We start from the raw sequence: 57,671 nt of genomic DNA on the forward strand, positions 1-57,671 counted from the left end.
TGATGACCGGCTCGATACCGTGCGCGATACAGGCGTCGATCACTTTGTCATAGTGCGCCAGACCGGCTTCGTTCGGCTGTTGCTCGATGCCGTTCGGATAGATACGCGTCCAGGCGATAGAGAAGCGGTAACATTTGAAACCCATTTCCGCAAACAGGGCAATATCTTCCTCAAAACGATGGTAGTGATCGATGCCCTTGTGGTTCGGATAGGTGTGTTTCGCGGTATCCAACGTGAAATCAAATTCCGGCGAAGAAACAATGCTTAACCGGTCTTTACCGCCGGGAATGGCATCGACAATCGACAGCCCTTTACCGTCCTGATCGTACGCGCCTTCGACCTGATTGGCCGCCGTTGCGCCGCCCCACATAAAGCCTTGCGGAAACTTCTCTTTCATAAAAAACTCCCTTGAACAGTCAAAATACCCATGCGTGAATCATGCTGCGAATGAGGATGCCGATGATCGCGCCCGGCAGCGCATAGCGGAACAACCGGACGAAGCGGCTGGCGATCCCCAGAAAAATACCGATACCGGGCAAATCGAGCGTCTGGATCAGAAAACCGCTGGAGGCATTGACCTGCTGCGGGGAAAACAGCCCGCGATGGATCAGGTCAGACACCACGCCGTAATAGGCGGTGCCGCCTGCCAGCATTTTGGTCAGCGCGGGCAGAACGTACACGTCCGAAATACTGAAATACCCCAACACCGGCCCGAGCAGACGGGTCAGAAACTCAATCGCTCCGGCTTCTTTTAAAATACCGACCACGGTCAGCGAGAGGATCAGCATCGGCACGGAACCCAGCGCCAGACGGATTGCATCCGAACCCGCGCCATTAATGATGGCGATCAGTCCTTTGCCAGCTTTATCTTCCAGCGGATTGCCCTCGCGTTCCAGCGCGGTGGCCGAAAGACGGCGGCCAAACAGATAGTAAGTCGCACTGGCCGCGCCGAGCCCGCCGGCAATAGAAATGATAATCGCCGCACCCCAGTGCAGGCCGTAAGGAATAAGCGGATAAAACACGTTGCCCTGCCCCATGGCGAAAAGCATTGCCAGCGTGGCGGCGAGATGGCGGTCAGACGTCCCTCTCTTTTCCATCATCGCCAGGGATGCCAGCGGTGCGGCGAAACTCACAAAATTCAGCTGGATCAGGGCAAACACGGCCATGCCCGTGACGCCAAAAGGGCGTAAAACCGGTGTCACCAGCCGGACAATCCCGTCGAGAACGCCACGAACTTCCAGGTACTTCATGATGATCAGCATGACCACCATGATTGGGATCAGCGTGTAAAGCGCCACGTTAACTGAGGCTTTCCCCGCCGAGAGAATGATCCCGATAATGTCCATTACCCGCTCCGCAAAAATAAATTGCCAGTAACATAGCGCCAACCCGACGTGTTGTCATGCGGTTGAGCAATGATAAAAAAGCGGCTAACGTAACTGAACGCCTGTCAGCTTCGATGAAAACAGTCAATACGGTGAACCGGCTAACCCCCTCATTTGCCGGACGATCTCAGGAGATTTCCATGTCAGATAAAGTGTCCGCCCAATGTCATTGCGGTTCGGTTGTCTTCAGCGCCGTACTGCCCGATGGTTATAACAACGTGCTCCGCTGCAATTGTTCGTTCTGCCGTATGCGTGGCGCGGTCGTCGTTCCGGCTCAGGAAGTGGACGTCATTAAGGGCAAAGATAAACTCACCGAATACCGGTTTAACACCGGCGAAGCCGCGCATTATTTCTGTTCTGTATGCGGGATTTACACCTTCCACCAGCGCCGTTCCAATCCTGAATTTTATGGCGTTAATGTCGCCTGCATCGAAGGCGTATCGCCGTTTGACTTCCCGGTAGTCAGCGTCAGCGACGGGATTAATCATCCGAAAGATGGCGGTAAAGGCGGCGTGGCGGGATATATTCGTTACGAATCGAAATAAATACGGGGCTAACGAATTAGCGACGGGGAATTAATTAAATGGCGTTCTTGTAACGCCATTTTTATTTTATCAAATAAAGTCGCGTCCCGTTTAAATGACAGCGGCCCGTTATCTTTACGGATTTATCTTTTCTTAATTTATCCTGACATTGTCGTTTCTCTTTTTCTGTCCTACTGTTTTCTCCGAGAATAATTTATCTCTATGGACAAATAAAATTGCAACATAGTTTTGCAAATTTATTCGCATTTAAATTTTGCGTGGAGAATTATTGTGACTAACACAACTGTTGCTATTTCAGAAAGTGATTCGGCTGCTTTGCATTTATTAGAGCAGGCAATGGGATATACTTTTCAGGCGTCATTACGCGCCGTGGCGGAGTTATGCGTTGCCGATTGTCTGGTTAAAGGCCCGAAAACGCCCGATGTGCTGGGTAACGAACTGGGCGTCAACCCGCGACAACTCTACCGCGTGATGCGGATGGTGGCGTCTAAGAATATCTTTAAGGAGCATGAAAACGGTGAGTTTTCCCTGACGCCTTCCGCTGAATTTTTACGTTCGGACGTCCCCGGTTCCCTGCGTGCAGCGGTATTAATGCTGACACATGAAACACTCTGGCTTCCGCTTGGCAATGTCATTGAAAATATTCGCGGCGAATCCGCCTTTAAAAATCGTTACGGCATGAATTTCTATGAATATTGGGCGCGGGAAAGTGTGCATGACGGTATAAATGATTTTGACCGCGGAATGTCTTCCATGTCTTCGGTTGAAAATAACTTTATCGTCCGGAGTTATCATTTCCCTGATAAATCAACCGTCGTGGATATTGCCGGTGGCATGGGCGGATTATTATTAAAAGTGTTGCAACATAATCCGACACTGCACGGTATTTTATTCGATCAGCCTCAGGTGTTACCTAAAAACCGTCTCAGTGAGCTGGGCGATGATTCCCGCTGGGAATTGCATCCCGGCAGTTTCTTTGAATCCTGCCCGACGGCGGATTTTTATATGTTGAAATACATCACGATGGACTGGCCGGAAGAACAGGCGCGTAAAATACTGCGCACCTGCCGCAATGCCATGCATGCCGGTTCGAAGCTGCTCATCATGGAACCGGTCATTCCGCGCGGAAACGCCTGGCACGGCGGCAAGGAAGTCGATCTGCTTTTGCTGGCAAGTTTTGATGGCGGGCAAACGCGTTCCGAAGATGAAATCAAAGCACTGCTGGCGAGTGCTGATCTCAGGCTGAACCGCATTATTGATACAGGCTGCTACGTCTCGATTGTTGAAGCGGAAATTCGCTGATTTCTGGCAGGAAACGTTGAGGAAATGCAGTGATAAAGGGGCACGCGGGAAATTGCCGGTGCGTGCCCTTTCTGTTTCTGGCGCTCTCTATGACAAAGACCAGTCAGGCGGCTTTTACAGCGCGGGCTTTTTTCGGTGCGGGTGCTGCTTTTTCTTCGGCTTCAGCTTCAACTACTTCTGCGTTGTCAGGCTCTGCGGTTTCTTCAGCAGTTTCCTGAACGACGACCGCTGCGGCTTCCGGCATTTTACTGGTGCGCAGGATATGCTGAACGGCATCTTTTTGCTCGGCGAGGTGCAGCGCAATGTTTTCCGCCAGTACTTCGTCGATCTCAAGCCCGCTTTGCGACAGCCACTCGGTGAAGGTATCTGCCATATCGAGCATCTTGTCGTAAGCGTCTGCATCTTTTTTATTGGCAAATGTCATTTTCTCTTCACCTTTTCTGACGACAACAAATTTTGTTTCAACAGCCATGACTCGCTCCTTATACTGTAATTATATACAGCATATTAATGATGAGTGCAGGATACATCATTCGGCCAGCTTTTTACAGCCCGACTGTATGAAATCTCGACCGGCCTGCGCTACATTCGTACGGTGACCATTAAAACAACCGAAACTCGCGGAGAACACAGTGACAGAAACCGACGTATACCAGTGGACAAAGGGCGCATTTCATATCACCACGGATAAAGCCGCGCAGGATATTCCGGCGATCCATCGTTACCTGACCCGCTCAACGTGGGCTGCCGGAATTGACGAGCAAACCGTGCGCGATTCCGTGGAAAACAGCCTCAACTTTGGTCTGTTTGAAGGCGAAAAACAAATCGGTTTCGCCCGTTTTATCACTGATTACGCCACCTTTGCTTACCTGTGCGACGTCTATGTGCTGGAAGAATATCAGGGTAACAACCTCGGTGGCTGGCTGGTGGAATGCTGCCAGTCGCATCCGGTTTCCGCGCGCGTGCGCCGCATGGTGTTGTTCACCACCACCGCGCCCTGGTTGTATAAAAAGTTTGGCTATGAACCGGTAAACCGGCCAGATTATGCGTGGGCGATAACCCGGCCTGATATTTATCTGAAGAAAGACAGCTAGGTTCAGTCTTTGCGGTAGCGATTATCTGAAAACTGGCAAACTGTCCTGTCTGTTGTAACCGTGAATTTACGGATTCACGGCATCCCAAAACAGTGACAGCCCCGCCAGCATTAACATACCGTCAACGAAGCGGTGGAAAGTTTTATCCGACATTTTGACCACGAACTTTTTGCCGATCATCATCCCCGCAACCAGCGTCAGGCCAACCAGCAATCCGCTCAGTAAAACCGATCCCGGCATCGCGCCGATGGCACGAAAAGTGGACGCTTTCGCCAGATAAATGGCAAACGACGCCGCCGCTTCCGTTGACAATAACGCGCCCTTCGCCAGCCCGTAACCGGCAAAAACCGGGATTGTCAGCGGACCGGTCGAAAACACCACGCCGGTCAGAAACCCCACCAGCGCGCCGCTCAGCGCCAGTTGTCCGTCACTGAGCGACAGCGTTTTCTTTCTGGCCCAATGTCGCAACGGGATCAGCAGCAGGAAAAAAAGACCGATTAGAAGATTAGAAAGCGTCGCTGGCAGCGCCCACAGCGTGTTCGCGCCGAGTATGGCCGCTGGAATACCCGGCACGGCGTACAAAAAGAATGCTTTCAGGTCGATGTCTTTGCGCCAGAGGATGACGCGCGAAATATTCCCCACAATGGCCGCGACGGCCATAACAGGGATCGCTGTTTTCGGGCCAAAAGTATAAGCCAGCGCGGGAAGCAGCATGATAGAAGAACCGGTGCCGACAATGCCGCTGATCATGCCCGCCAGAACGCCAATCACAATTATGACTCCATACATCATCACGTCGTATTTTCCTTTTCGGGATATTCACCGCCGCGATAATAGCGTTAAGGAAAAACCTGAACCCGTGATAAAAAGTCACACCTCAGTGAGTAAAATGTTGCGATTAAAACGTTGTGAATAAAGGAGTCGCCATGCACGCCCTTCCTCCTCTGACGGCTTTACGGGCTTTCTTCGTTGCCTGCCATGCGGGCAGCTATACTGCGGCGGCGCAGGAGTTGTGTATTACGCACGGCGCAGTCAGCCGCCATATTCAGGTGGTGGAAAAATGGTTCGGGGTGAATTTATTCAGCAAAGAAGGCCAGCGGCGGGTGCCGACGCCGTATGCGCTGGAGCTGGCACGTGAGCTGGGCAGCGCCTTTGATACGTTATCGGATATCGCCCTGCGCTACGGCAACGGCGGGCGAAACAACGTTTTCAACGTCAGTGTGCCGACCACGTTAAGCCTGAAGTGGCTGCTGCCGCGTCTGGACGATTTCTACGCCCGTTTCCCGCAGGCTAATCTGCAAATCTCCACTGCCAATACTGAGCAGCTGCATATCGTCGGGCATTATGATTTGCTGATCCGCCGCGAAATCAGCGCGACAGAATATTCTGCGATTCCGTTTTTGCAGGACACGCATTGTCTGATGGCCTCGCCGGCGCTGCTTAAACGCTTTGCGCTGCGAACGCCGGAGGATGTGCTGAATTGTCCGAGGATTGAAACCCTGACGCGGCCGGGGCACTGGAATCAGTGGCTGGCGGTTGCCGGGTTGCAAAACGCGCCGGTCAGCGGTTTCCGGCGTTACGATCACTTTCATGTTTCGCTGCACGCGATGCTTGAAGGGATTGGCGTCGGGCTGGGGCCGGTCAGTACGTTATCTGCGGAAATCAGCCGCGGAAATCTTGTACCGCTGTTCCCGCGTATCACGGTCGCGCCCTGCCAGTATCACGCCCTGACGCCGGTCGGCGTGCAGAAAACACTGCTCCATCAGGAGTTTGAGCGCTGGCTGGTGATTCAGGGCGCGTCAGACCTTTACTCGTAATTCTCGCCATACAGCCCGATCAGGCGGCGGACGACGCCGTTGGTCCAGCCGAAACCGTCCTGAAGCGGATATTCACCGCCGCCCCCTTCGCGCGCGGCGCTGCCGGAGATGTGGTATTTCTCAATCAGCTTGTGATGTTTCTGATAAAACTGATTCACCGTGCGCAGCCAACTGCGGGCGATTTCGTCACCCAGCGCGTCATTGCCGTACAGTTTGAAGCCCTGGATCGCCATCCATTGCAGCGGTGCCCAGCCGTTTGGTTTATCCCATTGTTCGCCGGTTTCAAACTCCGTCGCCAGCAAACCGCCGGACGTCAGCAGGCGTTCGCGCACCACGGCGGCGACCCTTTCGGCCTGTCCGTGCGTCGCAAGCCCGACAAACAGCGGCACCACGCTGGCGGCAGAAAACAGCGCCAGTCGCTGACGGTGCCAGTCGTAATCGCGGAAACACCCGTCTTCGTCATCCCACAGATAGCGGGTAATCGCGTCGCGGCGGATCTCCGCTTTCTTCCGGAACAGCGCCTGCGTCTCGGCGTTGCCTTTCAGGCCGGAGATATTCGAGATTGCACTTTCCAGTTTGTAGAGGAACGCGTTCAGATCGACCGGAATAAACTGTGTGGTGCGGATACTCGCCAGTCTGTCCGGATCGCGCAGCCAGCGTGAGGAATAATCCCAGCCGGAGGCCGCACCGGCGCGCAGATCGCGGTAAACTTCATTAGCCGGGCGGCTGGAATGCTTCGCCGTCTCCACGTCTTCGCGCCACGATTCATCACGTGGCGTATCCCTGTCGTCCCAGTAGCGGTTCAGCAGCGTGCCGTCCGGCAGGCAAACCACGTGACGGTACGCCTGATTGGGCATCAGCGATTCCGCGCCATCCATCCAGAATTCATACTCTTTCAGCAGATGATCCAGATAACGTCGCGCACCGCGCACGCCGTCCTCCTCGAACAGTTCGACCATCAGGGCAAATACCGGCGGCTGCGAACGGCTGAGATAATACGTCCGGTTGCCGTTGGGAATATGCCCGTACATCTCAATCATCCAGGCGAAATTATCCGCCATGGTGCGCAGCAAATCGTTGCGGCCGCTTTCCGCCAGCCCCAGCATGGTGAAGTAGGAATCCCAGTAATAGGTTTCACTGAAACGTCCGCCCGGCACGATATACGCCTGCGGCAGCGGCAAAAGCGACGACCACGGCACATGATCTTCCGGCTGGCGCGTCAGCACCGGCCAGAGTTTATCGATGTGCTCTTTCAGGGAGTCGCCCGGATCGCTGACGTATTCATCGCCGTGATGGGCCGGTAAGGAAAAGTGCGCATCAACAAAGCGTTGCAGGTTAAAACCGGGATGATTTTTTATCCGGCGGTAGCGCAGCAGAATGTCCAGCGGATCCATTTTCGGCGGGCAGTCCGGGAAGGTTTTGCTGTCTTCAAACAGGTGCGAAGACTGTACGGCGGTGAACAGTTCCATGTAGCGATCCGCCGGAGTTAAGGCATCGGACGGCGGCAGGCCTTCGATCATTTCCGGTTCCGGCTCGGCGTCCATCATCCGGTCGAGGATCAGTTCAATGGGTTCCAGTTCAGGGAATTCGTTCGTCTGTAATTTAGCGTTTTGCATATGCGACAAGCCTCTGCATTGCGTTAAAAATGACACAGCCCTTATTCAGGGCTGTGTTGAGAGAAGTTTTCTCAGGCGACGGCGTTATGCGCAACGTCGTGGGGTGAAATGGCCAGCAAATCCTGCAAATAGCTTTCGCCCCAGTGCGTAATATCGTTTTTACGCAGGACATCCATCATGTCGTTGTAGCGTTCACGGCGTTCTTCCAGCGACATCGTCAGCGCCTTATCAAGCGCGGCAGCCACGTCGTCACGGTCATACGGGTTGACAATCAGCGCCGCCGTCAGTTCATTCGCCGCACCGGCAAACTGCGACAACACCAGCACACCGGGGTCTTCAGGATCCTGCGCCGCGACGTACTCTTTCGCCACCAGATTCATGCCGTCGCGCAATGGCGTGACCAGCCCGACGTCGGTCAGGCGGAACAGTTTCATCAACAAACTGCGCTGGAAATGCTGATTGAGATAGAACAGCGGCGTCTGGTTCAGGCTGCCGTATTTCCCGTTGATGCGTCCGACTTCAGTTTCAAGCTGGTGACGCAAATCCTGATACGCCTGCACATCGCCACGCGACGTTGGCGCAATCTGTGAATACCGCACTTTGCCGCGATGCTGCGGGAATTTCTCCAGCAGTGCCTCGAACGCCAGAAAACGCTCCGGCAGCCCCTTGGTGTAATCCAGACGTTCGCAGGAAATAATGTTTTTCGCCTCGCGCAGCTCGCGTTCCATGGCGGCCATTTTAGGCGGCAACGGCCCTTCCGCCATTTTACGGATGCTCTCCGGCGCAATGCTGATCGGATAAACCCCGGTCTGGAACGTGTTGCCGAACGCCTGATGCAGACAGGTATTGGATGGCTGCAAGGTGGTCAGCTCGCCGAGATTATCCAGAAACGCCTGACGGTCGCCTTCGGTCTGAAAGCCCAGCAAATCGAAATGCGACATCATCTCCAGTAGTTCGTTATGCGTCGGCACGGCATTAAAAATTTCGGGTGTAGGGAATGGAATATGCAGGAAAAAGCCGATGCGGTTTTTTACGCCAAGTTTGCGCAGCGCGGCGGCAAAAGGAAGCAAATGGTAGTCATGGATCCACAGAATATCGTCGGGTTTTATCAGTGGTTGCAATCTTCTCGCCAGCAGATCATTGACGCGGCAGTAGCCTTCCCAGGCTTCACGTTGGAAATCCACCAGGTCGATGCGGTAATGAAGCGCTGGCCAGAGTACGGCATTCGAAAACTGGCAGTAATACAGATCGTAATCGTTTTGATTGAGCGGAACCGAGGCGTAGGTGATGCCGTCCTCTTCCACCAGACTGAGATCATCTTCCTCTTCGCCGGAGATTTCACTGATTTCTCCGTTCCAGCCAAACCACAGCCCGGACGTGTTTTTCAGCGCATCCATAATACCGACGGCAAGCCCACCCGCGGATTTCGACCCGTCAGGAATAGCAATACGGTTAGATACGACAACCAGGCGGCTCATAGTGTTGTCTCCTTATTATTGGTAGTTAAGTGACGTTGTAACGCTTCCAGCCACTGATACACATCGCTGACGCGTCCCAGACGGTAGCGCGCATGGCTGGAGCCCTCTCCGACCTTCACAGAAATCCCCTTCATGGCATTGACGACCTGAAAGCCCTTTTCATCGGTCAGGTCATCGCCGACAAACACCGGAATACGCCCCGCGAACGGCGCCTGATGCATAAACGTCGTGATTGCGGAGCCTTTATCGTTGCCGCGCGGCTTAATTTCCGCCACGCATTTTCCGCGCTGAAGCATCAGGTCGGGATACGCGGCGACTGCAGATTCGGCCAGTTGCAGAACCTGCTGCTGAAAAGCCGGTGCCTGACGGTAATGCAGGGCAAACGCCATACCTTTGGCTTCGAGCAGCGTGCCCGGCATTGCGGCCATGCCCTGCTCGAGCTGCTTTTGCAGCGCATGCGCCACATCCTCAGGCAACGTCACGCGGTGCAGATTCCCTGCGGCGTCGCGCAGTTCTGCACCATGCACGCCCGCCGCCGGTAACCGGAGCGGCGCGGAAAGCTGGTCAAGCTGTTCAACCGGACGCCCTGAGATCAGCGCCAGTGCGCCCGAGGTGGCCGCGGCCAGCGTTTTCAGATTATCGCGAACGGAAGCGGGAATGATGACGGCGTCCGGCTCGGCGCAAATTTCGGCGAGCGTGCCGTCAACATCAAAAAAGAAAGCATATTTCCCGCCACTGAGAGCGGGGATCGGGGGCGTCTCTGTGGTGGTATCCTTCAGTTCTGTGGTCAATTTTATTCTCCTGTATACGTAGCCGGTTGCGCTGAATCGTTATCACTGTTAACGAAAACGGCGCGGCGCAACCTCTCTACAATTGAATAAATATAACCTCTTATAAAGTGTTTGCCGGGACTATCAGAATAATCCAGAAACCGGTTTCCCGAATATTCGTAAAAAATTGCACTTAACTCCCGGCATTTTTGTCGTTACAGATACTGTTCAATTTCAATCACTTTAATTCCTTTGCTTTTCGCCAGCCCGATACAATCGGCGGTATCCTCTCCGCCAGAAAATGCCAGAATAATATCCGGGCGGCTGTCCTCTAACATGAAAATATTCCGGCGGATTTCTGCATATTTACCGTGCGCCGCCCAGTTGGCGGGATAGCGCACGATATGAACGCCCGCATCCCGCGCCCAGCGCTCGATTGCGCCGCCGGAGGACTGATGTCCCCCGTGGATCAGTACGCGGATATTTTGCGATTGCGAATATAAATCCAGTACCCGCGTCAGCGTACTGATACCGGTATAAAACCGGCCTGAACAAATAAGCACTCTCATGAAGTTTTCCTGTTGTTTTTATTATGGGATTTACACGTCTGCGTTATTTTCAATTATGGCCCGTAATTCATCTCCCCGCCGGTCAATAACCGGATAAGCCACGGCGGCAATATGATGATGTACACGGCGGTAATCGCGTAAAACACGCTGGAAAATATCACCGGATTCCGCCCACGCATTTTTATCATCGCGCAGCTTTTTAAAATGCTCACGGCTGGCGGTGGCTTCAATCTGGCGAATCACCTCTTTTCGCGCCACCAGCTGATGCGCCGCGTCGTGGTCTTCGCCCAGAAATGCGGTCACGGCCAGACGCTGGCTGGTGAGGATTTCCGTATGCAGCAGCGCAATATTGTTGCGCTCGAACTCGCTGAACGTCTCGCCGCGCCGCGTCCTGCGGGCAGCCAGCTCCGCCAGGCTGCTGGAGAGAATGTCACCCGCATGTTCGACGTTAATCACAAACATCAAAATTTCCTGCGCGCGGTCAGCATCGGCGTCGCTCAGCCCGTCGTGCGCCAGATCGGCCAGATACGCCCGGATCGCCGCACTCAGCATATCCAGCGACTGATCCAGCTGACGGATTTCCATGCGGCTGCCCTTCTCCGGATTCTGAAACAGTACCTGCAAGCGGTCGAGCATAATGTTGAGCATGTCGGCTGCGCGCAGGGATTCACGCACGGAATTGGATAAACCGATGTACGCAATATCCAGCCCGGTTTCGTCAAGATACACCGGCATACCCGGATCACCGGCACGCGCCTCTTCCGGGAAAAGCCGCTCAAGCAGGCGGGCGACTGGCCCCGTCAGGCCGATAAATACCAGCGCCAGCACGGCGCTGAACGCGGTATGAAACCACACCACCAGCTGCGGCGTGGTCAGCGCTAAATTATCAGCAAGACGCGCCAGTAACGGCATAAAGGCCAGTGCCACCACGCAACCGGCGCAGCGGATCAGCAGATTGCCCACGGGCAGGCGGCGGGCGACGGCTTTTCCGGCATTCAGCACCGGCGGCAGCGCGCCACCGATGTTCGCGCCGAGCACCAGCACCATGGCGGTGACAGGCGTCATGACGCCCGTCGCTGCCAGCGAGGCGATCAGTAAAATCACCGCCACGCTCGAATGGCAAACTAACGTGAGGATCACCGCCACGGACAGCGCGATCAGCGTATCGCCCTGTAACCCGGACATCACGGCGCGGAACACCGGCGTGGATTCGATGTGTCCGAGCGTTGCGCCCAGCAGGCTCAGCGCCAGCAGCATCAGCCCGAGGCCAATCATCGCGCAACCGGCGCTTTCAAAGCCGGTATGGTCGCGCATTTTAAAGACGATAAATCCGCTCAGCATCAGCAACGGAACCGCAATCGCGGTGTTGAAACTCATCAGCTGAACCACCAGCGTCGAACCGACGTTGGCACCGAGCATCACGGCCAGCGCAGGCGCGAGGCTCAGCGTTCGGGCGGCGGTAAACGAGGTGGCCATCAGGCTGACGGCGGTGCTGCTTTGCAAAAGGCAGGTAATGCCCACGCCGGACAGCAATGCCATCCCGCGATGTTTAAGATGACGCCCCATCCAGTGGCGTAACGGTGTCCCGAATCCGCGTTGCAGCGCGGAGGAAATCATGTGGGAACCCCACAGCAGCAGGGCAATTGCGCCTGCCAGGTTGATCAGTAAGGTGGTGCCAGATTGGGTTGTTGCAAACATAATCGCTCCCCTTTTTCAGGGTTGTCATTGTGAAGCGTGGTGCTATTTTCAGTCTTAAAACGGTGCCGCAAAGCGCTGCGGCACCGGTCAGGTTTTAATGAGAAATCAGAACATCAGAACCACTGTTTAAAACGACGGATGTAGAACGTTTTCATGCCCTGTGCGACGCAGCAGTACGCCAGCAGCGTACCGGCCAGCCACGGGAAGTACTGCCACGGCAGCGCCTGTAACCCGACGATCGGCCCCAGCGGAGAGAACGGCACATAGATACCGACCGCCATCACCAGCCCGGTCATCAGCATCACCGGCCACGCCGCCGTGCTCTGGATGAACGGGATTTTCTGGGTACGCAGCATATGCACCACCAGCGTCTGGGACAGCAGCCCTTCCACAAACCAGCCGGACTGGAACAGCGTCTGCATATGTTCACTGTTGGCGCTGAACACGTACCACATCAGGGCAAACGTCGTCATGTCGAAAATGGACGACGTCGGACCAATCCACACCATGAAACGGCCAATGTTTTTGGCATCCCATTTACGCGGTTTTTTCAGGAACTCCTTGTCAATTTTGTCCCACGGCAGCGCCAGCTGGGAGATGTCATACATCAGGTTTTGCAGCAGTAACTGAATCGCCAGCATCGGCAGGAACGGGATAAACGCACTGGCGACCAGAACGGAAAACACGTTGCCAAAGTTGGAGCTGGCGGTCATGTTCAGGTACTTCATGATATTCCCGAACGTTTCGCGCCCTTTCAGCACGCCCTCTTCCAGCACCATCAGGCTTTTTTCCAGCAGAATGATATCGGCAGATTCTTTGGCGATATCCGTACCGCTGTCGACGGAAATCCCGACGTCCGCGTCACGCAATGCCGGTGCATCGTTGATACCGTCACCGAGGAATCCGACCGTGTGGCCGTTGGCCTGCAACGCTTTCAGCACCCGCGATTTTTGCAGCGGCGTCAGTTTTGCAAACACCGTGCGCTCTTCCACCAGCTCACGCAGCGTGGCGTCATCGAGGCGTTCAATCTGCGGCCCGAGCAGCGGTTCGCCCGGAGCTAATCCCACCTGATGACAGATGCGGCTGGTCACGACAGCGTTATCGCCGGTCAGCACTTTCACGCCCACGCCGATATCACGCAGCGCCGCAATGGCAGGGCCGGCAGATTCTTTCGGCGGATCGAGGAAGGTCAGGAACCCTTGCAGGATCAGGTCGTGCTCATCGGTTGTGCCGTACTGTTTTTTCGCCTCACTTTTGCGGATGTCGCGGGTCGCCACCACCAGCACGCGGAACCCTTCCTGGTTGTAGTCATTCGCCAGCGCCAGCAGTGCCTCACGGCGTGCCGGAGTCAGCTCCACCACCGCGCCGTTTTCCTGCATGTGGGTGGAAATACTCAGCATCTCCTCTACCGCACCTTTACAGATCAGCAGATGATTTTCCTTCGCATCTTTCACCACAATCGACAGACGGCGGCGGACGAAATCGAACGGCATTTCATCCACTTTGCTGTAACCCTGAGGCCGGGTGAATTGCGAAACGCCATTCTCGGAGAAGTGCAGAACCGCCTGATCCATCAGGTTTTTGATGCCGCTCTGGTGATAACTGTTCAGCCACGCCAGCGCCAGCACGGACTCGTCTTTTGCTCCTTTTGTGTCGATGTGGTGCTCAAGAATGATTTTGTCCTGTGTCAGCGTGCCGGTTTTATCGGTACACAGAATGTCCATCGCGCCGAGGTTCTGAATGGCGTTCAGACGTTTGACGACCACTTTGCGTTTTGCCATCGCCATCGCGCCCTTCGCCAGATTGGCGCTGACGATCATTGGCAGCATTTCCGGCGTCAGCCCGACGGCGACCGCGACGGCAAACAGCAGCGCGTCCCACCATTCGCCTTTCATGATGCCGTTGATCAGGAAGACCACCGGCACCATCACCAGCATGAAGCGGATCAGTAACCCGCTGACGCTGTTCACGCCGCGATCAAACGCCGTCTGCACGCGGGTGCCGACAATGGCTTTCGCCAGCGAGCCAAAATACGTTCTTGCCCCGGTCGCCACGACGACGGCCTGCGCCGTGCCGCTGACGACGTTGGTGCCCATGAAACAAATGTTGGGAATATCCAGCAGGTTTTCATTTTCCGCACTTACGTCGCTGGCCGATTTTTGCGCCACGTCGCCCAGCGTGTCGTACTTTTCAACCGGCAACGCTTCACCGGTCAGCACGGCCTGGCTGATGAACAGATCCCGCGATTCAATCAGACGGACATCCGCCGGGATCATATCGCCCGCATAAAGCTGCACGATGTCGCCGACGACCAGTTCGCGCATCGGGATTTCACGCAGCGAACCGGCTTTTCCCATGCGGTCACGGCGCAGCACCGTGGCCGTGGTTCTGACCATGGCTTTCAGCGCTTCAGCCGATTTCGCTGAGCGATATTCCTGCCAGAAACGGACGAGCCCGCTCAGCACCACCATCGTGCCGATGATGTAAACCCCGGTCAGATCGGTTTCTTCTCCGGCGCGCAGCGGAAACCAGAAATCGGTGAAGAAGCTGATGACGGCCAGCACGGCTAATACATAGATGAACGGGTTGTTAAAGGCCTTCACCATCTGAATCAGCGCGTGAGGCGGCTTGTCGTGGGCGACTTCGTTGTAACCTTCTTTCTCCAGACGCGTGGCGGCACTGGCTTCCGTCAGGCCATCGCGGGTGGCGTTAACGTTAATCAGCGTCACCGCGACGCCGTTTTTCGCTTCCTGCGCGGCACGCATGGAGAGCGTCTGTTGTTTCTTTTTTTCTTGTGTGGTGTTGTTTTGTACAGTCATGGTGGTGCTCCTGTCGCGCAACAATAGGGGCATAATATCTGTAAGCCTTATTTCAGGCGGCAGAATATTGCCCGTATCGTCGAAACGATCGGTATTTTCATTTATTTTATGCAGGGCTATCCGCTGTTTATTTTAAGATAAACAGAGCAAGCCTTATTGTTTGTCTTTTATTTCTGCTTCAGGTTTCGCCGGGCGGAATTATTCTCTGAAATAACACAGTCGAAACAGTTCAACGGAATTAAATCAGCGATATTCCTGCCGGAAAACGATCAGGCAGTAATAAGGACGAGATCCAGCGCGGGATAAACCACGGGCTAAATCAGGCGGGGGAAAACCGACTTTGAGGTTCTTCGCTGTCAGCCATGATGCAACGCTGTTCAAGCTGGCCGGTCACAGGACTGACGCGCCAGGTGGTCACGCGAAGATTCATGTTGCTGATTTTAGAAGAAAAAATTGAATGCGAGTCTTTGCCGCGCGCAGCCAGAACCCTGTCTCGGGACGGACGGACACGCAGAAGTGATGTCAGGGTTTTGACATCAGGGTAAAGGATTGATTTGAAGTTCATAACACACCCCGGGACCGTAAACACTCAGGTTGAGGTGAGATAACACAAGAGCATCAGGCTCTGGCGAGGCGCACCCAAACGATGAAATGATCACAGTCGATTTCATGTTTAATATTCCGAAGCGCCGGTTCAGCGTCATTCGGGAAGCTACTAGATACAGTGTCCATTAGTCTCTTATGTTAAGTGAGGAAAGGCCGCAACTTCCGGCACGTGCAATTTACGCATGCTGTATATTATTGTCAACCCGTAAACCGCTATTAAAAGTGTTCGTTTATATTTGGGCGAGGTTACGGCGAAATATAAACGAACATCAACAACCTTATTATTTCGACGATGGCAGACTTTCTGCCAGCCTGCGGCTGATCGGTTCGAACTCCGGCGTTGCGCGGCGTTTCAGATTGTCCGGCTTATTTTGTTCAATCGCCTGCCAGTATGACCACGGCACTTTGCCTTTGCCCAGTTCGTAATCCATCGCGTCCCAACTGTCTTCGCGAAAACTGTAAAAGGCCCAGTGCGCCTGATTTTTGTCGAGCACGGAAAGCACGTCATCCAGATACTGGCGGCAGTCGTTCAGCATCCTCACGCAGCCAAACTCACCGGCGACCATGCGGCTGGCAGGAATGCCCTGCTGTTTCGCCCAGTCGAAAGGTTGCTGAAGATAATCCGCCACGCGTTTTGCATCCCATCTTTCAGGCTTTCCGCTGAAAGGAACATCGCCCGGATACGTAAAAGGCCGGTCGCGTTTGAGATTGGGTCCGCTGGTCTCTTCATAGGGTTCATACATATGGAAACTGTACAGCACGCGCGGGTCTTTGAGCGGCTCCGGCCAGTAACCGAAACTGTCGGCGGCAGCGTACCAGCCGCTGTCCACCATCACCGGCGTAACCGGGTCCACCTCGCGAATGGCCTGAATCAGCAGGGTATAAAACGCCGGTAAATCACGCGCGGTGCCCTGATGCTGCTGATACCAGCGCTGCATATCGGCCTGTGACGCATGTTCCTTCACCCCGCCATTTTTCTCCGGGGCCGGTTCGTTGATGAGATTATAGGCCGCGACGCCGGGCGTATCTTTCAGCTCTCGGGCAAGGTCACGCCAGAAATCCGCGCTCTGCTGCCAGTATTTTTTATCCTGCCAAAGCCGCCCGTCAAATTTGTTGCCGTTGTTCTGCGACCAGCGCATCCCCGGCAGCGACAGCGGCGTGATCACTACTTTCAGCCCGGCGGCGTGCGCACGTTTGAGCGCAGCTTTCAACGTGGCCAGATCTTCCGGCACCAGCCCCTGATAATGGTCGGCGTCTCCCAGCAGGAAATCACGCTGCGCGGGTTTCCATTTGTCGTAAGACAGGCGCACCCAGCTTGCGCCATAGCCCCGCAGCGCCGAAAAATACGCGTCGTCCGGCGGCAGGCGGTTGAAACTGTTGCCGCCATATTCAGGCGTATTCCAGAAAGCGATTTCATCGGAGGCGCTGGCTGGCGTTGAAACCAGGATACTGAGCAACAAGGCGGCTAAAGGCAGTTTTGCAGGTGTGATTTTCAGAGTCATAAATTCCGTTTCATCAGTCAGTTTTTTGATTCGTAGTGACGTCATCATCTACGTGAATGCGCCACACTAGCGAAATCATGGCAAAACCGCATGCTCCCTCACCGGAAATTTGAACGGGCGCACGGAGTGAGACAAAAAAATGCCGGTCAGCGCAAACTGACCGGCGGCATATTCCGGCATTCATTCCGGTATTTATCAGAACGAATATTGAATCCCTAAACGGAAACGCGTCTGACGTTCGTCGGTAGTTTTTCTGACAGAAACATCACCGACCTGAACATATGGCGTCCAGTTTTTATTAATATTATAAGCGACCTTCAGATCCTGCTCATAATCCCATTTATCGTTGTCATATAAAATCTGGTCGCTGTGCTTATAAATATAGTTATATTCAAAGCGCCAGTCGGCAAGACGATATCCCAGCCAGATTTCACCGCGATTGGTTTTACGGTCTTCGGTATTTTCTTTGGTATAACGGGTATATTCATAACGATAGCGTGCATTAAAGTAAATGCCGCTGTCGAAGGTATATCCGGCGGTTAAAAACGGTTTGTAGATGCTGCTGTCAGAGCTGGATTCGAGCGTGAATCCCGGTTGCAGGAAGAACGCTGGCGTCACTTTATACTGATAGCTGATGGTGCTTTCAGTGCCGTTATCCACCAGATTATTAAAGGGTTTATTGGGGTTGTCACCCCCGGATTTCCACTTGGCTTCCAGTGAAAAGCCAAAACCATTGGCGAACCGGTGTGAAACTAACGCCCTGTCTTTATGTTGTTTACTGTCATCGAGCCATTCATGGCGAAGATCGATCGTTACAGCCTGGCTGCTGGCGCTGGCCAGCAGCAGACCGCAGATCAGCAGTCTGTTATTTTTCATTTTTTAAGTCCCAGAGATATTGAGTTTTTTATTTTATAAGTAATGCTTGTTATTCATCACGCTGCTTTATTTTCGTTTCAAAAAGTCAGCGTAATTAAATCCGCCGTCAGAAAGACGGGTAACCGGATCCGGCAGCCTGAGAGAAATAAACTCTCCCGGCATCATTTCTTTATTCAGAGTATTCACGCTTTTGTTATTCAGATAAAAATAATTACTCTCATCGATATTGCCGCTGACAGAATCGTCATATTTTCCCGGCGCGGTACGCAATGAAATATTGTCTTTGAAAACACCCTGCTTATCCGCAGTGGTGTACGGCGACGGACGGAACAGGAAGTTGAAGCGTTTGTTGTCCACCGCGCGGTTGCCTTCAACGTAAAGCGCGCCGGGGTTGAAGTTGTCGGTGAAGCCGTCCATACCGTTTTCCACCGCCACGTTGTTCAGCACGCGGTGCGCCACCGGCAGACCTTCTCCACCCAGCTTGAATCCGTTACTGCCGTTGTGAACCGACAAGCTGTTTTCGATCGTGACGCTGCCGTTCGGGCCGTCTTCGATTTTGTTGAACAGGTCGAATCCGTCATCCACGTTGTCATGTGAATAGCAGTTCACCAGCCGGTTGCCCTCGCCCACGCGCATTTTGACCGCAAAACCATCGGCATTTTTACGCCCCGGATCCTGATTTCCCCAGGATTCAGAATTGCTGATGAGGTTATAGCTGGCCCACAACGCCCGGCCAATGCCGTCCGGCGAGGCGACCCAGATGCCGGTATCGTCGGCATGATGGGCTTTAACGCGGTCAATATGGTTGTGACTTCCGGCAATATGAAAACTTTTCTGCGTGACGGTAATGCCCTGCACATTCCAGAAACTGGCTTCGAGTTTTAAACCGTTAAACACCGCATTTTCACCCAGCGGACGCAGCGTTTTCAGTTTTGCCTGAGTGCCGCTGGCGGTGGCCGTGATCACGCTGGCCGGATAGTCACCGTCAGCCAGCCACAGTGTGCCGCCGGGCGCCAACAGATCCACCGCACTGGCGAAATCCAGCGGATGCGTCTGCGAACCGTCGTTTTCAGCCGTGCCCTGCGGCGAGACATAAAGCGCATCAGGATTGCTGACCAGCGCCATACGAACCGCAAATTCCTGCGTCAGCGGTTTCCCGCTTTCGGGCGTGAACGTCACTTTCAGCGTGGTGGAAGGCTGCCCGGCGTGGAACGGCACGGCAACCACTTCCCCACCCTGAACGGTTTTCTGCCGTAACAGCGGCTTATTACCTTCATCTATCTGCAACTGGCCGTCGCCGTTAGTGCGCAGCTGAAATACGCTGTCGCGGCGCGCGATGACCGGCGAAGACATGACTTCAATGCGCGGTTTCAGTGACGGTGTCACGTAAGCCGCAGAAGGCAGGGAATGCGCTTCGCTGAGAGTCAGTTTCGCGTGACTGACCGTGATTTTGGCATTGCGCGATGCGAAGAAGCCGACGTAATACCCGGTTTTATCCAGCTGTGTGACCCGGTCTGCGCCTTCAGCAGATTTTACCGTCCACTGGTCGCTGCCCTGCGGCGCATAGGCAACATCAAAACCGCTGTCCGTTCGCGTCAGCCGCAGTGAGAAATGTGCGGGCGTGGTCAGCGGGTGGTATTCCTCGCGCACAATGCCGATCCCGGTATTTCCCCACGGCTGTCTGACGCCCTGCCGTGCAATCAACGCCACGACCGGCGGCTTATCGCCCACTGCCATCACGCTGTTCATCACCATATTTGAGGCAGCCGGTAACTCCTCAATGCCCGGTTTGGTGACCGGCTCGCGCGGTGCGCCGAGGATGTCGCGCACCAGTAATCCCGCGCCTTCCTGACCGGCCGGTTTCGCGCCGTTTTCCGGGCCAAACTGATCGAGCGTGATATCGGCTTCCAGCTGGAAATTCGCCTCCGCGGGCAGACGCGTATAGAAATAGGTCAGGCCGTCGTGGCTGTTCCCCACTTTGCCGCCACGGCTTTCCAGCGTAAACGGTGTGGTCAGCGGAATACCCGTTGCGGGAACGGGCTTATCCTCTGCCAGACGCACTTCGTTCATGCCTATTTTTTCCGGCAATACGTTGGTGGCGAAATTGACGTCGGTGGACTGACCAAAAGTGATGCTGTGCCAGCGCAGATTTTCCGGTTCAGGCAATGCGGCGGCTACGCTGTGTGTGCAAATCCCGAAGGAGAGCGCGACCACAGCCAGTTTGTATTCCCACATAGTTTTTCTCATCCTTAAAAAATACGGGGTCGCTGGCCGGTTATCCCGGCCAGTCGGTGAGTTCAAAATACAGTGTGATGCTGAAATTACGGCTGTTGCGTGGTGCCGGTCAGCGGTTTAGGCACATCCACGCTGACGGCGGGCGTGTTGAAGATTTTGCGGCATACCGCGCTGTTGCCCCAGCATTCTTCATACGGATGGCCGATCAGCTCTTCCATGACCGCGCGTGCGTCCGGCTTGATATGGCCGATGGCGCCGCCCGCCTTGATACGCGCCACTTCGCCGAGCACCACCAGATGCGTTTTACGGTTCAGTTTCATCTGGTTACTGAACAGCATCGCCATCAGCGCAAGGCCGATGACCCCGATGCAGAACACCAGTGCAATCGCCATCACTGCACTTTCCGGCTGGGTATGCGATTTGGACTGGAAGCCGTAGAAGCTCAGAATCGCACCCATCACAAACACGATCACCGAGCGCATCAGCTTGCCGGAGAAGGTCATCGCCCCGGCGTAGATCCCTTCGCGACGACGGCCGGTAAAGGCTTCATCCACATCAGCCAGGAAGGTGTAAACCGTCCAAGGAATGTAGTAAACGCCGCCGGTGCCGATACCGAAAATCACGGTAATGGTCAGCATCGCCACGGTCGCGTACTGCTGCGGCAGGTGCAGGAAATGCAGCAGGCTGTAGCAAAGGACGGAGAACACCACGATGCCCAGCGCCAGAATGTATGGCTTGCTGAAGCCGTGTTTCACGCAAATACCGATGAAAATCGCGGTAGAGAACAGTTGCAGAATGGAGTTCAGGCTGCTCAGCCCGGCGACCATGGTCGGGTCATATTGCAGAACGAAAATAATGAAGTAGGTGAAGACCGACGCGAAGAGCCATTCTGCCCCAAATCCGCACAGATACATGCCCAGATGCTTACGGAATACGCGCAGGTGGAACGTCGATTTCATATCGCGTACCAGCGTCAGCATGGTTTTGCCGAGGCTCATTTTGGTTTCGTCAACCGGCGTGGTCTCTTCCACCGGGCGTTCCCAGGATGACAAATACAACAGGCCGATGGCAACGCACAGGATCACCCCGTACGTCAGTGCCGTGAAGAAGAACGGCTGCGCGGAGTCTTTGCCGTAAATCAGGATGAACTGGCCGGGAATGAAAGCCGCCAGGAAGTTTGCCACTTTACCGAAAATCGCCTTGTAACCGGTCAGTTTAGAACGGGCCGAGAAGTCGGTAGTCATTTCGGTCGCGAGCGTTTCATACGGCACCATGACCGAGGTATAAATCAGCTCGAACAGCACGTAGGTGGACAGGTAATACCAGAACCCGAAGCCTTCGACCCACAGCAGCGGGTAGAACATCATCAGCGGTACGCCGAGCAAGATGAAGAAACGGCGGCGGCCAAAGCGTTTGCCGAGGCGCGTTTTACCAAAGTTATCCGAGAGGTAACCCATCAGCGGGTTACTGATGGCGTCAATAATGCTGGCAACCGAAAAGATGGCAGAAGCCTGAAGCAGGGTCAGGCCGCAAAACGTGGTGTAGAAATAAAGCAGCCAGATCCCGGCAATCGCCAGCGCCCCGCTGCCCAGTAAATTCCCACCGCCATACGCCAGCTGATGTTTAAATAAAATTGGTTTTTCTGTGTTCATGTGTCGTTCCGCCAGAGAGTTTAGAAATATGAACCGCTGTTTCGTTTTTATAGAGATAGCGTTTTATATAGGCGGAATGAATGAATAGATGTGAATCAGTTCACATTTGAAAGCGCGGCGGGTGATTTGTCAGGCAATTTTGCGATACGTGTAACATTCCCGTCCATTAAAAAATCACAATTCGAGAGAATGTTCATTTTGCATTAGTTTGGAGTTGAATGGTTTGCTGACTATTACTAATCAAAACCATGACTTAACCTGGGGAAAAATCTTAGGATTTCTTTTCACTTTAAGGTGAAAGGTCGTGCATGAAAGGGGTAAAACAGGCCATTCCCTGGCCTTATTGCCTGCTACAGCGGGTAATTCTGATTCATAAATCGCCCGGAATATCAGGCTTTCAGCAGTGACGCTGTGCTTTCGCTGAGTTCATCGAGCAAGGTATAGCGTTTACGGTATTCGGAACGCTTTTTGCTCGGGATCTCTTCCATGGTTTTGCGTGGCAGTTCCAGCGGAACGTCATATAACGCCGATGAATACACCGTCGCACTGATGGAATCCCAGAATTCGTTATAGCTGGCGACAAACACATTTTTCTTACGGTGACGGTAACGGAGGCTGCGGAAAACGTGCCCGGTATCGCTGACGGCCAGAATGCGTTTCACACCGGTCATTTCTGCAATGCGTTGCAGGCTTTCCAGTAACAGACGTTTTGGAAACAGCCCGTAGCAGGATTTGGTCGCCTGTTTAATCACTTCATGCGGCGTTGAACGGTGTGCGCCCTGGAAACCGCCGACTACGATCGTCGGCCCTTCCGGGCGTTGCACCACGCTGAACGTCAGCGCTGCGAGACGGATTTCATTCATGTAAAGGAACATGTTGGCTTCGCCTTCACGTTCTGATTTGCCGATGGAACCCAGTACAACGCGGAAGCTTTCGCCGTCTTTGCCTGCAAATTGCGTGACAGCGTAACCTTCTGCACTCAGCAAAGCTTTTTTTAGCGTCGTATTAGTGAGGCTTTTAACAAATTCGTAGTGATCGACCAGCGCATCTGCACGCCCGGCGGACGGCAAACCGAGATACAAATAGGGCTTGTGAATTTTATTGGGCAGTTTGGTCTGCACGCTTAGCGCTTCCTGCCAGACCGGCTCTGCGGCCATCTTGTCGAGCACCTTCAACGTATCCAGCGGGTGCAGCAAGGTTCGTACGGCGTATTTCACGCGGAACATGCGGTTTTTCCACAACGCATCCGGAGTACGTGCGCCACTCAGCAGATCCATAAACAGAGTGAATCCACTGGCTTTTTTAATGTTTTTTCCAGCGGAGTAATTTCCACTGAGGGATTCGGTTTCGTTAAGGGATGAGTGTTCCATGATTGATTTCCAGTGCCTGAAATAATCACGGTATCACCTGATTTTTAAACAACTTTACAACGTGGATTTAAAGAAGAACGAAGGTTTGGGAATATGTGCTGACTGTTTAACTGCGGTTTACTTTACGATTTCTTTACACAGTACCCCGTTTTTTCTGCACATTCATCGGCTATGTAATCTGGCGCTGTGTATCCGTCAGTTCAGCGGGTCATTGCTGTGGACGTTTCCCCACTCGCACATCATGTCTAAAACCGGGATCAGCGACTGACCTCTTTCAGAAAGGCTGTATTCCACTTTGGGCGGAATTTGCGGATATTCCTTTCTGATGATCAAACCGTCGCTCTCCAGCTCTTTCAGCGTGAGGCTTAGGGTTCGGAATGAAATTTTCCCCAGACGGCGTTTTAGCTCATTGAAGCGCACGACAGGCGTAGCCCCGGTCAGTGAGTAAAGGATAATCATTTTATATTTTCCGCTGACCAGCGAAAGCGTATACGCGAACCCTGTTTCTTCCTGAAGCTCGCAGGAAATATCGACCGTTTCTGTATTCATTACACTATCCTTTTGTATAGTACCTATCATAAATGACAGTATTGTACTTTAAATTAAAGCATCCCTATGATGCAAACATCAAACAGACACTGAATTATTTCATCGAATAAAGGGAGATATTATTTGAAAACGCTCATTGTTGTTATTCATCCAAATCTGAATGAATCTGTTATCAATAAACGGTGGATGCAGGAATTAACGCAATACCCCGATTTATATACAGTCCATAATCTTTATCAGGCTTATCCCGACGGGATTATCGATGTCCATAAAGAACAGCAGTTAATTGAACAGCACGACAGCATGGTTCTGCAATTTCCGCTGTACTGGTTTAACAGCCCGCCGCTGCTGAAACAATGGCTCGATGAAGTCTTCACCTATGGCTGGGCGTACGGCTCCACCAGCGGGCACAAGCTCAGAAACCGGAAGTTTTCTCTGGCCGTGAGCGCCGGTATTAAGGAAGAGGATTTTGCGCCTGAAGGACGTTATCAGCATTCGTTAAAAGAAATACTTTTGCCTTTCGAAATGACGGCAAGATATGTGGAGGCCAATTATCTTCCCTTCTATGCTTCTTACGGCGCGGAAGATGGAATTTCGCTAGAAGAACTGGAGAAAAGCGCGAAAGGATATATTGACTATCTTCAGTCTTTATCGTCAGCTTTATAAATTAAACCCGGCAAATGCCGGGTTTTTATTTTCGGAATATTAAGACACCGCCGCACTATTTATTATCCATAAATTAAAGGTTTTCCATAAGTTAAAAGTTTTCAACAAATTCAAACGCCAGACGCAGCTGTTCTGCATTCGGATTTCCCGGCAACAGATGAATGGATTCTCCAGCCTGCAAGGTGCGTTCAATCAGGCGTGAGATCTGCGCTTCGTCATGAATATCCACCTGCAAATGCGCCAGACTGACCGGCAGATCCAGCACGCGGTACAGCGCTTTCAGTTGTTGAACCACTTCCGGCTGATTCAGCAGTGCGCTCTGCACCAGAATGCCGTAAGCCACTTTGGTGCCGTGCAGGAAGGCGTCAGTTCGCGGCAGCGCCGTCAGGCCGTTATGCACTGAGTGCGCGGCGGCAATGCGGGTATAGCGATCGCCCAGACCGCCGACCAGCCCGCCACCGGCAATGATTGCGTCCAGTACGTTGAGGAAAGATTGCGTCAGCTGATTGTCGTCCTGCGCCTGCAACGCCGCTTCACTTTCGTTGAGCAGAACGTCGCGGATCGTCAGCGCCGTGTTCAGGCCAAGCTGCACCGTTAAAGGCAGAATTTCCGGCTGCGGGCTGAGCACCACCGCTTCGTACCATTTCGCCAGCGTATCGCCGATTCCGGCCAGCAGATATTCCTTCGGCGCCCTGAGAATAATGCGCGGTTCGACCAGCACCAGATGGTTAGCGTCATTGAAAATTTCATAGCGCAACGCCTGCCCTTCATCGTTGTACCACACGGAAAGCGGCGTCCAGGCGGCGCAGGTGGCGGCGATAGTGGGAATGGCAACTACCGGTAATCCAAGGCGACGGGCCACGACTTTCGCGGTATCCAGCACCGCGCCCCCGCCGATCCCAATCACGACCTGACGGTCTTCCCCGCCAATTGCCGCGATGCGCTGCACTTCGGTTTCGCTGCAATGGGCGCTGAACAATACGCGCTTCGCCTGCGATGCGCTGAAGGCTTCGGGCAGATAGTCCTGCGCTGCCGCGAGTGCGCGTTCGCCGTAAATCCACAGCGCGTTATCCAGTTGTTCCGGCGTGTAAAACAGCGCCAGACGTTCAATCGCGCCGGGGAAAGAAAAGTAGTTTGCGGGGCCGGTAACCACGCGGATATCAGTATCGCTCATGGGGAAATCCTTAAATTAGAAGCTGTTAACATCCTACGCCCGGACATCCGGATGGCTAATAATCTTTGGCATTAACTTATGCCTTTTAGTTCGTTGCCAATCACTACCCTGTCATCAAAACTCGGACAATCAATTCATTAACGCATTCTAAAAGCCTCCCCAAAGGCCTGTATGAATTGTCTTCCCGTTCGAATGATGATTAACCACACACAGGGTAATTGAAATGAAACTGTTCTCCTCTTCATTGCTGGCATTAAGTTTGTTGTCGGTCTTTCCTGCTTTTGCGGCAGACACCGCCGCGATACCGAAAGCCATTGCTGATCATAAAGGGCCGGTGCGCATTGCGGTGATCCGCAATCTGGGCTCGGACGATAACACCACGCAATTTGTCTCCGGCGCGATCCAGGAAGGCCGCAAGTTAGGTTTTCAGGTCAGCACATTTCTGAGTAACGGCGATGACGCCAAATTCCAGGATTTCGTCAATCAGGCCATCAGCCAGAAGTACGACGGCATTATTTTGTCTCAGGGACGCGATCCGTATTCCACCGAATTGCTCAAACGCATTACCGCCAGCGGCATCGCGGTGTCGGTTTTTGATACCGCCGTCAACGGCGACATTCCCGGCGTAACCGTTACCCGGCAGGACGATGCGTCGTTAACCGAAATGTCCGTGGGCCAGCTGGTGAAGGATTTCAACGGCAAAGCCAGTATCGTCAAACTGTGGGTCGCCGGTTTTCCGCCAATGGAACGTCGTCAGGATGCCTATAAAAAGCTGCTGAAAGACCAGCCGGGAATTCATGAACTCGAATCCGTCGGCGCGGTGTCTTCGGACGTTCAGGGAGACACGGCCAACAAAATTGGCGCGATTCTGGCGAAGTACCCGAAAGGCAAAATTGACGCCATCTGGGGGACGTGGGATGCGTTCAGTCAGGGCGCGTACAAAGCCTTGCAGGAAAATGGCCGCACGGAAATCAAACTCTACAGCATCGATATTTCCAATCAGGATATCGGCCTGATGCGTGAAGCAAACAGCCCGTGGAAGCTGAGTGCAGCGGTCGATCCGAAACTGATCGGCGCGATTAACCTGCGTCTGGTTGCCAATAAAATTGCCGGCGAGAAAACGCCTGCCACCTATGATTTCAAAGCTTCTGCCATTCCGCAGGCGTTGCTGATCAGCAATCCGGACGCCGTCAACGTCGCGTCGCTGGCGAAAGTCATTCCGGGCTGGGGTAAATCGGATGATTTCATCGCCCCGTGGTTCGCCACCCTCGAAGCCAAAAATAAGAAATAAGGCCGGAACATGACAACTCAATCTCTTCCGCAACCGGAATTCAGCCGCAACATGCGGCTGATCGGGCACAGCGATCAGGGTGGAAAGCCTGACGGCGTACAGGTCATGGTTCACCGTGGTTATGCCTATATCGGCCATATGGTGTCGCAGGGTTTTTCTATCGTGGATGTCCGCGACCCGAAAAATCCGCGCCATGCCGGTTTCGTTGCGGCACCGCCGGGCACCTGGAATGTGCATTTACAGGCGCACGACGATTTACTGCTGGTGATCAACGCCCGCGATTTGTTTGCCGACGTGCGTTTTGCCGATGAAAAAGTGTATTACACCCGTTCCGTCAGCGAGACGGTCAAAGGCACACAGCAGCGCGGCTGGAGTGCCGGTGTGCGGATTTTTGATATTTCGACGCCCGATCAGCCAAAAGAGATCGGCTTTCTCGGGCTGGAAGGCATCGGCGTTCACCGCATCTGGTATGTCGGCGGGCGCTGGGCTTACGTTTCAGCCCTGATCGACGGTTACAGTGATTATATTTTCCTGACTATCGATCTGGCTGACCCGCGTCATCCGCAGGTGGCGGGACGCTGGTGGTTGCCGGGGATGCACACCGCGGGCGGTGAAACGCAGGGCTGGCCGGAAGGTAAACGTTACGCGCTGCATCACGCGATCATCAGCGGCGACACGGCGTATGCCAGCTGGCGCGACGGCGGCCTGACGCTGCTGGACATCAAAGACCGGACCGCGCCGCAGCTGATTTCGCACCGTAACTGGAGCCCGCCGTTTGGTGGCGGTACGCACACCGCGCTGCCGTTGCCGGACCGGGATTTGCTGATCGTGCTTGATGAAGCGGTGCTGGATAATCAGGAAGACGGTGAGAAGCTTATCTGGGTATTCGACGTGCGCGAACCGTCCAGTCCGGTGAGTATTTCGACGTTCCCGCAGCCGGATGAGCGGGATTATGTCAGCAAAGGCGCGCATTTTGGCCCGCACAACCTGCATGAGAACCGGCCGGGCAGCTTTGTCAGCTCGACGCTGATTTTCGCCACTTACCAGAATGCCGGTGTTCGCGCTTACGACATCAGCAATCCGTATCAGCCGAAAGAGACCGGTGCGCTGGTGCCGGCGGCTCCGGCCAAAATGATGGACACCCGCCCCGGAAGGCCGCAGGTGATTCAGTCCTGCGACGTGTTTGTCGATGCGCAGGGCATCATCTACAGCACCGACTACAACGGTGGCCTGTCCATCATCGAGTATCTCGGTTAATGCTGCGCCGCGTCTGAATTCGTCAGTTTAAGACGCGGCGATTTTCTTTTCCGCCACCTTCTTCCCCGGGCTGAGCACCAGCCATACAGCAAGACAAATCAGTACACCACCCGCAAAGAACCCTTCCGACAGCGTTTCATTGAGCAACAGATAGCCCCACAAAATACCAAACGGCGGGATGAGAAACGTCACGGTCATGCTGCGTAGCGGGCCGATATCGGCGTTCAGGCGGAAATACAAAATATACGCCCAGGCCGTGCAGATGAAACCGACCGCCAGCACGCACAGCCAGACCACCGGCTGTGCCCAGTTGACCGGCGCTTCGGTTGCGGAGGTGTACAAAAAGAACGGCAGGAGGAACAGCGTCGCGCCCAGCTGACTGCCGGTCGCCACCAGTTTTGGATCCAGCCCGCCTCGCTCGGAAATCCAGCGGCGCGTCAGGAATCCGGCCACCGCATAACAGCTGGTCGCTATCAGACAGGCGATCACGCCCGCCAGCAGCGACGACACGGACTGCGCCGCGCCGGTGGCGGTCAGCAGTGTAATGCCCAATAACCCCAGCAGCACGCCGAGCGCCTTTTTGAGCGTCACGCTTTCATGGAAAAACAGCCCGCCCACCACCACACCCATCAGCGGCGTCGTGGCATTGAGAATGGCCGAATACCCGGCGGGCAGCCAGCGCGCGGCCAGGCAATACATCAGAAACGGCAGCCCGGAGTTGATCACGCCGAGCAGCAACGCACTGCGGAATTTCCCCTGAAAATCCCGTGGTGTGCGCAGCACCGCCAGAATCACCACCAGCCCGACAAACCCGAACAGCACCCGTAAAAACGCGGTATTGATCGCCCCGAACGCCGGAGACGCCACCCGCATAAACAAAAAGCTCCCGCCCCAGATAGCCGCCAGCAACAATAAACGGCAATAATCGCCACTTTTCATTCACTTCTCCTTTTGGGTATGGGGTGGTGTTATTACAGAAGAAACAAAGAGCAGAACCCGTCTCCGCCATTCCTCATAATTTTGCTCATCAGTGTAGCTAAGCCCGTGACTTCTGCCCTCCTTCTTCTTGCTTTCTCATTTGCAAAATACCGACTTAACAAAGCTGGCAAATTTATGGCTTACATTTCGGTCCCTGAGGGCTTATGTGATCCGTGTCATGGATAAACTGTGAAAGTCAGTTTAATTTTCCTGTCCTGATTTTGTTTATCTAATTGAATTTATTGTATTTATTTTAATTATATATTGCCTAGAAAATTACTTTCTGATTAATGAATGACCACGGATGATAAAGGAATAACAGCATGGCGATTAATGGAACGCGCTTCACTTTCACTGCAGGCAGCACGGCAAAAGACACCTTCGCGGTCGTGAATTTTCATCTTTCGCAAAATTACTCCGAACTCTTCACGCTAAATATTACGCTGGCAAGCAGCGACCCGGCCGTTGGGTTTGAAAAGGTTCTCGATGAAAATGCGACGCTGACAATCTGGCAAGGCACTGAGATTAAGCGGCGTGTACGCGGCATCGTGACGTTTTGCGAGCAAGGTGATACCGGTAAACATCAGACACTTTACCGAATGACCATCCGGCCTAATTTCTGGCGCAGCTCTCTGAGAACGAACTGTCGCAGTTTTCAGAATCTGGATATCCGCAACATTTTCCAGCCGCTGTTGAGCGAAATGGAAGTGGTTAAATATGACACTCTGTTTCGTGCCAGCCATAGTGCGCGCGAGTTTTGCGTGCAGTTCATGGAAACTGATTTTGATTATATTTCCCGTTTGTGTGCTGAAGAAGGGATCTTCTTTTATGAACAGGAGTATCTGGAAGCCAACGACCAGAAGCTGACTTTTGCAGACAACTGTTCCGCATTAACGGGCATCGGCTCCCTGCCTTACAACCCCAATTCGGCCACTGAGGCCGACACTTACTGCATTAATAATTTCCGGCGCAGCGCACGCATCCGGCCCTCGGAAGTTGTCACACAGGATTACACCTTCACCGCGCCCAACTGGCAGGCACAATACCAGCAGCAGCCGTCAAAGATGAAAAACCAACATGACCTGTACAAGATTTTCGACTATCCGGGGCGTTTCAAAGATGAACAGCACGGTGCCGATTTCGCCAAGTACCAGATTGAAGGCTGGCGTAACAACGCTGACGTCGTTGCCGGCAGAAGTAATAGCCCCGTATTATCCCCAGGTCTCTGTTTTTCGTTAACAAACCATCCGCGTGAAGATCTGAACGTGAACTGGCAGGTGGTCTCAAGCGAGTTGAGCGGCGACCAGCCGCAGGCATGGATTGGCAACGAAGGTCAGGGAACAACGCTGGTTAATGAATTTGAAGTTATCCCTTCTGCCCAAACATGGCGGTCAATGCCGCATCCCAAACCGCGCGTTGACGGCCCGCAGATCGCCATTGTCACCGGACCTCCGGGCGAAGAGATCTTTTGTGACGAGCATGGTCGCGTGCGTGTGAAATTCGCATGGGATCGTTACAACAAAGCCGATAACTACAGCTCATGTTGGATCCGCGTATCACAGGCCTGGGCGGGTACAGGTTTTGGCAACATTGCCGTCCCCCGCGTCGGGCAGGAAGTGATCGTCGATTTTCTGAACGGGGATCCTGATCAGCCAATCATCACCGGCCGCACTTATCACGCGACAAACCGCGCGCCCGGCGGCCTGCCAGGAACCAAAACGCAGATGGCGATCCGCTCGCAAACCTACAAAGGCGACGGCTACAACGAGCTGATGTTTGAAGATGCGACGGGCAATCAATTGTTGTCGATGCAGGCGCAGAAGGACATGAAGACCAAAGTCCTGAACGATCAGACGCTCACCGTCGATCGTCATCGGGTAAAAACCATCAAAGGTAATGAGACCAATATCATCGAGGGCGATCGCACAAAAATTGTTAAGGGTAATGAAACTCACGCTATCGAAGGATTCCAGGGATCGACGGTCAAGGTTGGACAATCATCCGCAGTAAAAGGTGATGTGGCTGAGTTGACGGGAGGCGCGTTTACCAGCCTGGCCGTCAAGATTGTCACTTTAGGATCCGGAGAACTTATCCGGCTGGAGTGTGGTGAAAGCGCGCTTGAGTTGCATGCCAGCGGAGCCATCAATCTCAAAGGGAAAAGCCTCAATGTCACTATTGAAGGCAATGGCGTAATCAATACCCTCGGCGGTGTTCTGGGTCTGAACCCTTCTTCCCCCGGTTCCCCGGCCAGCGCACCGGGAGAAAGTTATAAACAATCAATTCAAAGCAGCATCGATGCAATTTTCAACAAGGAAAGTGAGTGATTATGAATCTTTACCGCACGGACGAATGCACATTCCCGATGCCCGATGGCAACAACTGGCTGGATTGCAGCCTGAATATTTTCCGCAATACCCATGATAATTCTTCACTGATTGTCAGCCGGGGCTTGATACCGCAAGAACGGGATTTTGAGGAGGAACTGGATTATCAATGGTCAATTCTGCTCAATAGCGTAGAACTTCTGCACACTGAGCCACGTCAGCGCCGCGTGCTGCCGATGTCACCTGCGCTCAACGCACTGGAGACCGATTGCAGTTTCAGGCGCGGGGCACACATCCATCATCAGCGTCAGCTGGCGATTTATCGTTCTGATCCGCGGGAGATGCTGATTTTTACCCGCACCGCATTACAACCCTTTACTGATGAGCAGAACCTTTACTGGCAAAAACTTTGCCAGTCATTGTGTCTGACTCAATCCTGACCGGGGAGCAGACATCATGGCTGATGAACATGCTGCCCGTCTGGGTGATGCCATTATTCATACCAGCGTAATGGCCGATATTGCTGCGGTTGCAATTCAGGGGATTGCAGTTGCTGCCGCGGGTGCCATCGTTGCGGGGGTCGCCATTGTAGCGGCTCCGGCGTTGGCGGCCGGGGGCATAGCGGCAACTGCCGTGGCCGCTGCGGGCACCTGTGTGGGGTCCGGGCTGATTGCCGGTTTTGTTCTTGAGGCCACGGGGATGATGGATGAGGTCATCAGCGAGAGTGAGGGACTGGCGAACGCGATGTTCCCCCCTTCACCCGCGGGCGTTATCACCACCGGTGCGCCCGATGTATTGACCAATGATATTGCGGCCGCGCGGGCCGCCGGACGTTTGCTCAGCACCACCGAACAGGCCGGATTAACGCCAGAACCTGAAGGCGAAAGGGATTACGTCGCCATGCTGCTCAATGGCGTTAAGGCCATTGGTATGGAGCTGATGAATCCGACCGTTGCGCTGCCTCCGGGGCCGGTCGCGCCTTCAAATCAGGATATCGTCCTTTGCGATAAACATCCTCCTGCCCCTCCGCAATATCTTGCGGAAGGCTCTTCTACCGTCTCCATTAACGATTTACCTGCCGTACGTGGGAAAGATCGCACAACCTGCGGCGGCACCGTTTCAACCGCCGTATCGCCCAACGTCACTATCGGCGGCGCAGCGGTCATAGTGCGCCCAATCTCCAGTGGAAAAGTGCCGGGGCTGGATTTGTTGATGGCGGTGAGCATGTTGGCGATGGGGAGACCCTCTAAAATGTTCAGCAGACTGCCGTGCATGCTGCTGATGATGGGCGCAGGTATGTTGAGCAGTAAACTGGCGGCTTCTGTGCAATCGGCTTTTATGCCCGTGCATGCGGCTACCGGCGCTAAAGTGCTGGCCGGTGAAGAAGATCTGGATTTTGTTTTACCGGCACGTTTCCCTCTTCGCTGGCAACGCATTTACAGCAGCCGCAATACGGTGGCGGGAATGTTTGGTGCGGGATGGCGGACACCCTTTGAGACGAGTCTGACCCTCGAAGGAGAAATGACCTGTTTTCATGATGAAAGCGGGCGTGAATTACGCTTTGCCTCGCTGGCAGCCGGTGAACGAAAAATCTATCCTGCTTCCGGTTTGCTGGTGGCTGCCGGAGATGTGGGGCAGATTCTGGTTGCCGATATGGACGGTAGCGTCTGGCGGTTATATGTCCCGGATCCTCAATTAGCCGGCAAGCTGCGGCTGACGTCGTTGAGCGACGAATACGGCAATGGTCTGTTGCTCATTTATGATGAGCAGGGAAAGCTCGCTGAGCTGAGAGACACGGAAGATAGCCTGAGGATCAGCCTGCATTATCAGCTTGCTTCAGATCCGTTACGTGTCACAAAGATCACGGACGCCAGCAGCAAAAACCCCCGCACACTCATGACCTATGGCTACGGCCTCACCGGCCAGCTGACGAAAGTCACTGACGCCGCTGGCGTGGTTATTCGCGAGTTTGATTACACCGCCGAAAGGCTGATGGCGTGGCACGTTCTGCCATCAGGCTTGCGAAGCGATTACCGCTGGCAGCAATTTGAGGATGACTGGCGGGTTATCGCACACGCCACCAGCGCGGGAAGGCGCAGCACGATAAGTTATGACCTGAATGAGCGTGTTACCCGTGTTCAGGAGTCAGACGGTATGACCCGTGAGCACTACTGGAATGAAGAATATCTGGTAGAGCGTTTTATCGATGAAGCGGGCAACGCGTGGTGTTATGCGTGGGATGAAAATCAGCAACTCACCCAAACCGTCGCACCGGACGGCGCGGTACAGCAGTTTGACTATGATGCATCCGGCAACCTTGTCAAAGAAACCAACCCGCTCGGTGGCATAAGTCATACCCTGTGGCTGGAACGGCAGGCACTTCCCCGCCAGTTTATCAATCCGCAGGACGGCGTTTACAGCCTGCACTATGACGCCTGTCACGGCGTCATCGCTGAAGAGGATGAACTCGGGCAAATCAGTCGCTATGAACGGGACGGGTTTGGTCAGGTGACGGCTTACATCAACCCGCTTGGGGGTATCAGCCGTTTTTCGTGGAACGAACGCGGCCAGTTAACCCGTGCGCAGGACTGCTCCGGGCATACCACGCAGTATGCTTACGATGAGCATTACCGGCAGGTCTCAATGACCGATGCAGCAGGAGAAACACGGCATTATGAATACGATGCTGCCGGGCGGATAGTGCAGGTAACGTCGGCAGAGGCACGGACGGAACATGCGCTTTGGGATGAAAAAGGCCGGCTGGTCGGATTAAAGGCCGCTGATGGCACATTGCGGGAATACGGTTATGACCCCGCGACCGGTCAGTTGCTTTTCAGTCGTGATGCTTTAGGGGGAACGGTTTCCCATTCGTACGATCCGCGCGGGCGGCTGACCCGTTTCATGAATGAAAACGGTGAAGCGTACGGCTTCCGCTGGGGTGAAAACGACAGGCTGACTGAAGAAAGCGGTCTTGATGGTGTTGCTACCCGCTACGAATATGATACCTGTGACCGTAGCAACAGCAGAACCTTTGCCGCAGGTACAAATCAGGCGCTGACTCACCATTTCACACGAGATCTGCGTGGGCAGTTAGTCGCCCGACAAACGCCTGATGGTGTCACGCAGTATCAGTACGACCCGCTCGGACAAATGACTGACGCCTTTTTCACGCCGAAAGATGGTCGGGCACCTGAGCGTCTTTCACTGGCCTACGATCCCGCTGGCCAACTGTTATCTGAGCGTGGTCACAATGGCGAGGTTAACTACCTCTATGATGCGCTGGGTAATCGCAACGCGATAAAGTTGCCGGACGGTCGCACGCTGAAAACGCTTTATTATGGTAGCGGGCACGCCTTGCAGGTGATGCTGGATTCACAATCAATTACCGAGTTCAGTCGTGATGCATTGCACCGGGAAACTGGCCGGACACAGGGAGTGCTTCAAACCGGTTTCCGCCACGACCGCCATGGGCGCGTTAGCGAACGGTGGACGGGCCGCACACCCCACGCGGCGCTGGCACAATCGAAAGAAAGCTGGCATTACGACCTGAGGGATAATCTGACCCAGGTTCATCAGAGCACGACGCATTTCCGTGCCCGTCGTTACACCTATGACGCGGCGGACCACCTGACCGGTCGTGAAGGGCCAGCCCCCTCACCTCAGCATTACCGCTACGACCCTGCATCCAATCCGCTGGATACGACCCTGAATATCGGGTTGTGGCCGCATAACCGGGTTATGCAGCACGACAGGTGTGATTACCAGTACGACATTTACGGCCGAACGACTGAAAAACGCACCCACGGCGAGCGCTGGTTGTACCGCTATAACAGTGATCATCAGCTGGTCGAAGTGCTGCATCAGCCAGTCAGTAAAACGCGGCCGGAATGTGTGGTGAATTTTAGCTACGACCCGCTAGGCAGACGGATCAGCAAGCGTGTGCGTTACCAGCGCATGGATCTCGTGACCTTCGTGCCGGATAAATTTCAGCCCTCGGAAACCCGGTTTTTATGGGAGGGCCCGCGCCTGCTGGCCGAGTTCAGCGGCAAGTGTACACAGGTTTACACCTACAGCGATCAGACCAGTTATGCCCCGCTCGCCAGAATCGACAGCACGGGCGGTGGCAGTAAAGTTTATTATTTCCACAACCAGGTCAACGGTCAGCCGGAACTAATGACCGACAGTGAGGGAAAGGAATGCTGGCGCGGCGAGCCTGACTGTTGGGGCAAAGTCACAGGCGAAACCGACCCGCGGGAAATCACAACCGGCGGCCCGCAAAACCTGAGGATGCAGGGTCAATATCTCGACAGGGAAACGGGGTTACATTACAATTTATACCGTTATTATGACCCCGATAACGGACGATTTACCCAGCAAGATCCGATAGGTTTGTTGGGTGGGTTGAATTTATACCAGTATGCCCCGAATGCCTTGGGGTGGGTGGATCCTTTAGGTCTCGCGTGCTGGAATACTTCCAGAAAAAGTTTTTGGAAGAATGAAGCAAAAGCTAATCCTGGTAAATACTCGCAGAGAAATCTTGATTTGATGGCTAATGGAAATGCGCCAAAGATGAAAGTCGAGGTGAGAAATAGAAAAACTGGTTTGCATTCAGAGATGGACGTTCCAATTGAATTACACCATAAAAATATCCCTCAAAGGACGGGAGGTGAGAACGTACATCATCCTGATAACTTAGATGCTTTGCCACCTTGGGTACACGAATCGGTTGATCCATACAGACATACAGGCTATGACCTAATCAGAATATTAGAGGACGTGAATACATGGTGAATGAAATAGAAGTAGAAAAGTTTGTGAGTGCAGATTTATATGATGATGCCCTGAAAAAATTGGCAGGGCTACTAAATTTGGATATCAATGATGAAGTGGTTCCAAAATTACTATTCGGTCATGATGTTGCTAAAATATTGGCTTCAGGAGCTTCGATTTCAGATTTGGAAGAAATATTGAAGGGAGAGTTATCTTTTTTCATGAAATACGTAGTTGTTAAAATGGATATTATCAAAGAAGATGCCGAAAACCAAGAGGGTAATGATGATGAAAGTACTGTTGTAAAATATTTGCCAATTTACAAGGATTTCTTAATTATCCATTTATTGGAATTTTTTTTACTGAAAAACGATCAAGCTAACCTCTATGATTATCTAAAAAAAATAAGAATCCCTTATAGTAAAAAGTATAGCGCTCAGTTAAGGGATATATATAACTCACTTAGTGAGGGATGATTCGACAACTTTTAGTTAATGAATTGTTGTTATCTGAAGAGTTGAGGTTGATGAATAATGTTAAATTTAATTAAACTTGATAAAAGGTTCACGCCATATCTGTTCAAGGCAATTCATGCTGCTAAAGGAAGTGATTTCGTTTTATCAGGAATGTGCGACATAGAAAATTACAATGTTTTATTTGAAGATATTGTGCATAAGAGAAACGGAAAAGAATTTTATACAATAAGCTTTTATGCTAAAGAGGTGACCAAAGACAATTGGATGGATGCATCACCACGTACATTTGATGGGGTAAATGTTGACATTGATGCCCAAACTCAAGAGGTTATTTATGTCTATATTGATAGGTGAGTAATTTAAAGGGGGCACATATCGCCCCTTAATGCACAGGCCTTTCATTCATAATGAAAGAATTCGAAAGGAAACAAAGATACAAATCCTTGATGAGGATGGAGAACAATCTGGTTGGTAATGTTATAATGTCAATAGGTTGAAATCATAGGTTGGTCAGGTTAGGAAATTGCCCAGCCTAAGAAATTCAACTATTCGAGCTATTAAGATAATGGATTATGAAGGTTAGTTATGTCTGCTGAATTTAAATTAAATTTTTCTGATAATGCCTGGTATGTAGAAAATAGAAGTCTGATAGAGGAGAAAATTGTATCCTTAAAAACATTTGTTACAAACGATTGTATCGAATATCATTTGGCTGGTTATGAAATAAAAAGGCAGCCAAAAGATTGGTTATATGATGTCAGGATTTTTTTACGAGAAAAGGATTTATTTGTTGAAATAAGTGCGCATCCATTAAGCATTGAGACCGATTTGACTTTTCTTTTCACCTGGTTTAGAAAACAAACTCAGATACTTATTATCGATGACGAAGGTGAGGATTCTGGTTGGTGATGATATTAATAGTTTATTTAAGGTGTAAATTAGCAACTGCTTATTGTTGGTTTTTGGCTCACTCGGTAAGTTCACTGAGCTTAGATATACTGAAGGTATCCCGAGTGCCCAGTTGCTATAGACCAGCTGTAGGAAATCTATAGCGAAGAAAGTCGCTTGTCAGAAGGTATGGCATGGGCATCGGCAGTAAAGTTTATTATTTCCACAATCATGTTAACGACCATCGTGACGAAATAACCCACCAGGAGGAAATAAATATGGGTGCGGCCAGCCTGATGGTTCTGTAACAACTGCTTCAGATTTTTATTATCAGCCCTGTTCGGAATAACCTTTACCTCTCACGTTAAATTTACCTTACAGGCCACCCCATGAACGATTTCTCACAAACCCATTATGACATCCGGCTGGAATGGGGTGTTCAGGCGGCTGAGGCGGATTGCGTCGTTATTATCGACGTGATGTCGTTTTCGACCTGCGTAAGTATTGCTACGGAGCGCGGTGGTATTATTTTCCCGTATCCGTGGAAAGATGCTCGTGCTCAGGATTATGCGGCTGAGAAAAATGCGCAGTGCGCGCAGTTTGACCGCCGTTTTGAGGGGCCGGGTTTCACGCTTTCCCCCTGCTCTTTGCAGGAAATGCCCGCCGGTACCCGGCTGGTGCTGCCATCACCTAACGGTTCTTCGCTGACGTTCAGCGCGATAAAATCGGGGGCGGATATTTATACGGCCTGTTTTCGCAATCTGTCAGCAACAGCCCGCGCCTGCGAAAAGTATTCCCGAATTCTGGTGGTTCCCGCCGGAGAAAAGTGGCCTGACAACAGCCTTCGCCCGGCGATTGAAGATCTGGCGGCGGCGGGTGGTTTAATTTCACGCCTGAAACACCGGCGTTTATCCTTAGAAGCGCGCGCTGCCTGCGCCGTCTATGAGACGATGGACCGGCAGGAGTTGCGGCAATGCGGTTCTGCGCTTGAACTTCAGCGACGAGGATTTGCCGCTGATGTCGAACTTTGCTTACAGCAAGACCTCTCCCACTCCGCCTGCAAACTTACGGACCAGGCTTTCTTTGCCGCACTTCCTGTTTAAAACCGCTCTTTTTGATCCTCCGCAGATCTATAACCCGCGCAAAGGTGTGTGATAGGTTTAATACTTATCATCTATCTTTCGCTGCGCCTTGCAGCGCCTTTGTGGTGTCCGGGACAGAATAAATGAGCCAGAGTAAATCGGATGCATCAGAACATCCGCAGGGAGATTCCGCGGTTAACTCGGGAATTTCCGTTATTGCTTTATTGGTTGCAGCCGCTTTCTTCATGGAGTTTATCGACGGCACGGTGATTGCCACCGCGCTGCCACAAATGGCCCTGTCGTTCGGCGTTTCGGCGGTAGATCTGAATGCAGGGATGAGCGCGTATATGCTGACGCTGGCGGTGCTGATCCCGGCCAGCGGCTGGGCGGCGGAGCGTTTCGGGGCGCGTAATGTGTTCACCTTTGCACTGGGCGTGTTCACGCTGGCTTCCCTGTTTTGCGCGCTGGCGACCAGCGTCAGTGAATTTATCATTCTGCGTATTATTCAGGGGATTGGCGGCGCGCTGATGGTGCCGGTCGGGCGTCTGACGGTGCTGAAAACCACGCCGAAACCGCAGCTGATTAAAGCCATCGCCACCCTCACCTGGCCTGCGCTGGTCGCGCCAATTCTCGGGCCGCCGCTCGGCGGTTTTATCACTCACTATGCTTCCTGGCACTGGATTTTCTACATCAACGTTCCGCTGGGCATTATTGCGATGATGCTCGCGTGGCGGCTTTTCCCGCAGGAAAAACCTGACCAGCCGAAGCACTTCGATAAACCGGGCTTTCTGCTGACCGGCATGGCGATGCTTTCGCTGGTGACGGGGCTGGAGCTGATCAGTCAGGACCACATTTTATGGATCACCGCCATTGCGCTGCTGGTGGTGGGCGTTGTGCTGTCGGTGCTGGCGTTACGGCATCTGCGACATGACCCCGCGCCGATGGTGCATCTGGGGTCGCTGGCGATCCCGACGTTTCGCATCAGCATGGGCGGCGGTTCGCTGTTTCGTGTGACCATCAGCGCCGTGCCTTTCCTGCTGCCGCTGATGTTGCAGGTGGGTTTCGGGATGGATCCTTTCCATGCCGGGCTGCTGGTTCTGGCGGTTTTTGCCGGGAATCTGGCGATGAAACCGGCAACAACGCCGCTGATCCGCCGGTTTGGATTCCGGCCGGTGCTGGTGGTGAACGGATTACTGAGCGTTTTCTCGCTGCTGTTTTGTGCGTTCCTGACGCCGGGCACCCCCGACTGGCTGGTGATGTTGTTGCTGTTTCTCGGTGGCCTCAGCCGTTCGATGCAGTTTACCGGCATCAGCACGCTGGCGTTTTCCGATGTTCCGGCCAGACAAATGGCCGATGCCAATACGCTGTTCAGCACGGTTTTGCAGCTTTCCGTCGGGCTGGGCATTACTGTCGGCGCGCTTGGTACGCGGCTCGGCGAACAGCTGATCGCCGCGATGCACTGGGATTCAATTCCCGGCCTGAGTTTTAAAGTCGCGTTCGTGGTGATTGCGATCCTGACACTCATTGGCTGGCTGGATATACTGCGGCTTAAACCCGACGCCGGTGTCGCGGTGTCCGGCAAAAAATGAATGATGACGCTATGATTAACCGGGCTATTTAACTTCTTTCGGAGAGACCGATGTTCACAGGATTAAGCGCTTTTCCTCTTACGCCGCTCACGGAAAACGGCATTGACGAGAAATCTTTTGTCCGGCTGATTGACCGGCTGGTCAGTGCTGGCGTGGATTCCATTGGTGCGCTGGGTTCGACGGGCAGTTACGCCTATCTGACCCGCGAAGAGCGCGCCCGCGTTGCACGTCTGGCGGTTGAAAATGCAGGTGATGTGCCGGTGATGGTCAGTATCGGTTCTGTGCGGACGTCAGATGTGTTACGTCTGGCTGAAGATGCCCAGCAGGCGGGCGTGAAGTCGGTATTACTGGCGCCGGTGTCTTACCAGAAACTCACCGAAGATGAAGTGTTTACGCTGTATGAAACGGTGTCCCGTAACCTGTCGGTGCCAATGTGCGTTTATGATAATCCGGGCACCACGCATTTTGAATTTTCCGATGAACTGTATGTCCGCGTGGCGCAACTGCCGCACGTTGCCAGCATCAAAATCCCTAACCTTTCGCCGGATCCGGTCGCAACCCGCCAGCGTCTGGATGCATTGCGCGCCTTACTCCCTGCTCATATCGCACTGGGTGCAGCGGGTGATCTGGCGGCAGCAACCGTGCTGACGCAGGGCGGCGACGTCTGGTATTCCGTGATTGGCGGTTTATTCCCGGAAATTCCGGTCGCCATTGCCCGCGCGGCGAAAAGTGGGAATGCGGAGAGCGCACAGGCGTTATCGGCGCAGCTTGAGCCGTTATGGGTGTTATTCAGAAAACACGGAAGCGTCCGCGTCGTGGCCGCCGCCGCCGAATTACTGGGTATGGTTTCCGCGCCCTGCCTGCCGTTACCGCTTCAGTCTCTGGGCGGCGATGAGCGTCAGCGTCTGGCGGTCGTTCTCGAACAACTGGGTTTGCAGGCCTGATTTTGATGGCGGGCGTTTGTCCCGCCGTTATTCCCTTCTTATGCCCACGCCATAAACAGCCACCCTTTTTGTTGCTTATTCCCCCGTTTGATTTCGCTTAAATCCCCTAGAGTGTCAGCATCATGAACCTTTTCTGCCTGCTTTCTTCCGCAGCGCAAAACCAATAAAGGCTTTTCAGGCGTGGCAAAATCATTTTTACGCAGTGGCAGTCTCAACGACATCCTTGCGCTGGGCGAAAACGGGCAACCGGTTTACGCGTCAGCCCTGCAATTACGGGAAACCTTACGTCTGCGTAAACAACCTGCAATTGCCGATTGTCTGGCTATACCGCAACTCAATGAAGCCGGTGACCGGCTTGACTGGTATTCCCCGCGCGAAGGCAAAGTCGTGTCTTGGGCAGCGACCACCGATGCGGCCCGCGCCTCCGCGCTGCGCCAGCTCGAAAATTGTCTGGATGCCGTAGCGCAAATCAGCAAAACGGCGAAAGCCTCTGAAAAATCCGCGAATCAGTTTTTCGGCTCCCTGCTGGAAAAGGCGTTTCGTTTCCCGGATCAGAACCACGTTTATCTGGTGGGCGGCCAGCCGGTACTGACGTTCTGGGGCTTTGTCAGTCTGGATAACACCCATAACGCCGACCCGTTTGCCGCTTTGCGTAATACGCTGAAAGCCGAAGAACCGCTGCCGACGCTGTCGCTCGCCGCCGAAAAACCGCGCGTGCAGGAACCGGTCATCGAACTGCCTCCGGCACCGCGCGTGATCAAAACTATTGAAGCCCGCGCCGCCGAACAGGAAAACGCAACGCCTGAACCGGTCGCCGCCCCGCGCCGTAAAAAATCACCGCTGATCTGGGCATTACCGGTCGCGGCACTGGTCTTCGCCGGTTCTGCTGCCGCCTGGTTGTATACGCGAACGCCTGAACCGAAAGCTGAAACCGCCAAAACCGAAGCACCAAAACCGGCGGCTGAACCGGTCGCGATTGCGCCAGCACCGGTCGCAACGGAAGTGAAAGCCCCGGAACCGGAGGTTGCGAAACCGGCTCCGGCCGCACTGCCGGTGGCTCCGGCTGCTGTGGTTGTTCCTGCGCCTGAACCGGTGGCAGAAGCTGAGAAGAACCCGGTTGTTGCTGAGCCAGCGCCTGCACCGGTTCCGGTCAGCAAAAATTCGCTGGTGCTGCCAGCGGACGCCGTAAAAATCGGTTCAACCAAATTCCTCAACGGTAACTGGACGGCCATCGTCGATATTAAAGATCCGGTAACCGGCAAACCGCCGGTATTGCGTTATCAGATTAAACAAGGTCAGGGAACGGTGAAAATCACCTACGGCGCGGGCGTGACCTGTCACGCTGAAACGGGTGCGGGCCTGATGCAGTCGGGCAAGCTGGTGATCAACAGCCGCTACAGGGCGAAATGCAGCGACGGTTCCCGTTATCAGATGCCGGAAATCAGCTGTACTCAGGGCGCGACGGGCGCAGCGGTGTGTCAGGGGCGTTACAACGGTGACACGGTTTACCCAATTACCATGAAGCGCGAAGGTAAATAACAGCATGCTGGCAACCATTACAGATTTTAAACAGACCATTTTTAAGCAGGCCGTCACCCTGATCCAGGACAGCGGTATTCAGTTTCTCGATTTCGCGCTCAAACCGGTTTGGGATGATGCACTGCCCGCCAAGTTCGTGCGCAAAAGCGCCAACGGCCCGCTGCTGCGTCTGGATTTCAACCCGCAAAATGGCCGCCATTTTTTACCCGGCGTGGACGGCGGCGCACCGGAAGTGGTGCGGCCTGAATTCAGTTTCCCGCTGGAACAGTCGCTCAAATTGCTCGATCAGGTCTGGCTGCCGTTGCCGTTCCTGCGTTTTAATCCTCCGCGCACCTTTATGGCGGGCCCGGATAACTGGGCGCGTGTGCAAATCCGCGCGCTCGATACGCCGGAAGCCGATGGCAGTACGCACCGCGTGGTGGTGGCGTTTGATACCCGCGTGACCGAAGGCGATGAAGAACAGGCGCTGCTGGCTCCGACGCCGGACGACGTGAAAAACGGCATTAACTTTGCGCTGGCGTGGCACAACGAAGAGTTGCCCGAGTTTCTCGACCAGACCTGGGTAGACGGCTGGCTGCGTGAAGTCTTTACCGAGCAGGCGGCACTGCGCGAAGACCGTGAGGCGCGCAATATCAAAGTGGCGCTGCGTGAATTTGAATATCAGGCTCACTATCTGAACCTGCTGGAAATGCTCGGCAGCCAGCTGAGTATTCCGGAACTGAAGATCAACGGCGCGACGCTTCAGGAACCGGCGATCAACGTAGATCTTATCCTCGACGTCGGTAACTCGCACACCTGCGGCATTCTGGTAGAAGACCATGTTGGCGAAACCGACGGCCTGAAACAGACCAGCGAACTGCAACTGCGTGACCTCTCACAGCCGCATTTTCTCTATAACGAGCTGTTTGAAAGCCGTGTGGAATTTGCTCAGGCGCGCTTTGGTAAACCGAACTTTTCCGTTGAAAGCGGCCGTGACGATGCCTTTATCTGGCCGTCAATTCTGCGTGCCGGGCGTGAAGCCAGCCGTCTGGCGCTGCTGCGTGAAGGCACGGAAGGATCGACCGGAATTTCCAGCCCGCGACGTTATTTGTGGGATGAAGACAGTTACACGCCGGGCTGGCGTTTCAGCCAGGGTGCCCACGGCGCAGTGCAGGAGCCGGTGGCGGCGGCAATGCCGCTGACGTTTCTGATCAATGACGAAGGTCAGCCGCTGTCTGACCTGCCGCCGGAAGATCGCCTGCCGGTGTTTTCTGCTCATTACAGCCGCAGCTCAGTGATGACGCTGATGCTGTCCGAACTGCTGGCGCAGGCGATGATGCAAATCAACAGTCCGGCGCAGCGCATCCGCATGCTGCGCTCGTCCGCGCCCCGCCAGATCCGCAATATTATTCTGACGCTGCCGTCGGCGATGCCGAAACCTGAGCGCGAAATTTTCCGCCGCAGAATGCAGGAAGCGATTGGTCTGGTCTGGAAATCTATGGGCTGGCATCCGTCGGATGACGGTTTTAAAAACCAGACCGATAAAGCCAAAAGCCGCATGCCAGTGCCCGATGTGCAGATGGAATGGGACGAAGCCACCTGCGGCCAGATGGTGTATCTGTACAACGAAACGCAGGTGAACTTCGGCGGTCATACCGGCGAATTCTTTGCCAGCATGGCGCGTCCGGACCGGGAACTGGCCGACGATGAACCGGTAGGCAAAACTCTGCGCATCGCGTCGATTGATATTGGCGGCGGCACCACCGATCTGGCGATTACCCAATACTGGCTCGACGACGGTATGGGAAATAACGTCAAAATCACCCCGCGCCTGCTGTTCCGCGAGGGGTTTAAAGTGGCGGGCGACGATATTCTGCTCGATGTGATCCAGCTTTATATTTTACCTGCGCTGCATGCCGCGCTGAAGAAAGCCGGGCTGGCGAATCCGGACAGCCTGATGACGCGCCTGTTTGGCAGTGAAGGCCGTATGGACGGGCACGCGACGCTGCGTCAGCAAAGTACGCTGCAAATTTTCATCCCGCTGGCTCACGCCGTGCTGGAAGTTTACGAACGTTTTGATCCGCTGGACACACACGCGGAAATCGATGCGCCGTTTGGCGAACTGCTGGGGCAACATCCGACGCAAAAAGTGCTGGATTATCTGCACAGCGAAATTCAGCGCGTGCTGCCTGCCGGTTCCGCCGTTTTCGATATTTTGCAGGCTCCGCTGGTGCTCAAACTCAGCAAACTGCACAACGAATTTTTATCCAACCGCATGAGCATCACGCAGAATCTGCGTTCGCTCTGTGAAGTGGTGTCGCTGCACGATTGCGACGTGCTGTTGCTGACCGGCCGCCCTTCGCGCTTCCCCGGTATCCAGGCGCTGTTCCGTCATCTTCAGCCGTTACCGATTAACCGCATGCTTTCGCTGGACGGTTATCACACCAGCGGCTGGTATCCGTTTAACAAGCAGGGGCGCATTGATAACCCGAAATCGACGGCGGCGGTAGGTGCGATGCTGTGCCTGCTGGCACTGGATTTACGGCTGCCGGGTTTCTATTTCAAGGCCGGTGATTTCCAGCCCTATTCCACGGTGCGTTATCTCGGCATGCTCGACGGTAATCAGGTTCTGACCGACGACAATGTTTGCTACAGCGATATCGATCTGGATGCGCATGATTACAAGCTCGACAGCGCCGCCAGTTTCCGTATCCGTGGCGCGATTTGTCTCGGTTTCCGTCAGCTCGAAAATGACCGCTGGCCTGCGTCCCCGCTGTATACCTTGTCGATTGCGGAGCCGGAGCTGGCGCGTAAAGTGGCTGGCGACAGCGTGCTGCGCGTAAAGTTGGCCGTTAAAAAAGGCGAAGATCACCCGACGCCGGAATTTTTCGACATCGCCAGCGCGGTGCTGGATAACGGCACCAAAGTGCCGTCTCATCATCTGCGGCTCAGGCTGAACACACTGGGCGAAAGCCATTACTGGATCGACAGTGGGAGCGTATTCGTCTCATGACAACAAGTATGACAGTTTCAACACCGGCACCGGCGCTGACCACCAACGAATTACAGCGTCAGTTCGCGGCCGCTGCCGCGACAATGGGTGACGCGCTGGAGTGGGTAGACGCCACCCGTGAACAGGCACCGCGTCTGGATCTGGAAGCTGACCGTTTGCGTCTGCAACTCAAACGTTGCCGCGACAAAGCACAGCGTCTGGCGCTGGCGTGCGAACTGCCACCTGCGCTGGGTTTCTACGGGCATTCTCAGGCCGGGAAATCCTATCTGATTTGCTCTCTGGCGGCCGGAAACTATGGCCGTCTTGAAACCCGCCTCGGCGGCGTGACGCTTGATTATCTGACGCAGATTAATCCGGGCAACCGCGCCGCCCGTCTGGCGACCCGCTTTACGCGTCAGGTGGATGTGAGAGACCGCGCTTTTCCGGTGCGCATGTTGCTGCTCAGCGAAGCCGACCTGGCGCGTATCATTGCCCGCGCGTTCGAGCCGGACGCCAGCTATCACGTTCCCGATACGCAGCAGATCACCGAGCATCTCAATAAGCTGATGATGCACCGCCAGCCGGAGCCGGTGGAAGGCTTTACCAGCGAGCAGATGATGGGGTTATGGGATTCGATGATCCGTCTCGACGCCCGCCGTTTCCGTCATCTCAATGCGCATTACTGGCCGGTGGCCGTGAAGCTTGCGCCATATCTGAACGTTGACGATCGCGCACGCCTGTTCTCTTTGCTGTGGGGCAATACGCCTGCATTAACCGCTGCTTACCGTCATTACGCCCATACGCTGCAACATCTCGGCAATGCGCAAAGTCTGCTGGCGCCGCTGAGCATTCTGGTGGATGACGCGATGCAGCCTGCGGACGGGATCTTCAGCCCGTCGCCGACCTGGGATATTCAGGTGCCGGTCTGCCCGCAGTTTGGTGAAGAAACCGGTTCACAGGTGACGTTGTCACTGGCTGAACTGACGCTGCTGGCGTCCGAAGTACAAATTCCGCTGCTTTCGCCGCCGCGCGAAGTGCTGTTCGAACAGACTGACCTGCTGGATTTACCGGCGCAGAGCGCTCTGGCAGAAGACGGCACGGACGACGAAAAAGATGCCCTGTTCCGCGCCAAAATGGCCTATCTGCCCGAGCGTTATACCGACCGCCACGAAATGAATATGCTGATGGTGTGTACCGCCGCGGATAAACGTGAAGACGTGGTTGCCGTTGGCCGTACGCTGGAATACTGGGTCAAAGAAATGCAGGGCGAAAACACGCAGGTTCGCGGCCGCCGCAAGCCGGGGCTGGTCTGGGTGCTGACGCCGTTTGACCGCCGCATGACTGAATCGGTGCATTTCGATGAGGCCGTGCAGCGTCACGTCGGTAATCCGGGCGATGCCTGGGGCGCATTGCTGGCGATGGACGAACGCGGCCTGCAACGTATGGCCGATTATCTGGTCGCGGAAATTCGCCCGGAAATCCGGCTGAACCGTCTCGAAGAACTGCGTGACGAACTTTACCGCGAGCTGGCGGATAACCTGCTGGGCCGCTGGTTCCAGAAAGGCGAAGTGGCTGACCCGGCGAAAAAGCAGCATACCGTTCAGACCGTGATTAAAGCCTTGCAGACGCGTACCGGCGTTCACGGCGAATTGCTGGAAAAACTGCTGCCCGGTCGCGATGAGCTGCACCGGATTTATCACGAGATTTCCGGGCAGGACGCCGGAACCGACCCGCAGGATCAGACTGCTGCCGAAAGCTTTGGTATCGGCATTGACATTGATTTGTTTGCCGAGCAACAGGATGTGCAGCCGTGGCAGGAAAAACAGGATGACGGTGCGGCGTTTGCGCGTCAGGTTCAGCGTTACTGGATAAACCATCTGCGCGGTTTGCCGGAAAACGAACCGCTGATCGCCCTGCTTGGCGTGGCGAAACCGACGGTGGAACTGCTGATGGAAGAGCTGATCACCGCCAGTTTCCGGCTCAATATGGGCGAGGCGCTGGTGAGATCTCTGGGCGGAACCTTGCCTGCCGGTGCGCGTGAACATGAACATCACGCCGACCGGCAGGTTTCCCGCGCGCTGACCGTGCTCGGTGACTTTGTCGCGTGGCTCGGCTATGAAAAACTCAGCGAAGCTGAACGCCCGGAAAGCCGCATCAATAAAGGCAATAAGATTTTCGCCAAGCCGCAGAAAAACGTCGCCAGCTGGAAATCCTCCCGCAGGCTGACCAGACTCTCCGCGACGCCGACCAATTCGACCGCGTTTTACATTTACGACTGGCTGGTCGGATTGCAGGAAAGCATCATGCGTAACGCCGGTTACGCCGCGGGCGGTGAAATCCCTGCGCAACAGCGCGAACACTTAGAACGTCTGCTCGGAAAATTAGCCGTTCCGGCCTGAAAATAACCCGTCACAGGGGCAAAACGCCTCTGTGACGCGGGTTTGCAGTGAGATCTAAATCACAAAATTCAGTGGGTTAGCGCGACATCAAAACCGCTTACCGCCTCCAGTAACCGCTTATCTCCCCATACAACCGCTTAACCACTCTTTCCCCCGTTTTGCGGTGAAATTCGCCATCCTGTGTCTGGCAAAAAAATAGTGCCCTTCTCATATAAAAAGCTCCTCTCATAATCGGTGAGGGGCATTCGTTGGCTATTCTGACAACCAGGTTTCATATGAATACAAAATCAATATTCAAGCATATACCCTGGATGATTCTGGGAATCATCGGTGCTTGCTGTCTGGCAGTGGTTGCCTTACGGCGAGGTGAACATATCAGTGCGTTGTGGATTGTGGTGGCATCGGTTTCGGTCTATCTGGTGGCCTACCGGTATTACAGCCTCTACATCGCGCAAAAAGTGATGAAGCTCGACCCGACGCGTTCAACGCCCGCGGTACTTAATAACGACGGGCTGAACTATGTACCGACGCACCGCAACGTGCTGTTCGGTCACCACTTTGCGGCCATTGCGGGCGCAGGCCCGCTGGTCGGGCCGGTGCTGGCGGCGCAAATGGGCTATCTGCCCGGCGTGCTGTGGCTGCTGGCGGGTGTGGTGCTGGCCGGTGCGGTACAGGATTTCATGGTGCTGTTTATTTCCTCGCGCCGTAACGGGGCGTCGCTCGGTGAGATGATCAAAGAGGAAATGGGGCCGGTGCCGGGCACCATCGCCCTGTTCGGCTGTTTCCTGATCATGATTATCATTCTGGCGGTGCTGGCGCTGATTGTGGTGAAAGCGCTGGCAGAAAGCCCGTGGGGCGTGTTTACGGTCTGTTCAACGGTGCCTATCGCGCTGTTTATGGGCATTTACATGCGCTTTATCCGGCCAGGTCGAGTGGGTGAAATCTCAGTGATTGGCGTGATTTTGCTGATTGCCTCCATCTGGTTTGGCGGCGTGATTGCCCATGACCCGTACTGGGGCCCGGCGCTGACGTTTAAAGACACCACCATCACCTTTACCCTGATTGGCTATGCGTTTATTTCTGCGCTGCTGCCGGTCTGGCTGATTCTGGCGCCGCGCGATTATCTGGCGACGTTCCTGAAAATCGGCGTGATTGTCGGGCTGGCGATCGGGATTGTGATCCTGAATCCGGAACTGAAAATGCCTGCGATTACGCAGTACATTGACGGCACCGGTCCGCTGTGGAAAGGCGCACTTTTCCCGTTCCTGTTTATCACCATTGCCTGTGGCGCGGTGTCCGGTTTCCATGCGCTGATTGCTTCCGGCACCACACCTAAACTGCTGGCCTGTGAGACTGACGCGCGCTTTATCGGTTATGGCGCAATGCTGATGGAATCCTTCGTGGCCGTAATGGCGCTGGTTGCAGCTTCCATCATCGAACCGGGTTTGTATTTTGCGATGAACACCCCGCCAGCCGGTCTGGGCATTGTGATGCCAAACCTGCATGAGCTGGGCGGCGATAATGCGCCGATGATCCTGGCACAACTGAAAGACGTGACGGCGCACGCGGCGGCCACGGTGAGTTCATGGGGCTTTGTGATCACCCCCGAACAAATTCTGCAAACCGCGAAAGACATCGGCGAACCTTCCGTGCTGAACCGCGCGGGTGGTGCACCGACGCTGGCGGTGGGTATCGCGCACGTCTTCAACAAGATTGTGCCGTTTGCCGATATGGGCTTCTGGTATCACTTCGGGATCCTGTTCGAAGCGCTGTTTATCCTGACCGCGCTGGACGCCGGGACGCGTTCCGGACGCTTTATGTTGCAGGATTTGCTCGGCAACTTTATTCCGTTCCTGAAGAAAACCGATTCACTGGTGGCCGGGATTGTGGGTACTGCCGGTTGCGTGGGCCTGTGGGGGTATCTGTTGTATCAGGGCGTGGTCGATCCGCTGGGCGGCGTGAAAAGCCTTTGGCCGTTGTTCGGGATCTCCAACCAGATGCTGGCCGCCGTCGCGCTGGTGCTGGCAACCGTCGTGCTGATCAAAATGAAACGCACAAAATACATCTGGGTCACCGTGTTGCCTGCGGTCTGGCTGCTGATCTGCACCACCTGGGCGCTGGGCCTGAAACTGTTCAGCACCAATCCGCAGATGGAAGGCTTCTTCTTCATGGCCAGCCAGTATAAAGCCCGCATCGCCGCTGGCGGCGCGGACCTGACGGAACAGCAAATCAGCAACATGAACCATATTGTGATCAACAACTACACCAACGCAGGGCTGAGTATTCTGTTCCTGATTGTGGTGTACAGTATAATTTTCTACGGCTTCAAGGCGTGGTTCCAGGCGCGTAAAACCGACCAGCGTACCGATAAAGAGACGCCGTATGTGCCGGTGCCGGAGGAAGGTATCAAACTCTCCAGCCACTGATAATGTTGTGTTACGGCCCCGCACCCGCGGGGCTTTCCCGCCTATCGCATGGCGGCCAATACCCTTAAAGGAGCGGCTTGTGTTCGATAATTTAGGCGCGGCGAAGAAGTACCTCGGTCAGGCGGCGCGCATGCTGGTGGGGATCCCCGATTACGATACCTACGTGCTGCACATGCAGACCAATCATCCGGACAAACCGATGATGACTTACAAAGAATTTTTCCGCGAACGCCAGCAGGCCCGCTACGGCGGCGACGGCAAAGGCGGGATGCGCTGTTGTTAACAGGAATGACGTCATGACACCCATTGCGGTCACGGTTTTAACCGGTTTTCTCGGCGCAGGCAAAACCACCCTGCTGCGCCAGATGCTGCATCAGCAGCACGATTACAAAATTGCGGTCATTGAAAATGAGTTTGGCGAAGTGGCGATCGACAGTCAGCTGATTGGCGATCGCGCGACGCGGATTACCACGCTGACCAACGGATGCATCTGTTGCAGCCGTTCGAACGAACTGGAAGACGCGTTGTTGGATTTGCTCGACGGTCTGGATAAAGGCGACGTGCAGTTTGACCGGCTGGTGATTGAATGCACCGGCATGGCGGATCCGGGGCCGATTTTGCAGGCGTTTTTCGCCCATGAAATTATCTGTGAACGCTATCTGCTCGACGGCGTGATCACGCTGGTGGACGCGGTGCACGCGCAACAACAGCTGGATCAGTTCCCGCTGGCGCAGTCGCAGATTGGTTATGCTGACCGGATTTTACTGACGAAAACCGATGTGGCCGGTGAGAGCGGCGAGCTGATTGCGCGTTTGCAGCGTATTAATGCCCGCGCGCCGGTGTATCCGGTGGTGAACGGCGATATCGATCTGGCGCTGTTGTTCGACACGCGTGGTTTTATGCTGGAAGAAAACGTGGTGGTTTCAAAGCCGGTTTTCCGCCGCATTGTGGCGCAGCAGGAAAACACGATTTCCTCCATTGTGGTGGAACTGGATTATCCGGTGGCGTTGCAGGCGGTCTCCGGCGTGATGGAAGGTTTGCTTTCCGGTTTTGCGGACAGCCTTCTGCGCTACAAAGGTATGTTGTGGATTGAAGATCAGCCGTGCCGCCTGCTGTTTCAGGGCGTTCAGCGGCTGTACAGTGCCGACTGGGATCGCCCGTGGGAACCGGAAGAAACGCCGGTCAGCCAGCTGGTGTTTATCGGCGTGGCGTTACCGGAAGCCGAAATTCGTCAGGCATTTGACGGGCTGAAACCCGCCTGAACCGCCTTGCCGTCAGCCCTGGCACTTAAAGCCCGACGGCTTCTTTCAGTGATTTGAGATAGCGGCGGCTGACCGGCACGATCTGGCCGTCGCGCAGTAACAGCTCCGCCTGATTGTTATCTTCCAGACGGATCTCCTTCAGATAATCCATATTCACCAGATATTGCCGGTGACAACGTAACAACGGCGTGCGGCTTTCCAGCGTGCGCAGCGTCAGTTCCGTAAACCCTTCCTTGCCGTCCTGGCTGGTCACGTAAACCCCGCTCATCCGGCTGCTGACAAACGCCACCTCTTCCATCTGTAACAGCCAGATCCGGCTGTGGCCGCTGCACGGAATGAATTTCAGCGACTGCTGGCTTTCCGGCAGTTGCGAGATTTCCTGCACCTGACGTTCCTGCCGCAACCTTGCCAGCGTTTTTTGTAAACGCAGCGGTTCAATGGGTTTCAGCAGGTAATCAAAGGCGCATTCTTCGAATGCCTGCACCGCGTATTCGTCAAACGCGGTGAGAAAAACAATGTGCGGACGATGCCGGTGATCGAGCATTCCGGCCATTTCCAGCCCGCTGATGCGCGGCATCTGAATGTCCAGAAACAGGACGTCCGGACGCAGTTTATGCACCGCGCCGATGGCTTCAATGGCGTTGGCGCATTCGCCGATAATTTCGATGTCGCCTTCGTTCTCAAGCAGAAGCCGCAGGTTTTCGCGCGCCAGCGGTTCATCATCAACAATCATCACTCTTAACATGCGGGTTCCTCGATCGGCAGGCGCAACGTGACGCGGGTGAAAAGATCCGGTTCGCAGCTGACGGCGATCCCGTAGTCATCGCCAAAACGGGCGCGCAGGCGTTTATCCACCAGACTCATGCCCAGCCCGTTGCTTTCGGTGCGCGGCTGATACAAACCGGCGTTGTCCTCGACCTCAACCACGACGTTTTGCCCGTCACGGCGGGCGCGGATAGTAATCACGCCGTTGCCGAGCAGCTGAGAGGTGCCGTGTTTTATGGCGTTTTCCACAATGGGTTGCAGGGTAAATGCAGGCAGATTCTGCGCCGAGAGCGGGTCCGGCACCTGAAGTTCGACCTTAAGCCGCGAGGGAAAGCGCGCCAGTTCGATTTGCAGATAGGCATTCACGTGCTCGATTTCGTTGGCCAGCGTGACGATTTCTGAAGGACGTTTGAGGTTTTTGCGAAAGAACGTTGAGAGATATTGCACCAGTTGCCCGGCTTTATCGCTGTCGTTGCGGATCACCGCCATCAGCGTATTGAGTGCGTTAAACAGGAAATGCGGATTCACCTGCGCGTGCAGCAGTTTGATTTCCGACTGTGCGAGCAGCGCTTTCTGTTGCTCGTATTTTCCCGCCAGAATTTGCGCCGACAAGAGCTGTGCAATGCCTTCGCCCAGCGTGCGGTTGATCGAACTGAACAGCCGGTTGCGCGCTTCATACAATTTGATGGTGCCGATCACCCGCTGATTTTCGCCCCGCAGCGGGATCACCAGTGTCGAACCCAGTTTACAGTTCGGGTGCAGCGAGCAGCGGTAAGGCAGTTCATTGCCGTCGGCGTACACCACTTCGTCCATTTCAATCGCCCGCCAGGTATAGGCGGAAGATATCGGTTTGCCGGGCAAATGGTGGTCATCGCCCACGCCGGTAAAGGCCAGCAGTTTTTCGCAATCGGTAATGGCGACGGCGCTGATATCCAGTTCCTGATGCAGAACCTGCGCCACTTTCATGCTGTTTTCTTCGTTGAACCCCTGCCGCAATATCCCTTCCGTCGAAGCCGCCACCCTCAGCGCGGTAGCGGAAAACGCTGACGTGTATTTTTCAAACATCGCGCGCTTATCCAGCAGGATGCGCATAAACATCGCGGCGCCCAGCGTGTTAGTCACCATCATCGGCGCGGCAATATTACTGACCAGATGCAGTGCGTCATGAAACGGCCGGGCAATCAGCAGGATGATCAGCATCTGCACCGTTTCAGCCACGAACGTAATTGCGCCTGCGGTCAGCGGATTGAACAGCATATCGGTGCGTCCGCGGCGGATCAGAATGCTGTGCAGCAAACCGCCGAGCAGCCCTTCGGTAATGGTGGAAACCATGCAACTGAGCGCCGTCATACCGCCCATCGAATAACGGTGTAAACCCCCGGTCAGCCCGACCAGTCCGCCGACTACCGGACCGCCCAGCAGGCCGCCCATCACCGCGCCAATCGCACGCGTATTGGCAATCGAATCTTCAATGTGCAGGCCGAAATAGGTGCCCATAATGCAGAATACGGAGAAGGTGATGTAGCAAAGCAGCTTGTGAGGCAACCGGACGGTGACCTGCATCAGCGGGATGAAAAGGCGGGTTTTACTCATCAGCCAGGCGATAACCAGAAACACACACATCTGCTGTAAAAGCAGTAAAACTAAATTGAACTCGTACATGCCCGACATCCGCAATCAGTGAAGTGCACACGATAGCGCGTTCAGCGAAACGTTTCTTTGGCACGCGCCAGAAAAACGAAATCGATTTATTAATTTTTTGTATGTGTGGCTTGCGTCAGTCCTCAGCATCTAATGTGCAAGTTGGCCGGAATCAAAACGTTAGTCTACTTTGTCTACTGTAAGGCAGGTTCATTCATCGCTCTGAACCCCTGTTCAGAGCCCGAGACGGAGTTCGTTATGACTGATATCTCTAAGGTTTTAGGTAAAGAAGCCGATTCCCTGTTGCAACATCGTTGTTCCACCATTACTGCTGAGCAGCTTAATCTTCCGGGGGCTGATTTTGTCGATCGCGTCATGATTGATAATAACCGCTCGCCGCGCGTGCTGGCTGCGATGCAAAATTTGTATAACACCGGTCGTCTGTCGGGAACCGGTTATCTGTCGATTCTGCCTGTCGATCAGGGCGTCGAGCATTCCGCAGGCGCATCATTTGCGGCCAATCCGCTCTATTTTGACCCGAAGAATATAGTCGAACTGGCACTGGAAGCCGGTTGCAACTGTGTGGCCTCAACTTACGGCGTGCTGGCTTCCGTGTCCCGCCGCTATGCCCACAAAATCCCGTTCCTGGTCAAACTGAACCACAATGAAACGCTCAGTTATCCGACCCAGTACGATCAGACGCTGTACGCCAGCGTGGATCAGGCGTTTGATCTGGGCGCGCAGGCCGTCGGCGCAACCATTTATTTCGGTTCGGAACAATCCCGTCGCCAGATTGAGGAGATCTCCGCCGCGTTCGAGCGGGCGCATGAACTGGGCATGGTCACGGTGTTGTGGGCGTATCTGCGCAATCCGGCGTTTGTGAAAGACGGCGTGGATTATCACTCCAGCGCGGATTTGACCGGTCAGGCGAACCACCTTGCGGCCACCATTGGCGCAGATATCGTGAAGCAAAAGATGGCCGAAAATAACGGCGGCTACAACGCCGTGAAGTTTGGTTATACCGACGCACGCGTGTATTCCAAACTCACCACCGATCACCCTATCGATCTGGTGCGTTATCAGCTGGCGAACTGCTACATGGGGCGTGCCGGTTTGATTAACTCCGGCGGTGCGGCAGGCGAAAACGACATTCAGGAATCGGTGCGTACAGCGGTTATTAACAAACGCGCGGGCGGCATGGGGCTGATTCTGGGGCGTAAAGCTTTCAAGAAATCCATGCAAGAGGGCGTGGCGTTAATCAATGCGGTGCAGGATGTGTATCTGGATAAGAAAGTGACCATCGCGTAAGTCAGTCTACTAATTCCCTTAAGTATTCTGTAAATTTGGCCGATAGAGACGTTTCGTCGTCAGACACTTCTTTCGGCCATTCTCAGTTTATTTTCGGGAGTAATACGGATGTTGATAGGGATAGATTTAGGCACGTCAAACAGTGCTGTTTCCATCTGGCAGGACGGTCAGGCCGTTCTGATACCGAACGCCTACGGGCACAATCTCACGCCTTCGGTTATCGGGCTCGATGATAACGGGCACATTCTTGTCGGCGCACCCGCTCATGCCCGCCTGTTTACTCACCCCGGTTTAACCCTCTCCAGTTTTAAACGCTTCATGGGCACCGACCATAATTTCCGGCTCGGACATCAGTCTTTTCGTGCAGAAGAGCTTTCCGCCCTGCTGTTGCGCAGCCTGAAAGCCGACGCCGAGCAGCATTGCGGGTGTAAAGTCGAACGCGCCATCATTACCGTTCCCGCCTATTTCAATGACATTCAGCGTAAAGCCGTGAAAACCGCCGGGGAGCTGGCGGGTTTGCACGTTGAGCGCTTGCTGAACGAACCGACCGCCGCATCGCTGGCTTACGGGCTGGCGAATCAGCAGGAGCAGAAGTTTCTGGTGTTCGATCTGGGCGGCGGCACTTTTGATGTCTCGATCATCGATATGTTCGAAGGCGTCATAGAAGTGCGCGCCAGCAGCGGCGATGTGTTTCTCGGCGGCGATGACTTTACGCGCAGCCTGGTCAGCTGGATGCTGGCGCAATTTTCGCAACTCGACCAGGAAGACACCGGTTTACACGGCCGGCTCGTCACATTAGCGGAGCGGGCCAAGCGCCAGCTGACGACGCAGGACGGTACGTCCGTCAGTTATCAGCATGAAGGCGAAACGCTGAGCTGGACGATCACGATGGAGATTCTGGCGCAGTGCTGTGAAAGTGCGCTGGAACGGATGAAAAAGCCGGTGATTCAGGCGCTGCGTGATGCGAAGTTTTCCGCCGATCAGGTGGATCATATTGTGCTGGTGGGCGGCGCGACGCGGATGCCACTGGTGCGTCAGGCTGTCGCGCGTTTGTTTGGCCGTTTCCCACGCTGCGATCTTCAGCCCGATGAAGCGGTTGCGCTGGGTGCGGGTATTCAGGCCGGGCTGGCGATGCAGGATCAGGCACTTGACGATATCGTGCTGACTGACGTGATGCCCTTCACGCTCGGTATTGAGATTGCGCGCCGTAAAGGCGAAGGCTATGAGACGGGGCACTTTATGCCGCTGATCGAACGCAATAGCTTTGTGCCGGTCAGCCGTGTTGAATCCGTCCGCACAACGACCGACCAGCAAAAAATGCTCGAATTTTCGATTTATCAGGGCGAAGGCCGCCGCGTTTCCGACAATATTTTGCTCGGTTCATTATCGCTGGATATCCCGCCACGCCCTGCCGGTGAAATCACCGCCGACGTGCGTTTTACCTATACGCTCGACGGTATTCTGGAAGTGGAATGCAAAATCGATCATAGCGGTGAGATGAAAAAACTGGTGATCGAAAAATCCCCCGGCTCGCTCACGCCGGAACAAATCTCCGCCAGCCTGATGAAACTGGAAAACATCAAACAGCACCCGCGTGAGCAACTGGTTAACCGTCAGCTGGTCGCCGAAGCCAATGCGTTTTACGAACAAAGTCTGGGTGAGCAACGTCAATATATCGCCGATCATCTTTACCGTTTCGAAAGCGTGCTGGACACGCAGGATGCCCGGCAAATTGCTGAAGCCCGCAAGGAAATCGAGGGACTGATCGCGTATCTTCGCAAGGAATGGGAGTAACGGATGAGCATCTGGTCAGTCTTAGACATCGAACCTACCGACGATCTGAGCATCATCAAGCGCGCTTACGCCCGTAAACTGAAAACAACGCGGCCAGATCTGGATCCGGAAGGCTATCAGCGGCTGAGGGAGGCGTTCGAGCAGGCGAAAACGATTCCAAATGTACGCAGTTTAAATGTTGCACAAGATCGTGCTTTTACAGAGTTGTCGAAGCCTGAATACAGTGCGCCGGTTTCGCAACAGC

Annotated in this window: 46 protein-coding genes (2 of these 46 only partly in view); 25 read left to right on the forward strand and 21 right to left on the reverse strand. The window is 54.3% G+C overall.

Annotation, left to right across the window (positions count from 1 at the left end; genetic code table 11):
* Together KWG64_RS08900 and KWG64_RS08905 are read right to left on the reverse strand one after the other, a co-directional pair.
* Positions 1–397, reverse strand: the beginning of a protein-coding gene (locus KWG64_RS08900; RefSeq protein WP_218521658.1) for a glycoside hydrolase family 1 protein. It extends 1,040 nt beyond the left edge of the window; the window shows 397 of its 1,437 coding nt (coding positions 1–397); it begins with the start codon at positions 395–397; its stop codon lies beyond the left edge, outside the window.
* A gap of 19 nt (positions 398–416) precedes the next feature.
* Positions 417–1,346 (reverse strand): nucleoside recognition domain-containing protein, encoded by a 930-nt coding sequence (locus KWG64_RS08905; RefSeq protein ID WP_195813393.1) that lies wholly within the window; start codon positions 1,344–1,346, stop codon positions 417–419.
* Between the two features lie 179 nt (positions 1,347–1,525).
* Between KWG64_RS08905 and KWG64_RS08910 the strand changes: the two genes are divergently transcribed.
* Both KWG64_RS08910 and KWG64_RS08915 read left to right on the forward strand, forming a co-directional pair.
* A complete protein-coding gene (locus KWG64_RS08910) occupies positions 1,526–1,930 on the forward strand; it encodes a GFA family protein (protein WP_218521659.1) in 405 nt (134 codons plus the stop codon).
* A gap of 270 nt (positions 1,931–2,200) precedes the next feature.
* Positions 2,201–3,232: a methyltransferase gene (locus tag KWG64_RS08915; protein WP_255562127.1), complete on the forward strand. Its 1,032-nt coding sequence runs from the start codon at positions 2,201–2,203 to the stop codon at positions 3,230–3,232.
* A 103-nt stretch (positions 3,233–3,335) separates the two neighbouring features.
* Here KWG64_RS08915 and KWG64_RS08920 read toward each other — a convergent pair whose 3' ends face one another.
* Positions 3,336–3,704 (reverse strand): YebG family protein, encoded by a 369-nt coding sequence (locus KWG64_RS08920; RefSeq protein WP_218521660.1) that lies wholly within the window; start codon positions 3,702–3,704, stop codon positions 3,336–3,338.
* A gap of 160 nt (positions 3,705–3,864) precedes the next feature.
* Between KWG64_RS08920 and KWG64_RS08925 the strand changes: the two genes are divergently transcribed.
* Positions 3,865–4,326: a GNAT family N-acetyltransferase gene (locus KWG64_RS08925; protein WP_218521661.1), complete on the forward strand. Its 462-nt coding sequence runs from the start codon at positions 3,865–3,867 to the stop codon at positions 4,324–4,326.
* Between the two features lie 66 nt (positions 4,327–4,392).
* Here KWG64_RS08925 and KWG64_RS08930 read toward each other — a convergent pair whose 3' ends face one another.
* Positions 4,393–5,115, reverse strand: a complete 723-nt coding sequence (locus KWG64_RS08930; protein ID WP_218521747.1) for a sulfite exporter TauE/SafE family protein — start codon at positions 5,113–5,115, stop codon at positions 4,393–4,395.
* Between the two features lie 137 nt (positions 5,116–5,252).
* Between KWG64_RS08930 and KWG64_RS08935 the strand changes: the two genes are divergently transcribed.
* Positions 5,253–6,143, forward strand: a complete 891-nt coding sequence (locus tag KWG64_RS08935) for a LysR substrate-binding domain-containing protein (RefSeq protein ID WP_218521662.1) — start codon at positions 5,253–5,255, stop codon at positions 6,141–6,143.
* Here the strand turns inward: KWG64_RS08935 and KWG64_RS08940 are convergent.
* The 13 genes from KWG64_RS08940 to KWG64_RS09000 form a co-directional block, all read right to left on the reverse strand.
* On the reverse strand, positions 6,134–7,759 hold the full coding sequence (locus KWG64_RS08940; RefSeq protein WP_218521663.1) for an alpha,alpha-trehalase: 1,626 nt from the start codon (positions 7,757–7,759) through the stop codon (positions 6,134–6,136). The genes KWG64_RS08935 and KWG64_RS08940 overlap by 10 nt on opposite strands.
* Before the next feature lie 71 nt (positions 7,760–7,830).
* On the reverse strand, positions 7,831–9,237 hold the full coding sequence (gene otsA / locus KWG64_RS08945; RefSeq protein WP_218521664.1) for an alpha,alpha-trehalose-phosphate synthase: 1,407 nt from the start codon (positions 9,235–9,237) through the stop codon (positions 7,831–7,833).
* Positions 9,234–10,016, reverse strand: coding sequence for a trehalose-phosphatase (gene otsB, locus KWG64_RS08950; protein ID WP_370628635.1), 783 nt, complete (start codon positions 10,014–10,016; stop codon positions 9,234–9,236). Before otsB ends, otsA begins: the two co-directional genes overlap by 4 nt.
* A 206-nt stretch (positions 10,017–10,222) precedes the next feature.
* Complete coding sequence (locus tag KWG64_RS08955) at positions 10,223–10,576, reverse strand: DUF2493 domain-containing protein (protein WP_195813401.1); 354 nt, start codon at positions 10,574–10,576, stop codon at positions 10,223–10,225.
* Between the two features lie 30 nt (positions 10,577–10,606).
* The gene (locus KWG64_RS08960) at positions 10,607–12,274 is read right to left on the reverse strand and encodes a Na/Pi cotransporter family protein (RefSeq protein WP_218521666.1); all 1,668 of its coding nucleotides are present in this window, start codon (positions 12,272–12,274) and stop codon (positions 10,607–10,609) included.
* A gap of 113 nt (positions 12,275–12,387) precedes the next feature.
* A complete protein-coding gene (gene mgtA / locus KWG64_RS08965) occupies positions 12,388–15,093 on the reverse strand; it encodes a magnesium-translocating P-type ATPase (protein ID WP_218521667.1) in 2,706 nt (901 codons plus the stop codon).
* Between the two features lie 319 nt (positions 15,094–15,412).
* The gene (locus KWG64_RS08970; protein ID WP_195813404.1) at positions 15,413–15,658 is read right to left on the reverse strand and encodes a hypothetical protein; all 246 of its coding nucleotides are present in this window, start codon (positions 15,656–15,658) and stop codon (positions 15,413–15,415) included.
* A gap of 322 nt (positions 15,659–15,980) precedes the next feature.
* Positions 15,981–17,201, reverse strand: coding sequence for a glycoside hydrolase family 5 protein (locus KWG64_RS08975; RefSeq protein WP_218521668.1), 1,221 nt, complete (start codon positions 17,199–17,201; stop codon positions 15,981–15,983).
* Between the two features lie 195 nt (positions 17,202–17,396).
* On the reverse strand, positions 17,397–18,077 hold the full coding sequence (locus KWG64_RS08980) for an oligogalacturonate-specific porin KdgM family protein (RefSeq protein WP_152323925.1): 681 nt from the start codon (positions 18,075–18,077) through the stop codon (positions 17,397–17,399).
* A gap of 66 nt (positions 18,078–18,143) precedes the next feature.
* On the reverse strand, positions 18,144–20,312 hold the full coding sequence (locus KWG64_RS08985; protein ID WP_218521669.1) for a right-handed parallel beta-helix repeat-containing protein: 2,169 nt from the start codon (positions 20,310–20,312) through the stop codon (positions 18,144–18,146).
* A gap of 86 nt (positions 20,313–20,398) precedes the next feature.
* Positions 20,399–21,964, reverse strand: coding sequence for an MFS transporter (locus KWG64_RS08990; RefSeq protein ID WP_195813407.1), 1,566 nt, complete (start codon positions 21,962–21,964; stop codon positions 20,399–20,401).
* A gap of 389 nt (positions 21,965–22,353) precedes the next feature.
* On the reverse strand, positions 22,354–23,334 hold the full coding sequence (locus KWG64_RS08995; protein WP_218521670.1) for a VirK/YbjX family protein: 981 nt from the start codon (positions 23,332–23,334) through the stop codon (positions 22,354–22,356).
* 195 nt (positions 23,335–23,529) lie between these two features.
* Complete coding sequence (locus tag KWG64_RS09000) at positions 23,530–23,883, reverse strand: helix-turn-helix domain-containing protein (protein ID WP_218521671.1); 354 nt, start codon at positions 23,881–23,883, stop codon at positions 23,530–23,532.
* A 123-nt stretch (positions 23,884–24,006) separates the two neighbouring features.
* Between KWG64_RS09000 and KWG64_RS09005 the strand changes: the two genes are divergently transcribed.
* Entirely contained in the window at positions 24,007–24,549 is a 543-nt protein-coding gene (locus KWG64_RS09005; RefSeq protein ID WP_218521672.1) for an NAD(P)H-dependent oxidoreductase, read from the forward strand.
* 91 nt (positions 24,550–24,640) lie between these two features.
* On the opposite strand, the gene KWG64_RS09010 is transcribed toward KWG64_RS09005, so the two are convergent.
* Positions 24,641–25,723 carry an oxidoreductase gene (locus KWG64_RS09010; RefSeq protein ID WP_218521673.1) on the reverse strand — a complete coding sequence of 361 codons (1,083 nt, stop codon included), beginning with the start codon at positions 25,721–25,723 and terminating at the stop codon, positions 24,641–24,643.
* Between the two features lie 223 nt (positions 25,724–25,946).
* Here KWG64_RS09010 and KWG64_RS09015 point away from each other — a divergent pair, with 223 nt between their 5' ends.
* Both KWG64_RS09015 and KWG64_RS09020 read left to right on the forward strand, forming a co-directional pair.
* On the forward strand, positions 25,947–27,014 hold the full coding sequence (locus KWG64_RS09015) for a sugar ABC transporter substrate-binding protein (protein ID WP_218521674.1): 1,068 nt from the start codon (positions 25,947–25,949) through the stop codon (positions 27,012–27,014).
* 9 nt (positions 27,015–27,023) lie between these two features.
* Positions 27,024–28,271 (forward strand): LVIVD repeat-containing protein, encoded by a 1,248-nt coding sequence (locus KWG64_RS09020; RefSeq protein ID WP_218521675.1) that lies wholly within the window; start codon positions 27,024–27,026, stop codon positions 28,269–28,271.
* Positions 28,272–28,298: 27 nt separating this feature from the next.
* On the opposite strand, the gene KWG64_RS09025 is transcribed toward KWG64_RS09020, so the two are convergent.
* On the reverse strand, positions 28,299–29,210 hold the full coding sequence (locus KWG64_RS09025) for a DMT family transporter (protein ID WP_218521676.1): 912 nt from the start codon (positions 29,208–29,210) through the stop codon (positions 28,299–28,301).
* A 362-nt stretch (positions 29,211–29,572) separates the two neighbouring features.
* Here KWG64_RS09025 and tssI point away from each other — a divergent pair, with 362 nt between their 5' ends.
* The 15 genes from tssI (at position 29,573) to yjiA (ending at position 51,919) form a co-directional block, all read left to right on the forward strand.
* Positions 29,573–31,573, forward strand: coding sequence for a type VI secretion system tip protein TssI/VgrG (gene tssI, locus KWG64_RS09030; RefSeq protein WP_218521677.1), 2,001 nt, complete (start codon positions 29,573–29,575; stop codon positions 31,571–31,573).
* 2 nt (positions 31,574–31,575) lie between these two features.
* Positions 31,576–32,013, forward strand: coding sequence for a DcrB-related protein (locus KWG64_RS09035; protein ID WP_255562139.1), 438 nt, complete (start codon positions 31,576–31,578; stop codon positions 32,011–32,013).
* 16 nt (positions 32,014–32,029) lie between these two features.
* Positions 32,030–36,364 (forward strand): RHS repeat-associated core domain-containing protein, encoded by a 4,335-nt coding sequence (locus KWG64_RS09040; protein ID WP_218521679.1) that lies wholly within the window; start codon positions 32,030–32,032, stop codon positions 36,362–36,364.
* On the forward strand, positions 36,358–36,819 hold the full coding sequence (locus KWG64_RS09045) for a hypothetical protein (protein ID WP_218521680.1): 462 nt from the start codon (positions 36,358–36,360) through the stop codon (positions 36,817–36,819). Before KWG64_RS09040 ends, KWG64_RS09045 begins: the two co-directional genes overlap by 7 nt.
* A 57-nt stretch (positions 36,820–36,876) precedes the next feature.
* A complete protein-coding gene (locus KWG64_RS09050) occupies positions 36,877–37,173 on the forward strand; it encodes a hypothetical protein (protein WP_218521681.1) in 297 nt (98 codons plus the stop codon).
* A 231-nt stretch (positions 37,174–37,404) separates the two neighbouring features.
* Complete coding sequence (locus KWG64_RS09055; protein ID WP_218521682.1) at positions 37,405–37,728, forward strand: hypothetical protein; 324 nt, start codon at positions 37,405–37,407, stop codon at positions 37,726–37,728.
* A gap of 368 nt (positions 37,729–38,096) precedes the next feature.
* Entirely contained in the window at positions 38,097–38,810 is a 714-nt protein-coding gene (locus tag KWG64_RS09060) for a 2-phosphosulfolactate phosphatase (RefSeq protein ID WP_218521683.1), read from the forward strand.
* 122 nt (positions 38,811–38,932) lie between these two features.
* Entirely contained in the window at positions 38,933–40,378 is a 1,446-nt protein-coding gene (locus tag KWG64_RS09065) for a DHA2 family efflux MFS transporter permease subunit (RefSeq protein WP_218521684.1), read from the forward strand.
* A gap of 50 nt (positions 40,379–40,428) precedes the next feature.
* Positions 40,429–41,322 carry a dihydrodipicolinate synthase family protein gene (locus KWG64_RS09070; protein WP_218521685.1) on the forward strand — a complete coding sequence of 298 codons (894 nt, stop codon included), beginning with the start codon at positions 40,429–40,431 and terminating at the stop codon, positions 41,320–41,322.
* A gap of 180 nt (positions 41,323–41,502) precedes the next feature.
* Entirely contained in the window at positions 41,503–42,861 is a 1,359-nt protein-coding gene (locus tag KWG64_RS09075; protein WP_218521686.1) for an SrfA family protein, read from the forward strand.
* Between the two features lie 4 nt (positions 42,862–42,865).
* Complete coding sequence (locus KWG64_RS09080; protein WP_218521687.1) at positions 42,866–45,853, forward strand: virulence factor SrfB; 2,988 nt, start codon at positions 42,866–42,868, stop codon at positions 45,851–45,853.
* On the forward strand, positions 45,850–48,231 hold the full coding sequence (locus KWG64_RS09085; RefSeq protein ID WP_218521688.1) for a virulence factor SrfC family protein: 2,382 nt from the start codon (positions 45,850–45,852) through the stop codon (positions 48,229–48,231). The genes KWG64_RS09080 and KWG64_RS09085 overlap by 4 nt, the downstream gene beginning before the upstream one ends.
* Positions 48,232–48,506: 275 nt before the next feature.
* Positions 48,507–50,657, forward strand: coding sequence for a carbon starvation CstA family protein (locus KWG64_RS09090; protein WP_218521689.1), 2,151 nt, complete (start codon positions 48,507–48,509; stop codon positions 50,655–50,657).
* A gap of 79 nt (positions 50,658–50,736) precedes the next feature.
* Positions 50,737–50,940, forward strand: coding sequence for a YbdD/YjiX family protein (locus KWG64_RS09095; protein ID WP_104924916.1), 204 nt, complete (start codon positions 50,737–50,739; stop codon positions 50,938–50,940).
* Positions 50,941–50,953: 13 nt separating this feature from the next.
* Positions 50,954–51,919 (forward strand): GTPase, encoded by a 966-nt coding sequence (gene yjiA, locus KWG64_RS09100; protein WP_218521690.1) that lies wholly within the window; start codon positions 50,954–50,956, stop codon positions 51,917–51,919.
* A gap of 25 nt (positions 51,920–51,944) precedes the next feature.
* On the opposite strand, the gene btsR is transcribed toward yjiA, so the two are convergent.
* Both btsR and KWG64_RS09110 read right to left on the reverse strand, forming a co-directional pair.
* Positions 51,945–52,664 (reverse strand): two-component system response regulator BtsR, encoded by a 720-nt coding sequence (btsR, locus tag KWG64_RS09105; RefSeq protein WP_218521691.1) that lies wholly within the window; start codon positions 52,662–52,664, stop codon positions 51,945–51,947.
* A complete protein-coding gene (locus tag KWG64_RS09110; protein ID WP_218521692.1) occupies positions 52,658–54,346 on the reverse strand; it encodes a sensor histidine kinase in 1,689 nt (562 codons plus the stop codon). Before KWG64_RS09110 ends, btsR begins: the two co-directional genes overlap by 7 nt.
* A 237-nt stretch (positions 54,347–54,583) precedes the next feature.
* On the opposite strand from KWG64_RS09110, the gene fbaB reads away from it, so the two are divergent.
* From fbaB to KWG64_RS09125, 3 genes are all read left to right on the forward strand, one after another.
* Positions 54,584–55,633 (forward strand): class I fructose-bisphosphate aldolase, encoded by a 1,050-nt coding sequence (gene fbaB, locus KWG64_RS09115; RefSeq protein WP_195813424.1) that lies wholly within the window; start codon positions 54,584–54,586, stop codon positions 55,631–55,633.
* Positions 55,634–55,741: 108 nt separating this feature from the next.
* Positions 55,742–57,427, forward strand: coding sequence for an Hsp70 family protein (locus tag KWG64_RS09120; RefSeq protein ID WP_218521693.1), 1,686 nt, complete (start codon positions 55,742–55,744; stop codon positions 57,425–57,427).
* Between the two features lie 3 nt (positions 57,428–57,430).
* Positions 57,431–57,671: the 5' end (the start) of a hypothetical protein gene (locus KWG64_RS09125; RefSeq protein WP_218521694.1), read on the forward strand. 1,022 nt of this gene lie beyond the right edge of the window; 241 of the gene's 1,263 nt are visible here — the first part of the coding sequence; its start codon is at positions 57,431–57,433; the stop codon falls past the right edge of the window.

The organism is Rahnella sp. PD12R, assembly GCF_019200965.1.
Classification (GTDB): Bacteria; Pseudomonadota; Gammaproteobacteria; order Enterobacterales; family Enterobacteriaceae; genus Rahnella; species Rahnella laticis.

What these genes read in the sequence shown, in the direction of transcription:
- KWG64_RS09000 (WP_218521671.1), bottom strand. Translation starts at nt 23,883, where the DNA reads ATGAATACAGAAACGGTCGATATTTCCTGCGAGCTTCAGGAAGAAACA.
- KWG64_RS09040 (WP_218521679.1), top strand. Translation starts at nt 32,030, where the DNA reads ATGGCTGATGAACATGCTGCCCGTCTGGGTGATGCCATTATTCATACC.
- KWG64_RS09080 (WP_218521687.1), top strand. Translation starts at nt 42,866, where the DNA reads ATGCTGGCAACCATTACAGATTTTAAACAGACCATTTTTAAGCAGGCC.
- otsA (WP_218521664.1), bottom strand. Translation starts at nt 9,237, where the DNA reads ATGAGCCGCCTGGTTGTCGTATCTAACCGTATTGCTATTCCTGACGGG.
- KWG64_RS08930 (WP_218521747.1), bottom strand. Translation starts at nt 5,115, where the DNA reads ATGTATGGAGTCATAATTGTGATTGGCGTTCTGGCGGGCATGATCAGC.
- KWG64_RS08920 (WP_218521660.1), bottom strand. Translation starts at nt 3,704, where the DNA reads ATGGCTGTTGAAACAAAATTTGTTGTCGTCAGAAAAGGTGAAGAGAAA.
- KWG64_RS09110 (WP_218521692.1), bottom strand. Translation starts at nt 54,346, where the DNA reads ATGTACGAGTTCAATTTAGTTTTACTGCTTTTACAGCAGATGTGTGTG.
- KWG64_RS08960 (WP_218521666.1), bottom strand. Translation starts at nt 12,274, where the DNA reads ATGTTTGCAACAACCCAATCTGGCACCACCTTACTGATCAACCTGGCA.
- KWG64_RS08985 (WP_218521669.1), bottom strand. Translation starts at nt 20,312, where the DNA reads ATGTGGGAATACAAACTGGCTGTGGTCGCGCTCTCCTTCGGGATTTGC.
- KWG64_RS09050 (WP_218521681.1), top strand. Translation starts at nt 36,877, where the DNA reads ATGTTAAATTTAATTAAACTTGATAAAAGGTTCACGCCATATCTGTTC.
- KWG64_RS09025 (WP_218521676.1), bottom strand. Translation starts at nt 29,210, where the DNA reads ATGAAAAGTGGCGATTATTGCCGTTTATTGTTGCTGGCGGCTATCTGG.
- KWG64_RS09035 (WP_255562139.1), top strand. Translation starts at nt 31,576, where the DNA reads ATGAATCTTTACCGCACGGACGAATGCACATTCCCGATGCCCGATGGC.
- KWG64_RS09060 (WP_218521683.1), top strand. Translation starts at nt 38,097, where the DNA reads ATGAACGATTTCTCACAAACCCATTATGACATCCGGCTGGAATGGGGT.
- KWG64_RS08910 (WP_218521659.1), top strand. Translation starts at nt 1,526, where the DNA reads ATGTCAGATAAAGTGTCCGCCCAATGTCATTGCGGTTCGGTTGTCTTC.
- KWG64_RS09020 (WP_218521675.1), top strand. Translation starts at nt 27,024, where the DNA reads ATGACAACTCAATCTCTTCCGCAACCGGAATTCAGCCGCAACATGCGG.
- KWG64_RS09055 (WP_218521682.1), top strand. Translation starts at nt 37,405, where the DNA reads ATGTCTGCTGAATTTAAATTAAATTTTTCTGATAATGCCTGGTATGTA.
- KWG64_RS08995 (WP_218521670.1), bottom strand. Translation starts at nt 23,334, where the DNA reads ATGGAACACTCATCCCTTAACGAAACCGAATCCCTCAGTGGAAATTAC.
- KWG64_RS09010 (WP_218521673.1), bottom strand. Translation starts at nt 25,723, where the DNA reads ATGAGCGATACTGATATCCGCGTGGTTACCGGCCCCGCAAACTACTTT.
- KWG64_RS08975 (WP_218521668.1), bottom strand. Translation starts at nt 17,201, where the DNA reads ATGACTCTGAAAATCACACCTGCAAAACTGCCTTTAGCCGCCTTGTTG.
- KWG64_RS09090 (WP_218521689.1), top strand. Translation starts at nt 48,507, where the DNA reads ATGAATACAAAATCAATATTCAAGCATATACCCTGGATGATTCTGGGA.
- KWG64_RS08990 (WP_195813407.1), bottom strand. Translation starts at nt 21,964, where the DNA reads ATGAACACAGAAAAACCAATTTTATTTAAACATCAGCTGGCGTATGGC.
- KWG64_RS09070 (WP_218521685.1), top strand. Translation starts at nt 40,429, where the DNA reads ATGTTCACAGGATTAAGCGCTTTTCCTCTTACGCCGCTCACGGAAAAC.
- KWG64_RS08935 (WP_218521662.1), top strand. Translation starts at nt 5,253, where the DNA reads ATGCACGCCCTTCCTCCTCTGACGGCTTTACGGGCTTTCTTCGTTGCC.
- KWG64_RS08905 (WP_195813393.1), bottom strand. Translation starts at nt 1,346, where the DNA reads ATGGACATTATCGGGATCATTCTCTCGGCGGGGAAAGCCTCAGTTAAC.
- tssI (WP_218521677.1), top strand. Translation starts at nt 29,573, where the DNA reads ATGGCGATTAATGGAACGCGCTTCACTTTCACTGCAGGCAGCACGGCA.
- KWG64_RS09120 (WP_218521693.1), top strand. Translation starts at nt 55,742, where the DNA reads ATGTTGATAGGGATAGATTTAGGCACGTCAAACAGTGCTGTTTCCATC.
- KWG64_RS08955 (WP_195813401.1), bottom strand. Translation starts at nt 10,576, where the DNA reads ATGAGAGTGCTTATTTGTTCAGGCCGGTTTTATACCGGTATCAGTACG.
- KWG64_RS09045 (WP_218521680.1), top strand. Translation starts at nt 36,358, where the DNA reads ATGGTGAATGAAATAGAAGTAGAAAAGTTTGTGAGTGCAGATTTATAT.
- KWG64_RS09065 (WP_218521684.1), top strand. Translation starts at nt 38,933, where the DNA reads ATGAGCCAGAGTAAATCGGATGCATCAGAACATCCGCAGGGAGATTCC.
- fbaB (WP_195813424.1), top strand. Translation starts at nt 54,584, where the DNA reads ATGACTGATATCTCTAAGGTTTTAGGTAAAGAAGCCGATTCCCTGTTG.
- KWG64_RS08940 (WP_218521663.1), bottom strand. Translation starts at nt 7,759, where the DNA reads ATGCAAAACGCTAAATTACAGACGAACGAATTCCCTGAACTGGAACCC.
- btsR (WP_218521691.1), bottom strand. Translation starts at nt 52,664, where the DNA reads ATGTTAAGAGTGATGATTGTTGATGATGAACCGCTGGCGCGCGAAAAC.
- KWG64_RS08970 (WP_195813404.1), bottom strand. Translation starts at nt 15,658, where the DNA reads ATGAACTTCAAATCAATCCTTTACCCTGATGTCAAAACCCTGACATCA.
- KWG64_RS09085 (WP_218521688.1), top strand. Translation starts at nt 45,850, where the DNA reads ATGACAACAAGTATGACAGTTTCAACACCGGCACCGGCGCTGACCACC.
- KWG64_RS08980 (WP_152323925.1), bottom strand. Translation starts at nt 18,077, where the DNA reads ATGAAAAATAACAGACTGCTGATCTGCGGTCTGCTGCTGGCCAGCGCC.
- KWG64_RS09015 (WP_218521674.1), top strand. Translation starts at nt 25,947, where the DNA reads ATGAAACTGTTCTCCTCTTCATTGCTGGCATTAAGTTTGTTGTCGGTC.
- yjiA (WP_218521690.1), top strand. Translation starts at nt 50,954, where the DNA reads ATGACACCCATTGCGGTCACGGTTTTAACCGGTTTTCTCGGCGCAGGC.
- mgtA (WP_218521667.1), bottom strand. Translation starts at nt 15,093, where the DNA reads ATGACTGTACAAAACAACACCACACAAGAAAAAAAGAAACAACAGACG.